This window comes from Cellvibrio sp. 25HG11W-0, from assembly GCF_057815475.1.
The window spans coordinates 1,614,802-1,672,472 of sequence record NZ_CM174230.1 but is presented as its reverse complement, the minus strand read 5'-3'; the positions used below and the strand labels follow the sequence as shown (position 1 = coordinate 1,672,472).

At 46.2% G+C, this 57,671-nt stretch carries 45 protein-coding genes (2 of these 45 only partly in view); 12 read left to right on the top strand and 33 right to left on the bottom strand.

The window, feature by feature from the left end; genetic code table 11:
* On the bottom strand, positions 1–101 hold the 5' end (the start) of the coding sequence (locus AC0KUT_RS06885; RefSeq protein ID WP_488834606.1) for a response regulator. 265 nt of this gene lie to the left of the window's left edge; only the first 101 of its 366 coding nucleotides appear in the window; the start codon lies at positions 99–101; its stop codon lies off the left edge, out of view.
* Positions 102–219: 118 nt separating this feature from the next.
* The gene (locus AC0KUT_RS06880) at positions 220–1,485 is read right to left on the bottom strand and encodes a YihY family inner membrane protein (protein WP_488834604.1); all 1,266 of its coding nucleotides are present in this window, start codon (positions 1,483–1,485) and stop codon (positions 220–222) included.
* Between the two features lie 108 nt (positions 1,486–1,593).
* On the opposite strand from AC0KUT_RS06880, the gene arsC reads away from it, so the two are divergent.
* From arsC to sppA, 4 genes are all read left to right on the top strand, one after another.
* Positions 1,594–1,938: an arsenate reductase (glutaredoxin) gene (arsC, locus tag AC0KUT_RS06875; protein ID WP_488834602.1), complete on the top strand. Its 345-nt coding sequence runs from the start codon at positions 1,594–1,596 to the stop codon at positions 1,936–1,938.
* A gap of 18 nt (positions 1,939–1,956) precedes the next feature.
* The gene (wrbA, locus tag AC0KUT_RS06870; protein WP_488834600.1) at positions 1,957–2,553 is read left to right on the top strand and encodes an NAD(P)H:quinone oxidoreductase; all 597 of its coding nucleotides are present in this window, start codon (positions 1,957–1,959) and stop codon (positions 2,551–2,553) included.
* Positions 2,554–2,555: 2 nt separating this feature from the next.
* Positions 2,556–3,056: a DUF2069 domain-containing protein gene (locus AC0KUT_RS06865; protein WP_488834598.1), complete on the top strand. Its 501-nt coding sequence runs from the start codon at positions 2,556–2,558 to the stop codon at positions 3,054–3,056.
* Between the two features lie 97 nt (positions 3,057–3,153).
* A complete protein-coding gene (sppA, locus tag AC0KUT_RS06860) occupies positions 3,154–5,061 on the top strand; it encodes a signal peptide peptidase SppA (protein ID WP_488834596.1) in 1,908 nt (635 codons plus the stop codon).
* Between the two features lie 120 nt (positions 5,062–5,181).
* Here the strand turns inward: sppA and AC0KUT_RS06855 are convergent, their stop codons facing one another.
* Positions 5,182–7,395: a PQQ-dependent sugar dehydrogenase gene (locus AC0KUT_RS06855; protein ID WP_488834594.1), complete on the bottom strand. Its 2,214-nt coding sequence runs from the start codon at positions 7,393–7,395 to the stop codon at positions 5,182–5,184.
* 345 nt (positions 7,396–7,740) lie between these two features.
* Between AC0KUT_RS06855 and AC0KUT_RS06850 the strand changes: the two genes are divergently transcribed.
* The 3 genes from AC0KUT_RS06850 (at position 7,741) to AC0KUT_RS06840 (ending at position 10,525) form a co-directional block, all read left to right on the top strand.
* Positions 7,741–8,706, top strand: coding sequence for a sulfite exporter TauE/SafE family protein (locus tag AC0KUT_RS06850; RefSeq protein WP_488834593.1), 966 nt, complete (start codon positions 7,741–7,743; stop codon positions 8,704–8,706).
* 393 nt (positions 8,707–9,099) lie between these two features.
* A complete protein-coding gene (locus AC0KUT_RS06845; RefSeq protein WP_488834589.1) occupies positions 9,100–9,663 on the top strand; it encodes a hypothetical protein in 564 nt (187 codons plus the stop codon).
* Between the two features lie 259 nt (positions 9,664–9,922).
* The gene (locus AC0KUT_RS06840) at positions 9,923–10,525 is read left to right on the top strand and encodes a DUF2238 domain-containing protein (RefSeq protein WP_488834587.1); all 603 of its coding nucleotides are present in this window, start codon (positions 9,923–9,925) and stop codon (positions 10,523–10,525) included.
* 70 nt (positions 10,526–10,595) lie between these two features.
* Here the strand turns inward: AC0KUT_RS06840 and AC0KUT_RS06835 are convergent, their stop codons facing one another.
* The 20 genes from AC0KUT_RS06835 to AC0KUT_RS06740 form a co-directional block, all read right to left on the bottom strand.
* Positions 10,596–11,663, bottom strand: coding sequence for a protein-glutamate methylesterase/protein-glutamine glutaminase (locus AC0KUT_RS06835; RefSeq protein ID WP_488834586.1), 1,068 nt, complete (start codon positions 11,661–11,663; stop codon positions 10,596–10,598).
* A 5-nt stretch (positions 11,664–11,668) separates the two neighbouring features.
* Positions 11,669–12,283: a chemoreceptor glutamine deamidase CheD gene (cheD, locus tag AC0KUT_RS06830; protein ID WP_488834584.1), complete on the bottom strand. Its 615-nt coding sequence runs from the start codon at positions 12,281–12,283 to the stop codon at positions 11,669–11,671.
* On the bottom strand, positions 12,273–13,136 hold the full coding sequence (locus tag AC0KUT_RS06825; RefSeq protein ID WP_488834581.1) for a CheR family methyltransferase: 864 nt from the start codon (positions 13,134–13,136) through the stop codon (positions 12,273–12,275). Before AC0KUT_RS06825 ends, cheD begins: the two co-directional genes overlap by 11 nt.
* A 67-nt stretch (positions 13,137–13,203) precedes the next feature.
* The gene (locus AC0KUT_RS06820) at positions 13,204–15,912 is read right to left on the bottom strand and encodes a methyl-accepting chemotaxis protein (RefSeq protein ID WP_488834578.1); all 2,709 of its coding nucleotides are present in this window, start codon (positions 15,910–15,912) and stop codon (positions 13,204–13,206) included.
* A gap of 4 nt (positions 15,913–15,916) precedes the next feature.
* Positions 15,917–16,423, bottom strand: a complete 507-nt coding sequence (locus tag AC0KUT_RS06815) for a chemotaxis protein CheW (RefSeq protein WP_488834576.1) — start codon at positions 16,421–16,423, stop codon at positions 15,917–15,919.
* Positions 16,424–16,615: 192 nt separating this feature from the next.
* Positions 16,616–18,823 carry a methyl-accepting chemotaxis protein gene (locus AC0KUT_RS06810; protein WP_488834575.1) on the bottom strand — a complete coding sequence of 736 codons (2,208 nt, stop codon included), beginning with the start codon at positions 18,821–18,823 and terminating at the stop codon, positions 16,616–16,618.
* A 69-nt stretch (positions 18,824–18,892) separates the two neighbouring features.
* The gene (locus AC0KUT_RS06805) at positions 18,893–20,803 is read right to left on the bottom strand and encodes a chemotaxis protein CheA (protein WP_488834573.1); all 1,911 of its coding nucleotides are present in this window, start codon (positions 20,801–20,803) and stop codon (positions 18,893–18,895) included.
* A gap of 61 nt (positions 20,804–20,864) precedes the next feature.
* Positions 20,865–21,230 (bottom strand): response regulator, encoded by a 366-nt coding sequence (locus tag AC0KUT_RS06800; RefSeq protein ID WP_488834572.1) that lies wholly within the window; start codon positions 21,228–21,230, stop codon positions 20,865–20,867.
* Between the two features lie 37 nt (positions 21,231–21,267).
* On the bottom strand, positions 21,268–22,968 hold the full coding sequence (locus tag AC0KUT_RS06795) for an ATP-binding SpoIIE family protein phosphatase (RefSeq protein WP_488834570.1): 1,701 nt from the start codon (positions 22,966–22,968) through the stop codon (positions 21,268–21,270).
* Complete coding sequence (locus AC0KUT_RS06790; RefSeq protein ID WP_488834568.1) at positions 22,968–23,255, bottom strand: STAS domain-containing protein; 288 nt, start codon at positions 23,253–23,255, stop codon at positions 22,968–22,970. Before AC0KUT_RS06790 ends, AC0KUT_RS06795 begins: the two co-directional genes overlap by 1 nt.
* 19 nt (positions 23,256–23,274) lie before the next feature.
* Positions 23,275–23,553 (bottom strand): STAS domain-containing protein, encoded by a 279-nt coding sequence (locus tag AC0KUT_RS06785; RefSeq protein ID WP_488834566.1) that lies wholly within the window; start codon positions 23,551–23,553, stop codon positions 23,275–23,277.
* A gap of 32 nt (positions 23,554–23,585) precedes the next feature.
* A complete protein-coding gene (locus tag AC0KUT_RS06780; RefSeq protein ID WP_488834565.1) occupies positions 23,586–23,729 on the bottom strand; it encodes a hypothetical protein in 144 nt (47 codons plus the stop codon).
* A 94-nt stretch (positions 23,730–23,823) separates the two neighbouring features.
* Positions 23,824–24,750: a methyl-accepting chemotaxis protein gene (locus AC0KUT_RS06775; RefSeq protein ID WP_488834563.1), complete on the bottom strand. Its 927-nt coding sequence runs from the start codon at positions 24,748–24,750 to the stop codon at positions 23,824–23,826.
* A 258-nt stretch (positions 24,751–25,008) separates the two neighbouring features.
* Positions 25,009–26,529, bottom strand: a complete 1,521-nt coding sequence (locus AC0KUT_RS06770) for a fumarate hydratase (protein WP_488834561.1) — start codon at positions 26,527–26,529, stop codon at positions 25,009–25,011.
* 271 nt (positions 26,530–26,800) lie between these two features.
* Positions 26,801–27,580 carry a hypothetical protein gene (locus AC0KUT_RS06765; RefSeq protein WP_488834559.1) on the bottom strand — a complete coding sequence of 260 codons (780 nt, stop codon included), beginning with the start codon at positions 27,578–27,580 and terminating at the stop codon, positions 26,801–26,803.
* Positions 27,581–27,957: 377 nt separating this feature from the next.
* Positions 27,958–28,542: a Fe-Mn family superoxide dismutase gene (locus AC0KUT_RS06760; RefSeq protein ID WP_488834557.1), complete on the bottom strand. Its 585-nt coding sequence runs from the start codon at positions 28,540–28,542 to the stop codon at positions 27,958–27,960.
* A 307-nt stretch (positions 28,543–28,849) separates the two neighbouring features.
* The gene (gene groL / locus AC0KUT_RS06755; protein WP_488834556.1) at positions 28,850–30,493 is read right to left on the bottom strand and encodes a chaperonin GroEL; all 1,644 of its coding nucleotides are present in this window, start codon (positions 30,491–30,493) and stop codon (positions 28,850–28,852) included.
* A 75-nt stretch (positions 30,494–30,568) separates the two neighbouring features.
* The gene (locus tag AC0KUT_RS06750; RefSeq protein WP_488834553.1) at positions 30,569–30,859 is read right to left on the bottom strand and encodes a co-chaperone GroES; all 291 of its coding nucleotides are present in this window, start codon (positions 30,857–30,859) and stop codon (positions 30,569–30,571) included.
* 231 nt (positions 30,860–31,090) lie between these two features.
* Entirely contained in the window at positions 31,091–31,606 is a 516-nt protein-coding gene (locus AC0KUT_RS06745; protein WP_488834551.1) for an FxsA family protein, read from the bottom strand.
* A 32-nt stretch (positions 31,607–31,638) separates the two neighbouring features.
* Complete coding sequence (locus AC0KUT_RS06740; RefSeq protein ID WP_488834549.1) at positions 31,639–32,661, bottom strand: DUF481 domain-containing protein; 1,023 nt, start codon at positions 32,659–32,661, stop codon at positions 31,639–31,641.
* Positions 32,662–32,819: 158 nt separating this feature from the next.
* On the opposite strand from AC0KUT_RS06740, the gene AC0KUT_RS06735 reads away from it, so the two are divergent.
* Both AC0KUT_RS06735 and AC0KUT_RS06730 read left to right on the top strand, forming a co-directional pair.
* Positions 32,820–33,131 carry an MGMT family protein gene (locus tag AC0KUT_RS06735; RefSeq protein ID WP_488834548.1) on the top strand — a complete coding sequence of 104 codons (312 nt, stop codon included), beginning with the start codon at positions 32,820–32,822 and terminating at the stop codon, positions 33,129–33,131.
* Positions 33,132–33,271: 140 nt separating this feature from the next.
* Positions 33,272–34,552, top strand: coding sequence for an AmpG family muropeptide MFS transporter (locus AC0KUT_RS06730; protein WP_488834546.1), 1,281 nt, complete (start codon positions 33,272–33,274; stop codon positions 34,550–34,552).
* Positions 34,553–34,690: 138 nt separating this feature from the next.
* Here AC0KUT_RS06730 and AC0KUT_RS06725 read toward each other — a convergent pair whose 3' ends face one another.
* The 5 genes from AC0KUT_RS06725 to AC0KUT_RS06705 form a co-directional block, all read right to left on the bottom strand.
* Positions 34,691–35,173, bottom strand: coding sequence for a YajQ family cyclic di-GMP-binding protein (locus AC0KUT_RS06725; RefSeq protein WP_488834545.1), 483 nt, complete (start codon positions 35,171–35,173; stop codon positions 34,691–34,693).
* A gap of 43 nt (positions 35,174–35,216) precedes the next feature.
* Positions 35,217–36,230 (bottom strand): regulatory signaling modulator protein AmpE, encoded by a 1,014-nt coding sequence (gene ampE / locus AC0KUT_RS06720; protein WP_488834544.1) that lies wholly within the window; start codon positions 36,228–36,230, stop codon positions 35,217–35,219.
* 13 nt (positions 36,231–36,243) lie between these two features.
* Positions 36,244–36,795 carry a 1,6-anhydro-N-acetylmuramyl-L-alanine amidase AmpD gene (gene ampD, locus AC0KUT_RS06715; RefSeq protein ID WP_488834543.1) on the bottom strand — a complete coding sequence of 184 codons (552 nt, stop codon included), beginning with the start codon at positions 36,793–36,795 and terminating at the stop codon, positions 36,244–36,246.
* Positions 36,796–36,879: 84 nt separating this feature from the next.
* The gene (locus AC0KUT_RS06710; protein WP_488835662.1) at positions 36,880–38,364 is read right to left on the bottom strand and encodes an AAA family ATPase; all 1,485 of its coding nucleotides are present in this window, start codon (positions 38,362–38,364) and stop codon (positions 36,880–36,882) included.
* 111 nt (positions 38,365–38,475) lie between these two features.
* On the bottom strand, positions 38,476–41,196 hold the full coding sequence (locus AC0KUT_RS06705) for a glycoside hydrolase family 3 protein (RefSeq protein ID WP_488834542.1): 2,721 nt from the start codon (positions 41,194–41,196) through the stop codon (positions 38,476–38,478).
* A 259-nt stretch (positions 41,197–41,455) separates the two neighbouring features.
* Here AC0KUT_RS06705 and coq7 point away from each other — a divergent pair, with 259 nt between their 5' ends.
* Entirely contained in the window at positions 41,456–42,103 is a 648-nt protein-coding gene (gene coq7, locus AC0KUT_RS06700) for a 2-polyprenyl-3-methyl-6-methoxy-1,4-benzoquinone monooxygenase (RefSeq protein WP_488834540.1), read from the top strand.
* A gap of 106 nt (positions 42,104–42,209) precedes the next feature.
* On the opposite strand, the gene crp is transcribed toward coq7, so the two are convergent.
* Positions 42,210–42,845, bottom strand: a complete 636-nt coding sequence (gene crp, locus AC0KUT_RS06695; RefSeq protein WP_488834538.1) for a cAMP-activated global transcriptional regulator CRP — start codon at positions 42,843–42,845, stop codon at positions 42,210–42,212.
* Between the two features lie 257 nt (positions 42,846–43,102).
* On the opposite strand from crp, the gene AC0KUT_RS06690 reads away from it, so the two are divergent.
* Positions 43,103–43,522 carry an OsmC family protein gene (locus AC0KUT_RS06690; RefSeq protein WP_488834536.1) on the top strand — a complete coding sequence of 140 codons (420 nt, stop codon included), beginning with the start codon at positions 43,103–43,105 and terminating at the stop codon, positions 43,520–43,522.
* 82 nt (positions 43,523–43,604) lie between these two features.
* Here the strand turns inward: AC0KUT_RS06690 and AC0KUT_RS06685 are convergent, their stop codons facing one another.
* Entirely contained in the window at positions 43,605–44,294 is a 690-nt protein-coding gene (locus tag AC0KUT_RS06685; RefSeq protein WP_488834535.1) for a DUF3313 family protein, read from the bottom strand.
* A 330-nt stretch (positions 44,295–44,624) separates the two neighbouring features.
* Here AC0KUT_RS06685 and AC0KUT_RS06680 point away from each other — a divergent pair, with 330 nt between their 5' ends.
* On the top strand, positions 44,625–45,110 hold the full coding sequence (locus tag AC0KUT_RS06680) for an SRPBCC family protein (RefSeq protein ID WP_488834534.1): 486 nt from the start codon (positions 44,625–44,627) through the stop codon (positions 45,108–45,110).
* A gap of 72 nt (positions 45,111–45,182) precedes the next feature.
* On the opposite strand, the gene purL is transcribed toward AC0KUT_RS06680, so the two are convergent.
* From purL to AC0KUT_RS06665, 3 genes are all read right to left on the bottom strand, one after another.
* Positions 45,183–49,055 (bottom strand): phosphoribosylformylglycinamidine synthase, encoded by a 3,873-nt coding sequence (gene purL / locus AC0KUT_RS06675; RefSeq protein ID WP_488834533.1) that lies wholly within the window; start codon positions 49,053–49,055, stop codon positions 45,183–45,185.
* An 890-nt stretch (positions 49,056–49,945) separates the two neighbouring features.
* Positions 49,946–50,434, bottom strand: coding sequence for a hypothetical protein (locus AC0KUT_RS06670; RefSeq protein WP_488834532.1), 489 nt, complete (start codon positions 50,432–50,434; stop codon positions 49,946–49,948).
* Positions 50,431–57,671: the final stretch of an FG-GAP-like repeat-containing protein gene (locus AC0KUT_RS06665; protein ID WP_488834530.1), read on the bottom strand. The gene runs 8,611 nt beyond the window's last position; the window shows 7,241 of its 15,852 coding nt (coding positions 8,612–15,852); its start codon lies beyond the right edge, outside the window; the stop codon is at positions 50,431–50,433. The genes AC0KUT_RS06670 and AC0KUT_RS06665 overlap by 4 nt, the downstream gene beginning before the upstream one ends.

Sequence of the window (57,671 nt, the reverse complement as noted above, 5' to 3'; positions counted from 1 at the left end):
GTGGCAAAGGTGATTTCTACATCCCAACCTTCAGGTAATGAGCGGGCAACTTGCTTGCGCGCCATCATGGAATCATCACAAATTAATAGTGGTATGGTCATAGCAATTAAAGATCTTATAGATAGGTGCGCCATAACGGCAGAAATTTAACATCCTTGTGAGTATAGACATGGATTCCAGAGGAGATAGATTTTTGACGAAAAAGCTCACTTATTTACCTCATGCTGGCTGTTCAGGAATTACTTTCTCAACACAAAATAACGACGCCAAACTCATTTCCATCATTTGTGAAGAATAGGCATCTATAGCACCCAGTTGCTGCTGTGCAATTTGCCCCCAAGGCAAAGACTCTAAAACAGTGCTCTCTTCGGGTAAAAAATGGGGCAAGCCTAATAAGCTTGCCAATTGCCCCAAGCTAAACAGGCTAAGATCTTGAGAAAGTACTAACTCTTCCTGCTGCGTCAAGGTAATAACACCATGATTCAGCAATGCGATACGAATACGCTGCCACTGTTGCGCCGATAATCCCTGACGCAATAACTCCTGTTCACTAACCGCTGCGCCCTTAGCAAAGGCTTGATAGAGCTGCCAAAGAATAAGGAGCGCGGCAAACAAATCGGGGTAATGACGATCGCGCAAGCCGATTTGATGGCTTTTGATCGTATGTACAAAAACCGCCCCCCCCAAAATCACCATCCACGTCAGATTAATCCAAAGCAAAAAAAGTGGCAGTGCAGCAAAAGCACCATAAACCAAGGTAAACGAGGAATGACTGACGATCCAGCTAAACCCAGCCTTTAACCCCTGAAAACATAGCGTTGTCACAAAACCACCGATTAAAGCGTCGCGAGTGGGCACGGTGCAATTCGGGACGGCAACAAACAGTAGGGTGAACGCGGCCCATGTTAGGAGCCAAGGGGCAAACTGAAACACCCACTCTAAAACCCCCAAACTGTCATAGGTACCCACCAATAACCTGAAAGACGCCAAATAGGTACTCATCGCCAAAGCCGCACCCAGTAATAAAGGCCCCAAACTGAAAATCGCCCAATAGAGCAACCAATTGGCAATGCCTCGGCGACCCCGCGCCACCCCCCAAATGGCATTGAAGTTTTGCTCAATGTTTTTCAACATAAGGTAGGCCGACACCAGTAAAAATGCCAGACCGAATGCAGTCATCTGCCGCGCCTGAGCAGAGAACTCCTTGAGATAAACCACCAGCTCCCGCTCGCTGTTGGGCAAAAAATGCTCAAAAAGTAACGATTGCAATTCATCCCCCATGTCACGAAACGCAGGGATAATTGAAAACATCGAATAAGTTACGGTCATTAAGGGCACAGTTGCAAAAAGTGCCATATAGGTTAGTGATGCAGCACTTTTTTGGCAGGATTTGGCCTGATACTGACACACCATTAAACGCACAAAACCAAACATCCAATGCTGCGCACGGCGCAAAACGGCTAACACAGAACGCATTCGAGACATGAATACAAATTCCTTTAATCGCGGGAGAGCTTAAGTGGTTATAATCTGCACCTTAGCGACATACGCTAATTACCACTGATGCAACAATATTCCCGACAAGAGCTATAGATGATTACACTTTATCATAACCCGCGCTGCTCTAAATCGCGCGCTGCACTTGAGTTGCTGCGCAGCCATGGGCAAGAGCCAGAGGTTCTGCTTTATCTCGATACCCCGCCCACCGCCAAAGCCTTAAAAACACTGCTGGGAAAACTGGGGATCAATGCGCGCACATTATTGCGCACAGGTGAAGAGGCTTACAAAACCTTAAGACTAGACAGTGAAAAGCTGACTGAAACTGCGCTCATCAAAGCTATGGTAGAAAACCCTAAGCTGATCGAACGCCCCATCGCCATACGCGGTGAACGAGCCATCATCGGCCGACCGCCAGAAAACGTACTACAACTTTTGTAAACCTAAGAGCAGCCCGCCATGACGCCCTACATCTTAATTCTCTACTACAGTCGCTCCGGCTCCACCTTCGCCATGGCACAGCAAATTGCCCGCGGTGTAGCCCAGGTTGCGAATATAGAAGCGCGCCTGCGCACTGTTCCCAATGTATCGCCCAACACTGAGGCGAGCGAAGCGGCAATTCCAACAGAAGGGGCTGTTTACTGTAGCGAAAATGACTTGAAATACTGCACCGGGTTAATACTCGGTAGCCCAACGCGCTTTGGCAATATGGCCGCCCCTATGAAATATTTTTTGGATAGCACTAGCGGGCTATGGATTAATGGCGATCTCATTAATAAACCGGCTGGAGTATTTACCTCCACGTCGAGCCTTCACGGCGGGCAGGAATCTACGCTGCTCTCCATGATGCTGCCACTTCTGCATCAAGGCATGGTGATAGCAGGCCTACCCTACTCGGCTGCAGCACTCCATATCACCAATAGCGGCGGCACTCCCTACGGTGCCTCGCACCTTGCTCGCGGTGATCAAGCAAGCAAATTAACAAGCGACGAAATTACACTCTGCCAAACGCTGGGCCAACGTATTGCCCAGCTAGCACTCAAACTACAGGCTTGATTATGACTAGCGATTCACCTAAACAGCCCCAGACAGATTCCATTGATCGGGAAACGACAGCCCATGAAAATAAAGACAGTGAAGATACTCGCAAACGCAGAAAAGACCCTGTCATTACCGCGGAAGATGCGGTAACGCTGTATAAAAAACTGCGCGCAGGACAAGTACTTGCAATAGGCAGCTATTGTGCTCTGCTGCTATTTTTTACTGCGCAAAATTTATTCAGTGCCGATGGCCGCCTCATCACGTGGCTGGTTGAAACTATTCCTCTGGTTATTTTTATCCCCGGCCTTATCAAACAAACTCACCGCACCTACAGCTGGATTTGTTTTGTATCGCTTATGTATTTTGTTGCCATAATCCCTCTCCTTATGGGGCATTGGCGTTGGAGTGACTGGCTGATAACCCTACTGGTGAGCACTCTCTTTATGAGCGCCATGATGACCAGTCGCTGGCTACAATATTGGCGCTTCTATTTATCGACGCAGACTAAAAATACATGATCTATGCGTGCTGAGCAATGTTCAAACGCGCACCAACTGCAATCTATAATCTTCACCATTCACGCTATGAATAATCCACAAACAAAAGGAACACAAGGTGTCAGTAAACTACTACGAACCTCCAGCAGCCAAGCAGGCAGCATTTGCTACGCCGAACACTATGACGAATACACCACCACCTAAAGCGCCCAAGCCCAGCAAGATAAGACGCTTCTTCAGCGCTATCGGGGCAAGTATTACTTGGTTGCGCAACACCTCTCTCAATCTATTATTTTTGTTTATTGTCATTCTCGTCATTGTGGCCATAGGGTCCAGCGGCACAGCACCGCTACCCGAGAGTTTTGCACTGCGCCTTGAGCCAAAGGGAATGCTGGTAGATCAACGCAGCTTTATTGATCCCACCAGTATGTTATTGAGCGACGAAGACCCTAACGATCAAGAAACCCTCGTGCGCGATTTGGTAGAAGCCATTAACCAAGCCTCAACTGACTCACGCGTTACAGGCATGGTCATTAAACCTAAACACCTTGCGGGTGGTGGGATTAGCAAACTAAATGAAATTGGCCAAGCATTAGAAAAATTTAAAGCCAGCGGCAAAAAAATCATTGCCGCAAGTGATAATTACACTCAAGATCAATATTATTTAGCCAGTTTTGCCGATGAAATATATTTACACGAAATGGGCTCGGTCGAAATTAATGGCTACAGCCGCTACGCCAACTACTACAAAACCGCACTGGATAATTTAGGCGTAACCGTACACGCCTTTCGCTCAGGTAAATACAAAGACTACCTAGAGCCTTATTTACGTGACGACATGTCGGCGGAGTCGCGCGAACACAACAGTCAGTGGTTGGGCGCACTTTGGCAAGAATACACCGCACAGGTTGAGCGGGCGCGCAAACTTCCTGCAGGCAGCATCAATGAGCTGATCAATAATCTCGATGCGTTTATGGCCCTTACTCAAGGCGATAGCGCCAAATTAGCACTTGAAAACGGCCTAGTGGACAAATTGGGTAACCGTCATGAATACGAACAATTGTTAAAAGATGCGGGATTGAAAACCAGCGTTCCTACCGATGAATACCTTCATAAAAATACGCACAAAGCGCTACCGAAAGCCAACCATGTAGGCTTAATAGTTGCGTCCGGTACTATTAGCGATGGCAGCAAAGAAAATGGCGAAATCGGTGGTGAAAGCATGCGTAAACTGTTGCGTAGCCTGAAAGACCGTAAAGACATAAAAGCGCTGGTTATACGCGTTGACTCAGGCGGCGGCAGCGCTTTTGCCTCAGAAATTATTCGTGCAGAAATCATTGTACTCAAAGAAAAAAACACTATCCCTATATTTATCTCTATGGGATCAGTCGCCGCATCAGGCGGCTATTGGATTGCCACAGCAGGCGATGAAATTTGGGCGCAATCAACTACCATCACCGGCTCCATTGGTGTGTTCGGGGCTTTCCCCACACTGGAAAAATCCCTTAACAAAATCGGCATCAATACCGACGGTGTCGGCACCACCCAACTGGCTGGCGATATGCGCTTAGATCGACCCCTAAGCGCCAAAGCAGGAAAAGTTGTGCAATTGAGTGTGGACAATATTTATCAACGTTTTATTCACTTGGTCGCCACCACACGGAATAAAACAGTCGATGAGATTGACGCTATAGCTCAAGGGCACGTTTGGACTGGTACCACTGCACAAAGCCTCGGCCTAGTCGATCATCTAGGTACGCTCGATGACGTTATTGTCGCAGCAGCAACTGCAGCCAACTTGGAAGATTATGATGTGAAACTTATAGAGCCCAAGTTATCACCCAAACAAGAATTCATTCGCCAACTCACCTCAAGTAACGCCAAACTACTCGCACCTGCAGCCCTGTTAGAAAACTTTTCGGCACTAGCATTGGTAAACGAAAAATTAAAACCTTTAGCAGAACTGCATAAAATGAATGACCCGCAAGGTATTTACGTGCGGTGCTTGGTGTGTGTAGCCCCTTAATAAGTTTAATACCAGAGGTGTTTTTCTAAGGTAAATTTAATTACTCCATCACCTCAGTGCCAGCTTTCGGTTTTCATTTATAGGGTACCGAGAGCCTGCACCGAGGTGCAAAAACAGTCGTTAATTACATCCATCTAGTGCACTTATCCAACGCTCAATAAGTGTAGTAGCCTCTAGGTCCACCAAATGAGTCCCCAAAGGTGGCATTTGGTTTTGATCACGTAGGTTCATGCGCGCTAACAAAACTGAACGCTCTGGTGCGCCGGGGGCAATAATTTTTGCGTTGCTAATACCTAAATCACCTACCGCTGGCGTTACGTCACAAGCATAACTCTCACCTAAGTCTGTATCAAAACGTAAATCCAAGGCCACAGGTGTTGTACCTCCCGGCCTATGGCACCCGCTGCAATTGGTATGTAAATAACTACGCGCACGCTGGGCAATATTCACATCAAGCTTATTTAGCGGCGCTAACGCTTGTGATTTTTGCTGCGGAGTAATCCTATTCATAAAAATATTTATATGCTGCAGACTATCCAATTGATTGGCATTCACTCCGTTGGGATAGAGTAGCTCACCATTCAACTGCAAGGTTTCTAGCCCCAAAGAAAAATTAGCCGCAACGGTGTGGCATTGTAAACACTGCCCAGGGCTAGGATACTGCCAGAGAAGCCCATCACTCATTTTCTCTTTACCACCTGCCAATAAATCCGCGTCACTTTGGTCATCTCTCCACTCATAACTAAAGCCCTGCCAACCAAGTTCACCATAAGCAAACAGGCGTGTTTCAATAAAGCGATTATTCAGCATGAAGTGCTTCATCAATACACTGCCACGCGGAAACATAAAATCACCATCGGTTAGCAGAGTGACTGTAGAATTGTCAGGCAATGATAAAAAGCGCGTTTTAACAGCACCATCAGACCAAAGTGGGCTTTGTACGTTGTAAGGAATCATGACATTAGCTGCAAGCTGTGGGTTAATTTCGTCCACACATCCAGTTGCAGAAAGTTGCGGTGCCATTAAACCTGGCCTCATCACACCACCTGATGCCTTCAACTTTATAATTTGAGAGCCTGCCCCCGATTGGGTTAGGGCATAGAGTTCACCTTGATTATCTTCAGCAAAAGACACCAGATTACCCATCGTATTACCGTGTTGCGCACGCACTACACCACCAGACTGAGGACGACTAATTGATTGAATGCTACTGTCGCAATAGTCGCCAAAAAAATATTTCCCGTAAGCTGCGGGGTATTGACTGCCACGATAGACATATCCGCCAATTACCGAGCAGACGCCCTCATTATGACTAATCGCCAACAGCGGCAAGACTTTGTTCGCAGGAGAACAATTCGCTCGTCCGCTGTAACAGCCCTCCCCCTCCATATCCCCCCAACCATAATTGCCTCCACGCTCAACAACATTAATCTCTTCCCACGCTCCTTGCCCTACATCTCCCACCCAGAGTGCTTGCGTCTCGCGATCAAAACTAAAACGCCAAGGGTTACGTAAACCATAAGCCCAAATCTCATCTAGAGCTTCGCTCAATACAAAAGGGTTGTCAGCCGGAATACCATAGGCGAGAGCAGGCGTGCTGTTGTTGACATCAATACGCAAAATTTTACCGAGAAAGTCATGTAAATTTTGGCCATGTTGTTGCGGATCACCGCCACTGCCACCATCGCCAGTTGCGATATAGAGATAACCATCGCGACCAAATGCAAGCTGCCCACCATTGTGATTGCTATATGGCTGATTAAAACGAAGTAAAATTAATTCTGACGTCGAATCAATTACGCCATCGCTCATCATCTTAAAACGCGCTATGCGTGTCTCTAAGTTATTAGACTCGGTACGCGCAGTGTAATTAACATAAACCCATGAGTTTCTTGCAAACTCGGGATGAAATACCATGCCTAAAAGACCTAACTCACCACCCGATGTAACGCGATCCTCAATGTTTAAGACCTGCGTAAAACTATTGGCATCCACTTTATTGGCAAACCGTAAAATTCGACCAGACTGTCGCACTAAATACCAATCATCATTGTTATTGGGCGCCTGCAACAAGCTAATCGCAGCACTGGCATTCGGCAGCGAAGGAAATGCGGGCTCCCAGGCAATATTCACACTAGCACTATCGCTTATTGGTAAAGGCGCTATACATTTAGCGTTTAAAGGACGCAGAACCAAACCCGAGCGCACACTGCTCAAGTTGGCAGAAGTCGCAGTGGATGAAGTAACTGCAGAAACACTAGCAGTAGCACTAGAGGTTGCAGGGACATTATGGCTAGCGCCACCGCAAGCCGTTAATAACAGCACTAACGTCATAAAAAAACAACTCAAACCGAACCTAGCTGATCGAGTTATCGACATACAAATAGTTATCGCCATAACAAGCTACTCCTAAAAATATACGACCATTTTAAAAATCAGTATGTACCTATATAAGGCTGAACATACAGTTACAGCTCACAAAACACCAAGGCCATGGGTTCACCAAAATTTATTTGGTTGTATTTATAGAATTTCACCAGCAGGAACATTTACCTGAGCACAATTTTAATCCACAAAAAACTTCAACAAATTGATCTAAGCTGAGAACAACTCAGTATTTCTCACGCAACTAAGACTCAATTACGATGCGCGCTCCACCACTCCTGAGCTACACGCATCATGAAAATAAGAAGTCTCGATTTATCCGACAGCCCCCTTAATTTGGAACACCAACGCTTAGGGCTACCGCCCTTAGAAAAAATACCACAACATCCGATTATAAACGCAGCCATTTGGTTTACCGCCTTGGTCTTGGTAAGTCTTCTAGCCTTAGGATTATTTAAGCTTTTTGGCGGAAGTTGGGAAGAAGGCATCAGCACCATAAAAGCAACGCTGGACAACAAACTATTTTGGAGTGCAGTGCTCGTAGGGCTGCTGGCGCAAACGATTGATGGGGCGTTAGGTATGGCCTACGGCATCACCTCTACTAGCTTTTTATTGGCATCCGGCGCATCTCCAGCGGTTGCAACTACAGCGGTCCACATGGCCGAAGTTTTCACTACCGGTGTGTCAGGAATTTCTCATGCAAAATTGGGCAATGTTGATAAAAAATTATTTTTACGCTTATTAATTCCTGGCATTATCGGCGGACTTATAGGCGCCTATGTAATCACTCAAATTGATGGAAAAATTCTTAAACCGTTTATAACAGGCTACCTATTGCTAATGGGGATTTATGTATTAAGTAAAGCCTTTAAAAAGCATTTAGCCAAAGCGAAAACGGAACCTAAACATGTAGCAAAACTTGCGTTACTTGGTGGTTTTGTAGACACCACCGGTGGCGGAGGTTGGGGGCCAGTAGTAACCACAACACTAGTGGGAACAGGGCACGATCCACGCACGACCATTGGTTCAGTTAACTTCGCCGAATTCTTTTTAACTCTCACCAGCGCTGCATCACTGTTTATCTTAGTAAATGAAACGGTTTGGCATTTGGTCATGGGGTTGATTGTAGGTGGCCTCTTTGCCGCCCCTTTTGCTGCCTACGCCTGTAAACGGTTTTCAACCCGCAGCCTATTAATGTTGGTTGGAATATTAATTGTGAGCATATCCATCTTTAATATCTACAAAGTATTTTATGGATAGACACACCATAGATAACAAATAAACCTGCAAAATACTGAGCCGAGCATTTGTGCATTAAGAACAAATACTCGGCCTTTATTTCCATAAACCCCATTTGCATTTACAACTAAGAGAGTTTCTCTTAATAGTTAGTTAATCTAAGAAAAATGATGAACTGCTTCTGCGCATTTACTACTTAAGCTGATAAAAATAGTCACTCGACCTCAACAATAACGCGACAATAATAATTAAATGTTATCTAGCACGACAACTAGCTTGATACGGTGCACTTATCGACCAATTAACCTTGCTTTTTGCCCTGATCAAGGGCAACTTCACTAGGAGAGCAAATTACAGCCAGCCATGCACCGTGTTGCATTACAAATAATGCCTAGAATTGCAAAGGGACTAAATATGAAATATTTACTGATAGTTTTCGGAATACTGATAAGCCTATCCTCATCTGCCACACCTATCTCATTGGCTGGGCAGACGATAGATGCCTATTTAGAGAGAGTCAAAGACGATCAGCACCTCATGCCAATCGGGCGCATAGCTGGCTTTGGATTAGATGCCCCTTTTCTGGTGCGAGAGGGTGATGCAGACCTACAACAATATGACGGGTTATTTACGTTGAATGTCGAATCAGATAGCTTTATCGTAGACTTTAAAAAAAATGCGCGCTGGGCAGATGGTATTGTATTTAAACTATTACACTCCAGCTTAACCTCACAGACAGCAAGCTGGAATACTCTTAGCTACAAAACCAATATTGACGGCATGCAGATCGATGCTGGACAAGGTTGGGCTAGCTTGGATTTCAGTTTAATTCGATTTACGCAAGACAGTTATTTTATTGGATACTTTCACTCTGTTGCACTCCCCGAACCGAACAGTGCCTTATTATTACTCGCCTGCTTAGCGTTACTAACAATAAAGTTTTCCTTTCTCAAACCCAATCGAAACACCCGCCTATAGTCTGCAAAAAAGCACCTAACATACACAACTTACTCCGCGCCAAGGGGTTAACCCTTGGCGAATAAACACTCGGTGATCTGCCAATATTTTCTGTTATTCTACCCTCTAAAGGCTGACGCAAGTCTATTCCTTTCATTTTTCACCCTTTCTTTTTTTTCGCGGCAGGACATACTCAAAAATTTATTCTTATACCGATAAGCTTCCTGTCTTTACACCTAAAGGATCCACTATGCCACTTAGTCGCCAACCAGCTCTCATAATGATGCTAATCGCAACCTTCGTCTGTCTTATTATTTCCGGTTGGACCCCATACGACCGCATCACATGGATACTTGAAATATTTCCCATAGTTATTGCGCTGCCAATAATGTTTGTCAGCTACAAGTCATTTCCTTTAACAAGCCTGCTATATATCTTAATATTTCTCCACGCATTGGTCCTAATGCTCGGTGGAGCCTATTCATATGCACGCGTCCCTCTAGGCTTTAATCTACAAGAGTGGTTTGAACTCTCGCGCAACCCCTACGATAAAATAGGCCATTTCTTTCAAGGGCTAGTCCCTGCATTGGTTGCTCGGGAAATACTCATTCGTCATCACATAGTGAAAGGTAGGAAAATGCTGAGCTTTATTGTTATCGCCATTGTTTTAGCAATTAGCGCAACCTATGAACTCATTGAATGGGCAGCCGCGCTCATGCTTGGCCAAGGCGCAGATGAGTTTTTAGGAACTCAAGGTGACCCATGGGACACACAATCTGATATGTTTTCGGCATTATTAGGGGCTGTATTTGCACTGGGACTTTTTTCAAAACTACACAATCATCAATTACAGCTCTACACACAAATGAATGAGCACGAATAGCTTTAAATACTTGCGAGCAGAAAACCTGAGTATCTCAGCTTAGGTTTTCTAAAAAAATTTAATAAAACACCTAAAGCCGATTACCCGCCCCTAATGTTTTAATTTTTTCCAGTATAGCCTGACCCATTTTTTCAAGCTCAATAGTTTGATCAACACCTCCCACATGTACCGCCTCTTTAGGCATACCATAAACCACGCAACTCTGCTCATCTTGTGCAAAGGTATAGCCACCATGATTGCGAATTTCAAGCATTCCTTTAGCGCCATCTTTCCCCATACCTGTCAGCAACACACCTATAACATTCCCCCCCCCAGCTTGAGCTACAGACCCCATCATTACATCCACGGCAGGCCTATGCCGGTGTACAGGCTCTACATCAGATAACTTACAAATGTAGTCAGCCCCCGAACGAACCACAATTAAATGATGGCCCCCTGGCGCAAGGTAAGCATGCCCCGGCAAAATACGCTCTCCGCCATTGGCTTCTACTACATAAAGATTAGTTAGTTTGTTTAGGCGCTCAGCATAGGTCTTGGTAAACCCAGCGGGCATGTGTTGGGTCATCACAATACCTGGAACTGCTGCAGGAAACTGCATTAATAAATCTTTAATAGCCTCTGTTCCACCGGTTGAGGCGCCTATCGCAATAATTTTTTCGGTGCTCTGCAAACGATTACCGGTGGATAATTTTGTTGGAGCACTTGCTGTAGAGTTGTTTGATTTAGCTAAGGGTTTAACTTTTACTGAGGCCGCCTCCGCCAGCTTTTCGATAATCAATTCAGCATATTCACGAATACCGTCGTTAATCCCAATTTTCGGTTTAGGTATAAAGTCTACCGCACCTAATTCAAAGGCCCTTAGAGTGGCTTCCGCCCCCTCTTCGGTTAAGGTCGAAATCATAACCACAGGTGTTGGTCTTGCTGTCATAAGTTTTTCTAAAAATGTTAACCCATCCATTCTTGGCATTTCTACATCCAAGGTAATTACATCAGGCGAATACTGCTTAATCATCTCGCGAGCCACATAAGCATCAGGCGCCGCCCCTACTAATGTAAATCCAGGGGCCTCACGAATAATTTCTGTCAATAGGCTTCTAACCAATGCAGAATCATCGACTACTAACACTTTTATCGTCACAGCAACTACTCCCCAAACAACTCAACCTCACCACTTTTCGGTGTGTATTTAACCCGCATGCGATACTCACTTTCCCGATCGAGAATAGTAGAGTTATGAATTGATTTAATTTTTTTCACCATAACTTTGCCCGTTTCTGGAAAAAAATAAACCTTGCGTGGATATTCGTCCATCAAATCCTGAGCGAGTATCGGAATCCCCTCATTGTGTAAATAGTCCAACACAAACTCTGAATTTCGCTGACCGACATTATTAACGGTTAAGCCACGCAGAACATTGCCACCACCAAAAACCTTAGCCTCAAGCCGATTGCGATTCGCGCCAAGTTTTAGAAGATGATTTATCAGAAGCTCCATGGCATAGACTCCATAGCGCCCAGATTCAGTCATCAAACCAGTATCATTACTGCCATCACTGGGGAGTAAAAAATGATTCATTCCACCCATCCCAGAATATTTATCTCTCAGACAAACGGCAACACAGGATCCCAGTACCGTCACAATCAATTTATTGCAGTTAGTGACATAGTATTCGCCCGGTAAAATCTTTACGGCATCACAATCAAAATATCGATCAAAATAGGTATTGGGAGCAAGGTGTACATTATTCTCAAAATTCATGGCTTCCCCCCTTGACTAGATGTCCTGCTAGTTGATATGTCGTTTTGCCTACCAGTTTTACTAGATGGGATGCCTGAGTAAAACTCTCAGAATGGCCCGCAATGTATATTCCATCGTTGCTCAGCAAGCGAGTCATCCGCTCAAGTAGCTTTAACTGTGTAGGTTTATCAAAATAAATCATTACATTTCTACAAAATACTACGTCAACAGGTGCACTTATTGGCCAGTTAGCATCCAGCAAATTTATTTTTTTGAAATCTATCAGCTTTCGCAACTCATCTACTACTCTTGCCTTGCCAGAGTTAGCCCCCTTACCACGATGAAAAAATTGCCTTTTTTGCTCGATGCTGAGACTCTCGATACGATTGAGAGGATATACACCAAAGCTCGCCTCACTCAAAACATTACTATCAATATCAGAGGCAATTATTTCAACCGGCGGGTCATATCGTCCATAGGCTTCAGCAAGGGTAATAGCGATAGAGTATGGCTCTTCCCCTGTGCTCGAGGCGGCACACCATACGCGCAGATTTCTTTTTTTGTGTTTGTGTTGCTCAACAAACTCCTTAAGAATCACAAAATGGTGTGGCTCCCGAAAAAATGCGGTGAGGTTGGTAGTAAGGGCATTCACAAACTCTTGCTGCTCTTCCTGACTTTCCGCTAAATAATCCAAATAAGCAGGAAAATCGGGAAAATTAAGGCTGCGTAAACGACGAGCCAAACGGCTATACACCAATTGCTTTTTTGTATCAGAAAGATTTATACCTGCCTTACGATAAATAATCTTCCTAACTTTTTCAAAGTCAGCATCGCTATAGTCGAATTCTCTATCAGAAGAATGAGATGAGGTCACAGGGCATCCAGTAGCAGGTTAAGATCTAAAAAAGCTCCCAATAAACTGAGAGCTTTGAATTTATTTTCTAGAAAGATTCCCATTCATCATCTTGGTTTTTTGGAGGAGAAAGTTTTTTACTCGCTGCTGGTGCCAATTTTTTTGCAGGTGAGGATAGTCGTGTGGTGGGAACTGGTGCTTTTCTACTGCTTGCTCCATCGTTTCCGAGGCGGAATCGAGAAACTCTCTGGGTCAACTGATCGGCTTGTGATTGCAGACTTTCGGCAGCAGCAGCGGCTTCTTCAACTAACGCAGCATTTTGCTGAGTCATTTCATCCATTTGAGAAACAGCAGTTGATACCTCCTCTATACCTGTAGACTGCTCGGAAGAGGCCGCGGCAATTTCTGCCATGATATCGTTCACCCGTTTAATGGCATTAACAATTTCTTTCATGGTATCGCCAGATTTTCCGACCAGTGAGTTTCCATTTTCTATCTTTTTAACCGAATCGGAAATCAACCCCTTAATATCTTTTGCTGCATTCGCAGAACGCTGAGCCAATGTGCGAACTTCAGAAGCGACAACTGCAAAGCCACGCCCTTGGTCGCCTGCGCGCGCTGCTTCTACTGCAGCATTGAGCGCAAGGATATTGGTTTGGAAGGCAATACCATCAATGACCCCAATAATGTCCGCTATTTTCTGCGAGGACTCATTAATAGAGCCCATAGTATCCACCACCTGCTGAATGAGAACGCCACCATCGATTGCCACTGTGGAAGCTTGGGTTGCAAGAACGTTAGCCTGTTTAGCATTGTCCGCATTGAGTTTGACAGTAGAAGTAAGCTCCTCCATGCTCGATGCTGTCTCCTCCAAATTAGCTGCCTGCTGCTCTGTACGACTAGATAGATCCGCGTTCCCTGATGCAATCTCACTGGACGCGGTGAATATAGTTTCTGCGGCGACGCGAATCTCCCCAATAATTTCGCCCAAGCTCTCAGTCGTACTATTGCAATAGTCCTTAAGCTCACCGAAAGTACCTGAATAGTCAGCGGTAATTTTTTCTGTTAAATCACCTTTGGCCAAGGCACCCAGTACGCGATTTACTTCACCCAAGCCAATGTCTGAAGTCTGCATCAAAGCATTTAAACCTTCTGCCAAGGTTAAGAAAAACCCGGCTTTTCCTTCGGTAGGTATACGTGCTTTAAAATTTCCTGCGCCTGCTGCCTGAACCACGTTACTCACTTCAGATTCAACTGCCACTTCTTGAGTTCGATCTAACCACTCAACCACAGACCCTAGACGACTTCCATCCTTGGAAAAAATTGGATTTGCCACTAAGCGAAAATGGCGTTTACCAACAACAATATTACCCGTGTAAGATGTAGTTAAATTTTCCAACAACTTCATTTGATGAGCTGGGTTTTTATGGAATATATCCATATTACTACCAAGTATCTTATCTACCGAAAAATGCGGCAATACGGATTGAATATCATTTTCGGCGATACGTAACATATTTTCGACAGATGTATTCATATAGATAATTTTTCGATCTGTATCAGCAATCATTACATTAGTAGTAGTTGTCTCCAGTGCACCTAAAATTCGGCTCATTTCATGTTCTAATGCAACCTCTTTAGTGCGTTCTACCCACTCAACAACCGACCCTATTCGTTCGCCAGTATTAGAAAATATTGGATTCGCGATTAAACGAAAACTCAAACCCGCCACCACAATATTGCCAACATAGGTATCGCGCAAGTTGGAGAGTATCTGGCTTTGATGACTTGGGTTTTTATGAAATATATCAATATTACTGCCAAGAACCTTATCAACTGAAAAGTGTGGTAATGCCTTACGTAAATCCGACTCTGTACGACGCAACATAGCCTCAACAGCTTTGTTCATATAGATAATATTTCGGCCCGCATCGGCCAACATCACATTACTAGATGTTGCATCGAGCGCTTGCTTAATACGACTGTTTTCATTGGACGCCTTCACGCCCAACTTGAGAGACTCAAGCATTTTGGCCATTGCAGCCAGTATGCTGTTATCGTTGGTAATTACAGGAATTGAAACTTCAGTATCGCCATTTGATACAGAGAGAGCGATAGTTTGAAGTATCAGAGGGTCGGCACCAAGATTTCGCAATATACTTTTTGAAAAAATATATGAGCATAAGATAACTGAAAAAATAGCAAGCACAACGGCAACATAAAGAACTGTTTCATAGGTTTCAACAAGTGAAACGGCATTGTTTTGTTGCTTGTTGACATAAGTTTCTGACATCTTCACTAAAACGAGCGCATCCTTTCTGTGCTCAGAAAATACTTCCTTTATTTTTCTAAGAGCCAAATCTAAAGCCACGTCATCCCCCGCGGCGGCAGCAGGGATAACTTCAGCCTGAGCCACTCCAATAAACTCGCGAGCTTTCGGTGCTAATTTTTTATTCAAAAATGACATAATCTCAGGCGAAATATCCTTACTATTATTCCAACGATCCATTCTTTTTTCAAACTCATCGATACGAGCTTTTGCCAATCCGATTATATGAGCTCGCTCAGACTGATGCGTAAAAGCTAGCTCACTTAAGTTCATCATTGGCCCAACCAAATACAACGGAGGAGGAAGAACATCAGCCTGCAATTCAACAGCGTAATTAATCCTATTGGACTGCTCGCTGCCAATAGTAGTATAGACCGTCAATAAATAGCTCACGGAACCAAGCAGCAGTACCGAAACAATAGCAATAATCGCCATCGTGGAAAGTTGTTGTTTTAGCGTCAGTCTCATGGTTTTATTCCTTCACAGAAGATTCAATGTTTTTATCGAACAGCCCCATTTCCTCGCTTGAAATAAGCTCATTGATATCGACCATAATAATCATTTGTTCATTAATAGTTGCCAACCCAAGTAGATAGCGACTATCAAATGCCACACCGAAATCCGGTGGCGGGCGCAGCTGCTCTTTGTTCAAACTAACCACATCACTTACGCCATCAACCACGATTCCGACAATTCGATTATGAATATGCAACACAATGACGATAGTAAACTCATTATAAGTTGCAGAACCTACATTGAACTTTATACGCAAATCAACAATAGGAACTATATCACCGCGCAAATTGATGACGCCCTTAATAAACGAGGGAGCGTTAGCTATTTTAGTAACAGATTCATAACCTCGAATTTCTTTCACTGTGAGGATATCTAACGCGTAGTTTTCATCACCGAGAGTAAAAGTAAGAAACTCTTGATCTTTTGGTGTAGAGACAATTTGAGTACTTGCGGATTCGGCCATTACCATTACCTTTTATCCTAGTTTGTTGGAAAAACACTAGCAGTTATCTTAAAGTGTAGTGCTTATGCCTATATCCGTAGCCGCCACTTAGAGTTTTCCCATAAAAAATTACATGCTTGAAACAGGTCCTTAAATAACCGCCCTCTGGTAAATTTCAGACTTGCTTTCTAGTGGTGCACCTACTGAATATAATTAAAACGACTCCCACTCATCATCCTGAACTTTAGGTCGAGATAGAGTCTTAGGAGATGCCACTGAAGTTTTTTTAGGTGGGAGAACTTGTTTTGATACAGGTTTTGATTCTTTCTGTTCACAGTCACCCCTTAGTCGAAATTGATCAACTCTCTGTGAAAGTTGGCTGGCTTGGGCCTGAAGACTTTCTGCGGCCGCAGCGGCTTCTTCAACTAAAGCGGCATTCTGTTGAGTCACTTCATCCATTTGTGATACGGCCGTAGTAACCTCTTCGATACCCGTTGACTGTTCGCTCGATGCTGCAGATATTTCAGCCATAATATCGTTGACGCGTTTTATAGAGCCCACTATTTCTTTCATTGTTTCGCCGGACTTGCTGACCAATATATTGCCGTTTTCGATTTTCTTTACCGAGTCAGATATTAGCCCTTTAATATCTTTAGCCGCATTGGCGGATCGCTGAGCCAAAGTTCTGACTTCAGATGCCACCACTGCAAAGCCACGCCCCTGATCACCAGCGCGCGCAGCCTCAACAGCGGCATTTAACGCAAGAATATTAGTTTGAAATGCGATTCCATCAATCACGCCAATAATGTCGGCAATTTTTTGCGACGACTCATTTATCGAACTCATGGTAGAAACTACTTGTAAAATTAGCTCCCCTCCCTGGATTGCAACACTAGAGGCTTGGGTCGCTAATATATTTCCTTGTTTAGCATTGTCCGCATTTAATTTAACAGTAGACGTTAGCTCCTCCATACTTGAAGCCGTTTCCTCAAGATTGGCCGCTTGTTGCTCAGTTCGACTAGACAAATCATTGTTGCCGGAGGCGATTTCATTGGCGCCGGTAGAAATTTCTTCAGCTGCATCTTTCAGCTCAGTGACTATATCGTGCATGCTTTCAATTATGGTGTTGACCCCTTCACACATGGTTGCCAACAAACCTGATTTGCCTGTCAAATCTATGCGCGCTGTTAAATCGCCATCGACCGCCTCCTTAACTACGTCTCGGACTTGATCAACAGTGATTTTCATAGCATTGGCAAGATTCACTTGTTCAGTAATATCTGTAGCGTATTTCACTACCTTAAAGGGTTTATTATTTGCATCCATAATGGGGTTATAACTTGCTTGAATCCAAACTTCTTTGCCACCGCGACCAATACGCTTATATTGGCCAGCGTCATATTCTCCACTCCCAAGGCGCGACCAGAAATCGCGATACTCTGGGCTTTTTGCAAACTCTGGCGCTACAAACATACTGTGATGTTTACCCTTTATGTCAGCAATGTTGTATCCCAATACATTTAAGAAATTTTCATTTGCATTTAAAACAGTTCCATCCAAGCTAAATTCAATGACAGCTTGAGATTTACCTATGGCAGCTAGCTGACCAGAATAATCAGCATTTCTCATTTTTTCTGCTGTGATATCAGTTGCGTACTTAACCACCTTGAAAGGTCTATTATTGGCATCCAAGATAGCGTTGTAACTCGCCTGAATCCAAACTTCATCGCCATTTTTGGTGATCCGCTTATATTGACCAGCATCAAATTCACCGCGATTTAATTTCTCCCAAAATAACCGATATTCATTTGAGTTATGCTGCGCAGAACTGACAAAGATACGATGATGCTTTCCTTTAACTTCTTCTAACTTATACCCCAAAACATTGAGAAAATTATCATTCGCGTTGAGAATAGTTCCATCGAGCGAAAACTCAATTACAGCTTGGGATTTTCCAATAGCGGAAAGTTGCCCAGCATAGTCTGCATTACGAATGACATCGGCGGTGATATCTGTAGCATATTTAATTACTTTAGCAGGACGACCATCTATTAAAATCGGGTTATAACTAGCTTGTATCCAGACCTCTTTTGCGTTTTTTCCGACTCGTTTATATTGTCCGCTGTCGTACTCACCGCGACCTAAACGAGCCCAAAAGTTTTTATATTCAGCACTTTTTGCATAGTCCGTCGCTACAAACATACTATGATGTTTGCCTTGAACTTCATCGAGCCTATAGTCCATTACATTGAGGAAATTATCGTTCGCAGTGAAAATATTGCCGTTTAAATCGAACTCAATGACAGCCTGAGATCTACCTATAGCAGAAACTTGCCCTCTTAAATCAGCCAGTTCCGCTGAACTGATGATAACGGCATCCGAATCGACAGCAATGCGTTGTAGCTTTTTAAAAAGTTTCATACTTGACCTTTTTCAACCGAATAATAGAAGATGTAAACAGAAGCTTTAAATACAGAATAAAATCCGCCGCTACCCACTTTTGGGCATAGAATCCGTGCTTACATTTACTGCAAGTGACTCTACGTCTAATATAAGGGCGACGCTTCCATCACCCATGATGGTTGCTCCTGCAACTCCCTGTATACGCCGATAGTGTTGCTCTAGACTTTTAATAACGACCTGCTGCTGACCAACTAACGCATCAACAAAAAGTGCAAACCGATGTTTATTCGCCTCAATTAATACCGCAATACCTTTATGTACTTCAGTGTAGACAGGCTCCAACTGCATGGCCTTATAGAGCGGTAATATTGGCCAGTATTGATCGCGTATTAGTAACAATTGATCATCACTGGCCAAGGTTTTTATATCTTTTTCCAATGGCTGCATAGACTCAACTATATTCACCAAAGGTATGATGAATGTCTGATCTCCCACAGAAACGCAGATGCCGTCCACTATGGCAAGTGTCAACGGGAGCCGAATGGTAAACGTCGCGCCAACGCCTTCCGTTGACTCTATATCTATGCGCCCACCCAAAGACAAGACGTTTCTCTTGACCACATCAAGTCCAACTCCGCGCCCCGACACATCAGTAATTTGTGCCGCAGTTGAAAATCCCGGCGCAAATATAAGCTGCCAAACCTCGGCGTCACTGGGATTTTCAGAGACGAATATGTTTTTTTCGAGGGCTTTCTCTAAAATCCGTGAACGACTCAGACCGCCGCCATCATCAGCAATACTGATCACTATACTTCCACCTTGCTGCGCCGCACGTAATATCACTGTCCCTATAGGATTCTTACCTCGATCCAGTCTTGTTTGCGTAGACTCAATCCCGTGGTCAATTGAATTACGCACCAAATGGGTCAAAGGATCGACCAGCTTCTCAGTCAAACCCTTATCTAACTCAGTATCCCCACCTTCAATAACCAATTCAATTTGTTTGCCTAATTTTGATGATAAGTCCCTTACTACGCGAGGAAAGCGATTAAAAACAAACGAGACAGGCAGCATCCGGATTGACATCACAGCCTCTTGAATTTCGCGTGTATTTCGCTCCAACTCACCCGCTACACTTTGAAATTTTTCTGCTAAAGACCCTTCAATACTTTTTCCAAGCAGGCTTAACATTGATTGGGTTATAACTATTTCACCTACCAAATTGATAAGCTGGTCAACTTTGCTTACATCAACGCGTATCGAGGTACTTTCTACACTAACCGATTCTGTTGACTTTGATTTTATCGGAGGTTTCGCGGATGCTGTTTCAGAAGGAATTTGTTTTATTTTTGCAGTGTTATCTTGCGATATATGGGTAGGCTCTTTACTACCAAGCTCCGCGCTAACATCCGCAATACTTTCAGTTGCTGCTAATTCGGCGTGAGCTTTTCCTAAGATTGGTTCATCCATGTCAAAAAATCCGAATCCAGACTCATCAGTAGATTCTTCCTTTTGTTCAAAAAAACCATAGGAGTCATCTTTTTTGTCAGGGATTTCAGCGAAGAAGCCGAAGCCCTCATCGACATCTTCTTTGCTATTTTTTACAACACTACTATTAGTAAATAGCTCCAATTTCTCAGTGGTAATATTTATACCAGCCCAGTCAATTTCGTCATCTGTTTGATAAGATACAATTATAGATTTTAGCAAATCAACTGAGGTAAGAAAGAGGTCTACCATCTCTGCGGTGATAGCCATTTTTCCCTGTCGGATTTTATCGAGAAGATTTTCTAATATATGTGTAACACTACCTAATGCATCGAAACCAAATATTCCGCTACCACCTTTAATAGAGTGAGCTGCTCTAAAAATACTATTAAGCTCTTCCACATCAGGATTGCTTAAATTTAAGGCTAAAAGATACTGCTCCATCTCAGCAAGATGTTCCTGGCTCTCTTCAAAAAACACTGAATGAAACTGCGTCATGTCAATAGACATAATAACTTCCCAATTAATTTAACTGCTTTCACTTCCCACTCAAAAACAATATAAATAATTACTACCCCATCACCTTTTTTGCCACTTCGAGTAATTTTGCTGGATCGAAAGGTTTAACCATCCACCCAGTCGCACCCGCTGCTCGTCCTTGCGCCTTCATAGAATCGCTCGCTTCGGTAGTAAGCATAACGATTGGTGTCTTCATATGCGCAGGAAGCCCACGCAATGATTTAATCAGTGTTAATCCATCCATATTAGGCATGTTTTGATCGGTCAACACAAAGTCATAACTCTTAGTTTTACAGAGTTCAAAAGCTTCCTGACCATCCTTGGCTGCAGTAACAGTGTAGCCAACAGACTTAAGAGTAGCTTCAACCATTTGGCGCACAGATACGGAATCATCCACTATTAATACATGTTTACTCATAATAATTGCCTTATGCCTTACTAAATAAATAGAAAATTTAACGGAGCACTACATTAATTAAATTACCAGGACTCACCACCTCAACAGAGGAAGATAACTTTTTAATAAGCCCAAGCCCTCTGCCTGATAAAGACTCCTCTTTATTACAAGTTATATCACTAGACATATAGCCAGACCCGCTATCGCGCATAGCTATCAACAAGCGAGGTTCATTATTATCTGTCAACCAAGTAAGATTGAATTCAATTTCATCATTATCAGTTAGTTTTTTCAGCCTAGATTCTCGCTCTGAAATATATGCCATAAACCCTTCGGCTTCATTTTTTAACGACGAATCCAACTTAAGGACACCATGATCTATAGCGTTACTGACAACTTCACTAATTATTAAAAATATTTTCTGACACGCGATACTACTAAACCCCATAGATCTTAAATAGCTATTCGATAAGGTAGGTATTTCACATTCCGCTATATTTTTACCCGTTAAAGACATGCTCCATGAAAATGGTGCTGCATTGGTTAGTATCTTATAAGAATTTGATGATTCAACTCCATTGCACTCTTTAATTTTGAAAATCTTACTAAAATCCAATGAACATATAGAAACATCATCATCGTAGCCTTCTATTCCTGCATGTATTTCCAGTGAGTTTATAAGTGAATCATGCAAGCTATTACTTTTACCTCCAATCAAACTTATCACTCTTTTCATAGAGAAGGGCTCACCATCAGCATTTCTTTGCTCTAATAAACCATCACTACAGAGAAATAGCTCACCAGTCTCATCAAAAGGAAATATATCTAATGTTGCATCAAAAATATTATCGTCCAGGATTCCAAGCGCCATATTTTTTGATCTAAACTCATGCACAACAACACCATCAGTATGCCAATAGGCGGTTGGCATGCCTCCATTCCATACGGATATTTCTCCCTTCTCTTTGTGTAACTCAATTACTATTGCTGCTACAAATCTATCCGCAGGTGAGTCATGCAAAACTTTTTTATTAATTTCAGTTACAATTTGCTGCAGTTGAAACCCTTTTGACACCATGCTATTGAATATGGAAATAACTGGCATTATGGTAATAGCAGCAGATAGTCCATGTCCTGTAGCATCTGCCAACATAAAATAGAGACTGCCATTAGGTGAGAATTTTGCTAGCGTCATATCCCCGCTAAAAGAAGAACATGAACTTAACCAAGTAGTAACACCTGAAATATCATTATTATTTTGGCGGAGCACATATTCATAAATGAATTTTGCAACAGCCTCCTCACGCTGAGCTTCACGTTTAAAACTTTCGAGAGCATGTTTTTGCGTTGTAATGAGATTATGCATCTCCACTGAGCTAAGCAGAGACCTAACCTTTAACGACAACAGAGATAGGTTGACCGGCTTAATGACGTAATCTGAAACCCCTCGTTCAAAGCACTCCTCTAAAAAAACGGGGTCTTCATTTGAGCTAACCATTATCACAGGAGGAGTACTTTTATAGGTTATCCACATATCCGGCGACAGCAGATCCATACCAAACCCATCCCCCAACTGATGATCAAGTAAAACCAGATCAACATGAGCATCCACTCTTAAAACAGCTATTGCATCCTTTAGGCTGTAAGCAACAATAACGCCCATGCCTTTAGACACGAGAAAGCTTTCAAACAAGGTACTAAGTAGGGTGTCATCGTCTACCACTAACACCCTACTTGGTGCAGGTGCAGACATATTCATTAAGAAATAAACTCAAAAATTCTTTGCATATTGGCCATGGTTAATATTTCCTCTGTTGCACCACTTACCGACTTTATTTGAACCGCTTTTCCCACTTGATTAAATTTTTTTTGTAACATGACCATCATCCCTAATGCGGAGCTATCGAGATATTCAACACGACTAAAATCTAGAATTAGCTTAACTTTATCGGGATCATTGAGCGCAGGTAGATATGCCGCTAAAAAGTCTTGATGGTATGAATAATCAAAACGACTAGGTAACTTTATTATTTCATGGTCGCTCATTTCATCACCCTAAAAATAATCATTTACATTCAATTAATTTTTGTATATTCGCTAAACTTAGAATTTCTCTAGGCGCGTCTTTAAGATTGGTAATTACAATCTTTACATTTTTTTCGTTAAGCTTTTTATATGCCATAACCAATAGACCTATGCCAGCACTGTCGATGTAGTCAACATCCGAACAATCTAGAGTTATTGTTTTTACATCACTTGGCATATTAGAAAGGGCGCCATTAAATTCCATACTTGAAGAGTAGTCGAATCGCTTTGGCAGTTTCACTATATTCTTATCGCTCATATTTTATCCTCACACGAAAATCAAGCAGTCACTTAAAATAAGTCAACATCTCCACTCGTCATAGAAACTGCAGTCACAGGGTTATGTTTACGTTGCTCAATTTTTTCAACCATTTTCTTTAAGTCAGTATCTATATTCACGCCAAAATCATAAAAATTATCTGTAAAATCCTCCATTGTTTTCGCAATAGGGTTCAATAACCTTAATGTTTCTACATGATGTTAAATATTCTGAGTTGCCATGTCTTCAAATTGTAAAGCTCTAATTGCATCATGCAGGGCAATGACTAAATATTTTTGAAATATCTTCCATCCCATGAGTAATCTCTCTATCCCTTTCTGACTTGCTAAGCATTTCAGCTATTGCACCTTCAACATCGCGCTTCGCCTGAAGTACGTAGGTCATATCTTGCGAAGCAACCGTCCCCACCTCCTCCGCTAAAATGGTAATTGCATTATTCATATTATTTATTTGAGCTTGAATATCTAAACTGAACCCTGCCGAACGAGTTGAAAGCGCACGAACTTCGTCGGCAACAACAGCAAAACCTCTTCCTGCATCACCTGCACGAGCAGCTTCAATAGCAGCATTTAATGCGAGTAAATTAGTTTGCGACGATATTTGATCGATATCGTTAAGAGCTTTAATGATCAAAGGCATTTGATCGGCTATGGCAGTCACTTTTTCCACCAGCCCAATGGATGCTGCGCTCATGGTTACAGTCGTATCCACAAAGCGACTCAAGGTCTGTGAAGTGTTTTCTACGAATTCCCCCATGCGCGCACCATAAGATGCCGGCCCCCCAGCTTTCCCTTCAGTGAATAATAGGCTCTCTATATCTTTTTGCTGCCGATCCAATAGAACTTGTATGTTTTGAAATGAGGTTACTAGTGTGCCTACGGCATCTGACTGAACACCAGCAAGATTTTCCATATCTTGCATAGCATCATGGATAGTCTCACGAATTATTTTCCCGACGTTCACAAGAGAGGCTTGCATCTCTCTCACTTGTTGCGTTTCCTTATCAGTCACATCAAATGCACTTTCTTTAACCTTCAAACTGGCCGACTTACACCATAAAAAAACAGCGACTGCGGAAATAATCACGCCAAGTAAAGGATTGATATAGAGATAACAAAAATATCCAACCATGATCGCCAGTACGACAACAATCAAGTCCATAGCATTAATATTCATACATGCCTATCCACACTATTAACCTAGAATACGCGTGAGTTATTTCTCATTTTTAAAATAGAACAGCTTTAAAAATAGCAGGTTTATTGAGATATGCTTTTTAAACGCAAATTTATTATTTTTATAGTCTTAAAAAAATCAGTCGGATGACGGAGTGGCGCTTAAAATTTCAAACGAAATAGCGAAACCATATAAATAGCCATAAAAAAACCGGTAGTTATGCACTACCGGTTTTTTTATTGCTAAAGAAGTTTAAAATTATTGCACCTCTATAACACCCTCTTCGATCTTGGCTTTCCATATTTGTGGGCCAGTGGTGTGCACTGATTCACCGCGCGAATCCACCGCCACGGTAACTGGCATATCCTTAACGTCGAATTCATAAATAGCCTCCATGCCCAATTCTGGGAAGCCTAGTACCTTTGCAGACTTGATCGCTTGCGCTACCAAATAGGCCGCACCACCTACTGCCATGAGGTAAACAGATTTATTATCGCGGATTGCCTCTATCGCAATAGGCCCACGCTCAGACTTACCAATCATTCCGAGCAGACCTGTTTGCTCTAACATAGTGCGCGTGAATTTATCCATACGCGTCGCAGTTGTAGGCCCAGCGGGACCGACAACCTCATCGCGCACGGGATCAACTGGCCCTACGTAGTAGATAAAGCGTCCTTTCATATCAACCGGCAGAGTTTCGCCCTTGGCGAGCAAGTCAATCATCTTTTTATGCGCCGCATCGCGACCGGTAAGCATTTTGCCGGAGAGTAGTACCGTTTCGCCCGACTTCCAGTCTAAAACATCTTCCGGGGTGATTGTATCCAAATTCACACGACGCACACTGGCGCCTACATCCCAGCTGATTTCTGGCCAATCTTCAATTGCAGGAGGTGCTTGAAATGCTGGACCCGAACCGTCCAATACAAAATGCGCATGGCGTGTTGCGGCGCAGTTAGGAATGATTGCTACAGGTTTATTGGCAGCATGGGTTGGGTAGTCTTTTACTTTGACATCCAATACCGTTGTAAGACCACCGAGGCCCTGAGCACCAATCCCGAGACGATTCACTTTATCAAACAACTCAATACGCAATTCTTCTGCACGATTAGTCGCGCCACGTGCCTGCAACTCGTGTATATCAACAGGCTCAAGTAAGGCTTCTTTTGCCAACTGCATTGCCTTCTCTGCGGTACCGCCAATACCTATACCGAGCATACCAGGTGGACACCAGCCTGCCCCCATTTCTGGTACTACCTTAAGCACCCAATCAACAACGGAATCCGATGGATTCAACATGGCAAATTTAGTTTTGGCTTCTGAACCACCACCTTTAGCGGCTACATGCACATCAACCGTATTGCCTGGCACTATGTTGTAGTGAATGATAGCGGGCGTGTTATCACCCGTATTTTTACGTGCACCATCGGGGTCCGCCAGAATTGAAGCGCGCAATACATTGTCTGGATTTTGGTAGGCGCGACGAACGCCTTCATTGATCATATCGGTCAGACTTAACTGTGCATCCCATTGCACATCCATACCTACCGTTACGAAAACAGTCACAATGCCCGTATCTTGGCAAATAGGTCTATGCCCCATAGCACACATACGCGAATTTATAAGAATTTGCGCCATGGCATCTTTAGCTGCCTTATTTTGTTCGCGCTCATAGGCTTGATGCATAGCTTGAATAAAATCGAGGGGGTGATAGTAGGAGATAAATTGCAGCGCATCTTCGACGCTATCGATCAGATCTTGCTGGCGAATGAGGGTAGGCATAAATCACATCTCTATTAGTCTATAAAGCTTAAAAAATAGTGGGCGGTAAGTCAGACGTAATTCTACACGATGAAATACGCCTTGCCGAACTCCACGATTAAAAACAAAAGCTATTCAAAAAACATAAAAAATACACGCACCAGAAGTGCGCAATATAAATCACACATAAAGCTGTTTAACCAAGCGATAACAAAAAAAGCCGCTGAAACTTCTTAAACGAAGAGTCAGCGGCTTTTCTTAATAATCAATAAACTCGGCAACAATGAACCCGTTATTTAGGTACAGCACTCAACTGTTGTTTGATCTGCAACAAATCACGATTGGTGCTGCGACGGAACTCATCAATCGCCGATATAGCATCTTCGTTAGCTTTAGTGCGGCGCACCAAGCTATCCATATCGCCCAGCTCCAACTCTAAACGCGATACTTCTTCGCGCAACTGCTGCACACTAATACTTTGCTGACTAACATTGCTACCTAAACTTTCAATTTTACCTGTGGCAGCATTACTCTGCGCCCGGCTCTCATCTAAGTCCTTCTTGAGACTCACCAACGCTGATTTAGCATCAGCGGCATCTTTTTTCGCCAGAGCAGTATCACGCCCAACAGCTGCGGTTTTTTCACTGTTCGCAGCAATGGATTTGCGTAAGTTTTCAGCATTTGCGGTTAAGGTTCGAACATCCCCGTCCATCTTTTTCAAATTGGCTTGCAGCCCGACCAAACTCGCACTGGATTCCTCAGAAGAAACATTCAGTTGCTGCTCTAAACCTAAAATACGTGCTTCAGCGAGCTTGATTGTCGCCTGCGCTTGAAATAGCTGCCAACCCAAAAATGCAGCACCACCCACAGCCACTAAGGCCAATACCAATGCAATCGCAGGCAAACTACTCGTGCCGGCAGGAGCGGCATAAGCTGGGCTGGCCGAAGGCTTGCGCGAGGCTTGGCGCGACGGGACATCATTTTCCGGCACTGGGCGACGTACCGGTGCCTGCTCGCGGGCATCAGGAACAGAAGAAGATGATGAAGATAAGGTGGGTTCTTTACGTTCCATAACAACAACTACCTAGCATAAATAATCAATAGAAGGTGACCCGGAGCCTAGAGGTACAACAACCTAGGCATAACAATTTCGAAATGGCATTCAGCGTTCAAGGTTCGAAAATAAAGGTAAGTTCATTGCCATAAGTCTTTTAGATAACTCACTTTCGAGTATGGCTATAAATTCTGTGGGCATTCTATAGCAGCTACCAACCTAAACATAGTCGCCCAGAGTCTGCAACTCAGATTATTCTGCTGAATGACTCAACACCTAACGTAGGCAGTATTGGTTGCACAGTAATATTTCGAAGCAGCGATATAAACAGAAAAATGAAATATCACAAACAACAACAGGCCCGCAGGCCTGTTGTTTAACACATCTATCCGATGCTACTTAGCGAAGTTCGCGTTTACGAATTCCCAGTTTACCAAAGCCCAGAAGGCATTCATGTAAGTTGGGCGCGCATTGCGATAATCGATGTAGTAAGCGTGTTCCCACAAATCTACAGTCAAAATTGGCGTAACAGATGCATCTGTCAAAGGAGTTGCAGCGTTGCTGGTGTTAACTATAGCAACTGAACCATCAGCTTTTTTAACCAACCAAGTCCAGCTTGAGCCGAAGTTGTTGATGGCAGAAGCAGTGAAATCTTCTTTAAACTTATCAAAAGAACCAAAAGCCGCGTTGATAGCGTCAGCTACTGCACCAGTTGCTGCGCCGCCGCCGTTGGGGCTCAAGCAGTTCCAGTAAAACGTGTGGTTCCAAATTTGCGCAGCATTGTTGAATACTGGGCCAGATGAAGACTTAACAACATCTTCCAAGCTTTTACCTTCAAATTCAGTACCAGGAACCAAGCCATTCAACTTATCAACATAAGTTTTATGGTGTTTACCGTAATGGAATTGCAAAGTTTCAGCAGAAATATGGGGCGCCAAAGCATCTTCGGCGTAAGGCAATACTGGTAATTCAAAAGCCATGGTGTTTCTCCTAATATCACGAGTTACGTTTAGAATCATGAATTGTGTTAAAGGTGGTCATGGTAAAAAGCTATTCCATATCACAGAGATGCAAAAATTAGGCCCTGAGATTAAATACAAACTTAAAACCGATAGAATGCGGGCTGAACCGCTTTTTAAATAGTTACGGCCCACAAGGGGCCGTAACTATAACGCAATTTTAATAGGTATTCACCGCTGCACTCCATGAGTGCAGTATCGGTAAACACCGACGAATTGCATGCATATCTAAGGTCAAACTAGGCATTAAAATAGTTTGATGTAGCAATTACATCATACCGCCCATGCCGCCCATTCCGCCCATGCCACCCATATCTGGTGCAGAGGCTTTATCTTCTGGCAGATCCGCTACCATTGCTTCGGTAGTGATCATCAAACCAGCGATAGAACCAGCAGCTTGAAGTGCAGAGCGAGTAACTTTAGCTGGGTCAAGAATACCCATTTCAATCATGTCGCCGTAAACACCAGTTGCAGCGTTGTAACCAAAGTTGCCAGTGCCTTTCTTCACTTGATCAGCAACGACTGATGGCTCATCACCCGCGTTTGCAACGATTTGACGCAATGGAGCTTCCATGGCGCGACGAGCAATAGCGATACCGGCATTTTGGTCTTCGTTGTCGCCTTTCAAATCTTTAATGGCTTCAACAGCGCGCAACAAGGCAGTACCACCGCCAGGCACAACGCCCTCTTCTACTGCAGCGCGAGTAGCGTGCAACGCATCTTCAACGCGTGCTTTCTTCTCTTTCATTTCCATTTCTGTGGCTGCGCCCACTTTAATGACTGCAACACCGCCCGCCAGTTTAGCTACGCGCTCTTGCAATTTTTCACGGTCGTAATCAGAAGATGTTTCTTCGATTTGTACGCGAATTTGCGCAACACGAGATTTGATTTCGTCTGCATTACCAGCGCCATCAACGATGGTGCTGTTGTCTTTGCTCATGGTTACGCGCTTAGCGGTACCCAAGTGCTCCAAGGTAGCTGATTCCAAGTCCAAACCAACTTCTTCAGAGATCACAGTAGCACCGGTCAATACGGCGATGTCTTGCAGCATCGCTTTGCGACGATCACCGAAACCAGGCGCCTTACAGGCAGATACTTTTACGATGCCGCGAATATTGTTCACTACTAAGGTCGCCAAGGCTTCACCTTCAACGTCTTCAGCAATAATAACCAGCGGCTTGCCAGACTTGGCCACAGCTTCAAGTACGGGCAACAATTCACGAATGTTGGAGATTTTTTTATCTACCAACAAAATGTAGGGGTGATCTTGCTCAACACTCATGTTGTCTTGGTTGTTGATGAAGTAAGGAGACAGGTAACCGCGGTCGAACTGCATACCTTCTACAACGTCCAACTCGTTGTCGAGGCTGGTGCCTTCTTCAACAGTGATAACGCCTTCTTTACCCACTTTGTCCATTGCTTCTGCAATCAACTCACCTACAGAGGTGTCGCTGTTCGCAGAGATGCTGCCTACTTGAGAGATAGACTTACTATCAACACAAGGCTGAGCAATAGACTTAACATGAGTTACCGCAGCAGCGATGGCTTTGTCGATACCGCGCTTCAAATCCATTGGATTCATGCCGGCAGCAACTGATTTCAAACCTTCGTTAACGATAGACTGAGCCAGAACGGTTGCAGTGGTAGTACCGTCACCGGCGTCGTCAGAAGCGCGTGAAGCAACTTCTTTCAACATTTGTGCGCCCATGTTTTCAAACTTATCTTTCAAGTTGATTTCTTTAGCAACAGACACGCCATCTTTGGTTACGGTAGGTGCGCCGAAAGATTTCTCGAGCACTACATTACGACCTTTTGGGCCGAGGGTCGCTTTAACCGCATCTGCCAAAATATTTACACCGGCCAACATACGTTGACGTGCGCTATCACCAAACTTAACTTCTTTAGCTGACATATTACAATTCCTTCAAGCTTTTGTTGACACTGTAAAGCCGCTATGCGGCTTCAGATTGAATTCTTTGGGTTAGGTTTACACCACAACCGCTTTGATATCGGATTCGCTGAGAATGATCAGCTCTTCGCCACCAACATTGATGGTATCGCTGCCGGCATATTTACCGAACACAACAACATCGCCTACTTTCACATCCAATGGGCGCAATTCGCCGCTCGCCAAAACGCGGCCATTACCTACAGCCAAGACTTCGCCTTGGTTGGGCTTTTCTTTCGCAGCACCAGAGAGAATGATGCCACCAGCAGTTTTGGTTTCTTCTTCTTTGCGGCGAACCACAACACGATCGTGCAACGGACGGATATTCATGGACACTAGTCTCCTAACAATCATTATTTAACAAGCATGGAGCTGACAGCTCCAAGGTGGTTTCTATATGGTGACGCCCTTGCAAACTTCAAGGCTAAGCCCGAAGGTCGCCACCGATGGGGCAAGTCTTGAACACACCAAGACAAGCCACCGAAAAGCGGTGTTAGCTATATGAGGATGGGATTAAGGATTTCAACGGGGAAGCGATAAAAATCTGAGTTAAAGCTGCAATTAGTCTTTTTTATCGGGCTCATGCTCCAGAATACGCCCTGTCGCCTGCGAATCAGTTTCATGGCCTGAGCTTTTATGAGCATCACCTTGATGCTCATAAACATGTCCCTGAGCTGTGCCCCGACCAAAATGCGCACTAAAACCAGCGGCATTAACACTGGCAGCCTGGGCAAACTTAGCCTGCCAACGTTTGAGCAATAATCGACGCAAAAAGGGGATAAAACAGAAAATCGCCAATAGATCGGTAGCAAAACCAGGAATGATCAAAAGTACCGCGCCGAGGGATTTAATCAGTCCATCAGCAAGGGTTTGGGCTGGAGTAATACCCGCACGCAACTCCTCTGCTGCACGCATCATGCTGGCCGCACCTTGAAAACGTAGAATATTCACCCCCAAAACCAGCCCTGCTATAAGCCATGCAATAGTCGCCAACGCACCTATGCGCGAGCCAATTTCGATGATCAGCCAGATTTCAATAAAAAATGTAAGCGGCAACAGCAGCGGCAAAAAACGCATAGCAAGGGGTCTCATTTAAGTGAGCAGTCAGTTTACCACTTGTAGCTCACCCCGAGGGACATACGTGTATCGCGACTTTCACGGGTGGGTTGGGGTTGATTATCAATCCAGTAATCCACTTTAAACTCAGAATAGACACGTTTAAAAATCATCGAACTCAAACCCGTGGTACTTTTAAAGCCCCAGTTAACGCTATTCTCGACGGAGTAAATGAGTTCATTATTGTGGAAAAATGAAACCTCCCAAGGCAGTCCATAGCGAAAATCGGTAACGAAGCGCACCCCCATAAACTTATCCTGATCCGCATAGTTATCGCTCACCTCCGGCGGAATAATATAGTGCTCGTTAATCGCCGACAGGCCCAGTTTCATTGACAATGCTGAACGGCTGTTTTCAAAGAACTGATAACCCGCGCCCGTACCTAACACGGAATAATTATCGAAGCCGCGCTGTTTATCCACACCGATTAAACTGTTCACATACCAAAACCAACGCGCGCGCAAAAACCAGTCAAAGGTATAGTGGGCATTCCATCGCGCCTGCGGCGCGGAGTATTCCCAAGAGGACTCTGCATACTCGCCGCCGAATGCATGACGAAACTCACCGCGCCGAATGTCCGTTTCTGATTGAAAATTCCATTCATCGCGCACTTCGTTACCACGCGCATAAGCACCCCACAAATTAAAGCGGCCATGAATTACAGCCGCCCCTTTTTTGTAATCTTCATAGGGCATAAGTGTTTTGAGCGTAAGTAGCGAAACGCGACGCGGCTTGTTAGTGGCAGTGCATCGGTACAATAAATACTCAGCATCCATCCCTTCCAGGTGGCAGGGTGATTTGCTGCCATTGACCTTGAGCACCTGCTCAGACAGAATATTTTTAACGGATTTCTTTTTAACGCGTTGCTCGCCAAAATTGGTCGACTTCCACACGATGTGTTCGCCATCGATGCGCACTAATTCACCCTGTAAACGATCGCCGTTGTGTAGCTCTATCACGCCCGCAAGCGCCCAAGTAGCCCATAACCACAACCAACACCCGAAAATTAACTTCACCTGCACCCAACCTTAAACTGGACTATTCAGTTACACATTAGAAATGATCAAAGCAACTAAGAACAACCCTAGAAATGTTAAAAATGTAAATTTAGGTTAGGCTGAGAGCTATTAAGTCTTAACATTACGAAAATTATTCAAAGAACTGACAACATCCAATGAATATTGCTGAAAAAAATCGCGCTGCCATCTATTTGGCGCTCGCTGCAATTCCTCCGGGCTCCGTGCTGAGCTATGGGCAGCTCGCAACCCGCGCAGGCCTACCCGGTGCCGCGCGCTTAGTGGGAAATGTATTGCGCAATTTGCCTGAGGGCACGCAACTGCCCTGGCATAGAGTGATAAATGCACAGGGTAAAATTTCACTGCCGGAAAATTCCTCAAGCTTCGCCGAACAACAAAAACGTCTTCTCGCTGAAGGCGTCGCAATAAAAAACGGTAAAATTGACCTGACGCGCTTTTCACCCAACTGAATGTATTTTTAGATTTCGACCAAAAAGCCGGTCCCGACCAAAATATTGAACTGACTTTATTGTTGAAGTCTGTGTTTTACAAAAACCAAATTAGTCATCCATTACAATAACCATACTCTCATCGCGAAGCCTGCAAACTTATGAGTAATACCAGTACGCACAACACCTCAAGCTACCAAGGCTGGCGCGGTATTCGCCGCGCATTTACGACCCCCTCTGCCTTCAGCATGCTTTTTTTAGGGCTAGGCTCTGGGCTGCCTTTTTTATTGGTTGGTGGCACCCTTTCGACTTGGCTACGCGATACCGGTGTGGCATTAAGTGCGATTGGCTTAGTGAGTTACGCCGGTTTTTTTTATGTGCTGAAGTTTTTATGGGCACCGCTGATTGATCGCTACCCTCTGCCTTTTTTAGGTAGACGTAAAGGCTGGTTGGTCGCTTCACAACTATTGTTAATTGTGGCGCTGGTGGGCATGGCGTTGGTTGGGCCAGATTACTCCTTAACGCTGTTTGTACTTTTAGCCTGCATCGTCGCCTTTGCCGGCGCTACGCAAGATATAGTCGTCGATGCCTATCGCATTGAAATAGCACCGCCCGAGGCGCAAGCGGCACTCGCCGCCACCTATATTCTCGGCTATAGATTAGCCTTAATTTTATCAGGCGCTATAGCGCTTTACTTAGCAGAGCTTATTGGTTGGCGCTGGGCTTATCTGATCATGGCGGGCTGCATTCTCTTACCCCTTATCGCCGTATTGCTCGCTAAAGAGCCGAACCCACCCACTACACCCACCATTCGCGAACTCAAACTGCGCGATGCCTTTGTAAAACCCTTTTTGGAATTTTTTAATCGCCATGGTTTATTACTCGCACTGGCGCTACTCCTATTCGTCGGACTGTTTAAACTACCCGATCAAATGATTGGTGTTTTAGCTGGCCCCTTTTATTTAGACTCAGGCTACACCAAAGCAGATATTGCAACGATTTCAAAACTCTATGGTGTTTGGATTGGTATCGCGGGTGCATTCGTAGGCGGGATTTGTGTTGCCGCGTTTAGCATTAAACACATTTTAGTCGTGGCAACACTCGCGGTAGCGCTATCGAACCTGAGTTTTTTACTGATGGCGATTCACCCCGCCGAAGCTTGGGCATTTTTTGCGGCGATTAGCGCCGATAATCTCGCCCAGGGGTTTGCCAGCGTCGTGCTGGTCGCCTTTATGTCGAGCCTGACCCACACCAACTTTACCGCGACACAGTATGCTCTGCTGGCCTCACTGGCGAATTTACCGGGAAAATTTATTGGCGGCTTGTCTGGCTACATCGTCGAAGCCTCAAGCTATTCAGCCTTCTTTATTTTCAGCACCTTATCAGTAGTGCCTACGCTGCTCGTTCTCGCGTGGCTTTGGAACAAAATTCAGGCGAAATAACATCTAGCAGCAATAGCGGTTAACCGTACATCTAGGGAGAAATGAGGTGAAGTAGGAGTTGTCCATTTATGCCCTTAGCCACAACAGCGGCCAAGAACATAAATGGACACGATGAAATATCGAGCAGGGTACGGAAAACTAATCGCGGAAATTGTTGTACTGCAGCGGCATTTCAAATTCAGCCGCGCGCAAGAAGGCAATAGCTTCCTGTAAATCGTCGCGCTTTTTACCCGTAATGCGCACCTGATCGCCTTGAATAGAAGCCTGCACTTTTAATTTGCCTTCTTTAACCATTTTCACGATTTTTTTGGCAAGTTCAGTCTCTATCCCCGTGCGCACAACGACTTCACGTTTTACTTGTTTGCCCACGCCTTTAATATCGCCCACTTCGAGGCAGCTAATACCTATTCCATTTTTATGGAGCGAACTTCTCAGTGCATCTAGCATATTTTCTAACTGCATCTCTGCATCAGCGGTCAAGGTGACCTCGAAGTCTTTGCGTGCAAAGGTCGCATCCACGCCCTTAAAATCATAGCGATTAGTGATCACGCGGCTGGCCTGATCGACCGCATTGGTCAAAGCGTGTTTGTCGACTTCTGAAACAACATCAAACGATGGCATAACTAACCTCTAGCAACTATCAAAAAAATTAAACGAAAACCTGTTACACAACCAGGGTAGCGAAGGCTATTGCACAAACCCAGAACAAGAGTGAGCGGGTATACAATGGCAAACTCGATTTCACCAACGCCAGTGAATAGGCCGGTTCTGAATGAGTGGTGATAACGACACCGGTTAAATCTTCGATGACATCCAAATCTTCCGCAAATTCTGGTTCGGCGATTGCCTCTTCTACTGACTCAGCCTGAACTGAAGTGGCCGCCGCTGTTGGTTTAGAGGCTGCAGCTACTTCTGGTGCGCCACAATCGGTACTGGCACCCAGCGCACCACGCAAACAATTATTGAGGATACGCATTGAAGAGCTTTGGGTATCCAGCAAACTTTGACGCAAAGGGCAGGCATCAAAGTTACCTACCATAGCCCAGGTTATGCCCATTAAACGTACTGCGGGCATCTCCAGCAACCATAACCATTTAGCCGCCAGGCGTGCATCTTCACTGTCAGGTGCAGAGATTTCACGATACATAACGCTCAAGCGATAAAGTAAGGCACCAAACGGGCCCGCAATAAAAAACCAAAACAGCACGGCGAAGGTGCGCTCAAAGCCGCGATAACTAATCACCTTAAGCGCCTGAGTGTTAAGTGCTTGCCAATCACCTACATCAGCATTTTGCGGGTCAGCTTCTGCATTACCACGCAAGTCATCAATAAATTTACTCGCGGCTACGGAATCGCTGCGCTGACTTAAGGCGAGATATTCATTCACCTCGGCCACAAAATTGCCGCGCCCCAAGCTATAAAGCAGCACCGGCACATAAACAAAAAACATCCACGCAATGGAATTGGTGAATTCATGTACTGCAACAAAAATCACCAACAGCACTATCAATGGAATCAAGAGCGCCAAGGCCATGGGCAAAAATGCCACTGAAGATAGCCCCGGAATTTGCTGCAGGCGCTTCACCATCAGCCTAAACCAACCATCAAAATGCAACGCACCAGCAAGATTCAACCAATGCACCAGCGCCAGTACCACAATTAAACTCAAAAAAATCATAATGTTTTACTCGCTAGTCGTTAAAAAGAGATTTGTAACGCGCCCAATCAAATGCAGGGCCGGGATCTGTTTTACGCCCTGGCGCTATATGTTCATGCCCAGTAATACGCTCAGGTGTTAGTTTAGGATAAGTTGCCAGTAGCTGGCGAGTTACTTTTGCCAAGCTGTGGTATTGCGCGTCGGTAAAAGCCTGATCATCGGTACCTTCAAGTTCAATACCGAGGGAATAGTCATTGCAGTTTTCCAAGCCCTCAAAACAACTGGCACCTGCATGCCATGCCCGCTCATCAAAACTAACAAACTGGGTCATAACCCCATCGCGTGCAATAAACAAATGGGCCGATACCTCTAGGTGCGCAATAGTTGCAAAATAAGGATGCGCATTCACATCCAGCTGATTTTGAAAAAACTGCTGCACATAGCCTCCACCAAATTCCCCTGGTGGCAAACTGATATTGTGAATGACAAGCAAACTAATCTCACAATTCTGCGGGCGCTGATTGTAATTTGGCGAGGGCAATTTTTGCGCAGTTTGCAACCAGCCATGTTCAATATCGCATTTCATGCACAAGCCTATTTCTCTAGTGACTCATTGTTACAAGCCTTACCGCGCAAAGTGTTCGCCTGCGGGGGTACGACAATTCTTCAGTTAAGCCGGAATCGTTCGATCTGCCGCCCACATCCGCAATTGTATAATCTGTTCAGCCATCACTACCGACAGCGGGCTGGTCGCCGCAATTTCTTGCAGCAGTATTTGCGTGTTAAGTGTTTGCCCTTCTGCTGCGGCATTATAAAGCGCTGCGACTATAGCTTGTTCGATTTCTGAACCAGAGAAGCCATCAGCCGCCAAGGCCAAGGCAGTCAAATCAAAATTAGCCGCGACACAATTGCGCTTATTTAGGTGAATTGCGAAAATATCGCTGCGCACACTCTGTTCCGGTAAATCAACGAAAAAGATCTCATCGAGCCGCCCCTTGCGTATTAACTCGGGCGGCAAGTGGGCGATATTATTGCTGGTGGCAACAATGAAGACCTTGGTACGGCGCTCAGCCATCCAAGTCAACAAGGTACCCAATAAACGCTGGGAAACACCATTATCATTACTATCCTGCGACATACCTTTTTCAATTTCATCCAGCCACATAACACAGGGCGACATGGCATCGGCAAGCTTGAGCGCCTCGCGCAAATTGCGCTCAGTTTCGCCGTGGAACTTATTGTAGAGTGCACCCACATCCAGGCGCATCAGCGGAATACCCCACAAACCGGCCACCGCCTTGGCCGCCAAGCTTTTCCCTCCACCCTGCACACCCAGGAGCAAAATGCCCTTGGGGCGATCCATCAAACTATTTTCTTCATTAAAAGCATCGCGCCGACTCATCAACCAGCGTTTTAAGTTGGCGAGGCCGCCTACTTGTGAGAAATCCTGAGTTTGCTGTTCGAAAGATAAAACACCTTCCATATCCAACAATGCAAATTTAGATTTGTTGAGTTTAGGAATATCGGCTTCACTAAGTGCGCCATCGTTCCAAATTGCGCTGCGCACTAAGCGGCGCACATCGCTAGCGCTTAAGCCCTGCATATTGTTAACAAGCTTTTTAAGGGTGAGGTTATCGGTTTTTACCCGCGCACCGGCGTGGCGATCAGACCAATCTTTTGCCTCTTCGCGCACTATCTCCATGATTTTTTCATCATCGGGCAAGGCGAGGCTATAAGCCGCGCTATAGCGCGACAATTCAGGTGGCAAGCGCAGCTGAAAGCTTAAAAACACGAGAGTATGGGGCATAGCAAAATGGTTGAGCGCTATGTCTTTCAACAGGCGCACCACTTGCGGGTGTTCGTCATTCAAGAAGGGGTGTATATCGCACAGAGCAAACATCGCGGGCTGAGTTTGCGCCTTGATATGGCGCAGCATTTCCTCAACCGAGTTGAGTTCACTGCCCTTGGGTACCAACTGCGGGCCAAAATTTAAACGGGTCAAACCATCGGTAAGCGACCAACGATGTACATCTTTGCCGTGTTTATTGGCGACACGCACCAGCACATCGAGCGCTTTTTTTTCTTCGAAGGTTTCTATCACTAAAAGCGGGATACGCGCATCCAGCAGTAACTTCAGCTCATTAACGTCTTGCACCTGTCCTTCGCCCTCACTCGTCTGGCCACGCTCATTGCGCAATACCTTCCAAGCGACGCTCGCGTGGAAGGAACTTCAGATGCGCATTGTGGAACAGAAAAACGGTGATTGCTATGGTTTATCTATATCTGCGGTCACTTGCAAGCGCTGCTGTAAACGAATATCGCGACTAGATGCACCTATTTGCACTTCATAGCTACCCGCATCTACTGCATAGGCTTTGGCTTGCTCGTCGTAATAGGTCATATCTTTATCCGGTGTCAGCTTAAACGTCACGCGCTTACTTTGCCCCGGTTGCAGATTGACCCGCGCAATACCGCGCAGCGTTTTAAGCGCGCGCTCATGCTGAGCTGCCCCATCGCCAGATGAGGCCGGCAAGGTGCGCACATAAAGCTGCACCACCTCATCGCCTGCACGCTTGCCGGTATTTTTCACTACCGCTGACAGCGTTAATGTGTCATTTTTTGCTATTTTGCGTGCACTGAGTTTGAGTTTGGAGTAGCCGAACTTCGTATAGGAAAGCCCATAACCAAAGGCGTACAAAGGCTCACCCGTAAAGTATCTATAGGTGCGCTCCTTCATTGAATAATCGTCAAAGGCTGGCAATTTTTGCGTGGCCTTGTAGAAGGTAACGGGCAAGCGTCCGGCGGGATTGTATTTACCAAACAAGGTATCTGCCACCGCATCGCCGCCGCGCTGGCCAGGGTACCAAGCGAGCAGAATCCCAGGTAACTGTTGTTGAGCCCAATCAATGGCCAACGCCGAACCGCTGGTAAGCACCAACACAATGGGCTTACCCGTCGCCTTAAGCGCTTCCAGTAGTTTTTGCTGACTTGCAGGCAGGCGCATGTCCGTGCGATCCCCACCGTCAAAGCCGGGGTAACTCACCTTCATTTCTTCGCCTTCAACATCGCCGGTCAAGCCGCCAACAAAAATAATTACTTCCGATTTTTCGGCTGTGGCAAGCGCTTCGTCAAAAGGCGTTAAGGCACCGGGCAGGCGCCATGCAAGGCGCACTTCGGCATCGCGGGTATTTTCAAAGTACTCCAAGCGAATGTCATAAGCTTTATCCGCTTGTAAGTTGATCTTAGCGAGATGATTATCCAAGCGCTCCGTTTGCGCCCAGGCATCTATCACCAGCGCGTTGTCGATATACAGACGCGCGCCATCATTTGCACCTAGGTTTATTTCGTAGTCGCCCGACACCGGCGGTAATAGCTGCCCAGTCCAGCGCACACTGAATTCATCGCCGCTCAAGGCCGATGTAGAATCCAACTCACCCCGCGCTACGAGGTCATCCGTAGGTGCACCACGATCCCAGCGAAAGGCGATGCGCCTATCGATACGGCTAAGCACTGGCTTACCTTCCAGCGCCATACCGCGAAAATAGCTGGCACTCAAACCCTGCTCTTGCGCACCCGCCGCTGGGCGCAAATATTGCGGCTCGATAACTGGCGCGGCGCGCGGTTCACTGCGCCCCTCCACCAGCTCTGCCCCCATGGCATAGGTGACTTGGGTGTTGGGGGCAACAGCGGCGCGAATGCCCGCAAGAATGGTTACCGGTGCTTTGGGCGTGCCGTAATAGTTGCCTAATAGCGACATCACTTCATCAGCTGTCGGGCCTATAACGGCGATGGATTTGAGTTTAGGAGACAGCGGTAAAATACCGTCATTTTTCAGCAGCACCATGGATTCTTGCGCGGCGCGGTGTGCTAGTGCGTCGTGGGCAGGTGCCTGATTCACTGCATAGGGAATCTGCGTCCAGGGCACTTGCGCAGCCGGGTCAAACATACCCAACTGAAAGCGAGTCAACATAAGGCGTCCTAGCGCAGCATCAATCTCCGCTTCGCTGATTAGGCCCTGTTTAACTGCGGCCACCAAGGCTTCATAGGTTCTACCGCAATTCATCTCCAATCCGTTTTTAACACCCAGAGCAGCGGCCTCTTCGGCGCTTTTTACAATTTTATGGAAACGAAAAATATCATCGATAGAGTCACAGTCGGAGACGACATAACCCTTAAAACCCCAGTCTTTACGCAGAATATCTTGCAATAAACGCTGGCTGGCCGAGGCCGATTCACCATTGACGCGGTTATAAGCGCCCATCACCGATGCCACCTTGCCCTCTTGTACCAGGGCGCGAAACGCCGGTAAATAGGTTTCATAAAGATCACGCTCACTCGGGCGCACATCAAAATAATGGCGCGATGATTCAGGCCCAGAGTGCACCGCAAAATGCTTAGCGGTGGCATCCAGCTTGCGATATGTAACCGCGCGCGCATCGCCCTCACCCTGCAAGCCTTTTACGAACTCAACGCCCATAAGACTGGTGAGATAGGGATCCTCTCCGTAGGTTTCTTGGCCGCGCCCCCAGCGCGGATCGCGAAAGATATTAATATTGGGCGACCAAAACGTCAGCCCTTGGTAGCGATTGCGCAGGCCGCGACTGGCAAACTCGTGATGCTTAGCGCGGGCTTCATCGCTGATTACCGTCGCTACTTCGCGCACTAGCGCAGGGTTAAACGTCGCGCCCATGCCAATTGCTTGAGGGAAAACCGTAGCGGCACCCGCGCGCGCCACGCCGTGGAGCGCTTCATTCCACCATTCGTAAGCTGGCACACCTAAGCGCTCAATGGCGGGGGCGGCATTCATCATTTGCGCGACCTTTTCTTCAAGGGTCATGTGGGTCACAAGATCAGCGGCGCGTGCTTCAAAACTCTGGCTAAGATCTTGATACAGCGGCTTGCTGGTATCAATTTGCGCGCAGACGAAGCCACTCAGTAAGGCGATAGCGGCAGGTAAAAACCGAATGGACTTGGAAATTATTATCATGTGATAACCTCTTTTTGACGCCACAAATCCAATCGCTCTGGTTTATTAGCAGAAGAATTTATAGCACCCAAGACTTATTGTTTGTTTGACTATATAGGCTAACAGGTTTTACCCCCAAGAGGAAAAAGCCAATACTCAACTTAACATTGAGCCTCATATCCTCAAACTAAGCGCGCCCAATCGTTTTTCAGTTACTCTTTAGGTTACGTCAAAGGCGCTTTTCTGATTAAATGAAGCCTGAATTCATAGGGGAAAGAGTATGTCAACCACACGCCTAAGTTTTGTAGATCAACTCATTATTAATGCCGACCGCGCACTGCGCACCCTGGCCGCAGGCAGTGATCTACAAGCCGAGCGCCCCTCGCCCGCCAAAGCCCTGAACGAACCAGAACTAACCGATACCGAGCGCAAACAAGCCGCAGCATTAATGCGTGTTAATCACACCGGCGAAGTCTGCGCGCAAGCGCTCTACCAAGGACAAGCACTCACGGCCAAATTGCCAGAAGTTAGAACAGAGATGGAACAAGCAGCCGCCGAAGAAGTTGATCACTTGGTTTGGTGCCAAGAGCGCCTCGACGCACTGGGCAGTCACAGCAGCTATTTGAATCCACTCTGGTATGGCATGTCTTTCGTCATAGGCGCAGGCGCAGGCTTGGTGAGTGATAAGATAAGCTTAGGCTTTGTGGCCGCCACGGAAGATCAAGTCTGCCAGCACCTCAAGAGTCACTTGCAAGAATTACCGCTACAGGATCAGCGCAGCCGCGCCGTGGTAGAACAAATGCTGGAAGATGAAGCGCGCCATGCAGCAATGGCGTTAGAGGCTGGTGGTTATAACTTCCCTGCTCCCGTAAAAGGTTTGATGAGTCTCACCGCAAAAGTGATGACGAAAAGCAGCTACTACCTTTAGGCCCTTGCACGAAACTCTTCTGTACCGCCCTAAAACTAGCTGCCAACAAAAAAGCCCGCAATGTTGCGGGCTTTTTACTGACTAAGTTTGATGCTAATTCAAAACCCTAGCGCGTACCGTAAACCACCATGGTTTTGCCTTTCACCATCACCAAGCCCTGCTCTTCAAGGGTCTTAAGTACACGGCCTACCATTTCACGCGAACAACCCACGATACGACCAATCTCTTGGCGCGTGATTTTAATTTGCATCCCATCAGGATGGGTCATTGCATCAGGCTCTTTGCACAGCTCCAACAATGTACGCGCAACGCGACCGGTTACGTCAAGGAAAGCAAGATCGCCGACTTTGCGTGTGGTCGCACGCAAACGACGCGCCATTTGGCTGCCGAGTGCAAACAAGAATTCAGGGTGGGATTCAGAAATTTCTTGGAACTTGGTGTAACTTATTTCAGCAACTTCACATTCCGCTTTAGCACGAACCCATGCACTGCGTGAATCCTTAGCATCAAACAAACCCATTTCGCCAAAAAAGTCACCGTCATTCAAATAGGCCACAATCATTTCGCGGCCTTCGTCATCTTCAATTAAAACGGTTACCGAACCTTTCACAATGTAATAAAGAGAGTCACTTTTATCGCCAGCATAAATAATAGTGCTCTTTGCGGGATAACGACGACGATGACAATGGATTAAAAACTCTTCCACATTCTTAATGTGCGGTGTTAGTGAGACAGCGACCAAAGTGTGGCTCCTGCTAATTTTATAAGATGAATCGATAGTTAAAATTGATTATGACCACAAGGTTGCCTTGCTGCTAGCCATAATACAATTGATGCACAATTTTTGTGATGCAGTTATAAGCCTAGAGAGATGCTATGTCCATCTAATTACCGTAATTCGCTTTTTAAGGTAGATTTTGGCGCCATTTTTTGGTTTATAGAACAGCTGTGTTACTCTGCCACACTTATTTTGGCGCAATTTTTTAGCTGGGGAAAAACATGCAAGCAGTGGTTAAGTGGGTTGATGGTGCTCAGTTTTTAGGTGAATCAGGCAGTGGACACGCCGTCCTCATGGACGGTCCTGCTGATCATGGTGGTCGCAATACGGGCGTGCGCCCAATGGAAATGCTGCTCCTCGGTTTAGGCGGCTGCTCCTCTTTTGATGTGATGAGTATTCTCACCAAAGCGCGTCAAGCCGTCACTGACTGTCGCTGTGAGTTAGAGGCTGAGCGCGCGGATGGCGTGCCTTCTCCTTTCACTAAAATTCACATGAAATTTATCGTGACTGGAAAAGAATTGAAAGACACTCAAGTTAAACGTGCTGTAGAGCTATCTGCTACTAAATACTGCTCTGCATCAATAATGCTCGAAGCAGGTGGCGTAGCAATTAGTCATTCTTATGAAATTCGTGAAGCCTAAACTAATTTAAAAATCGTTTAAGAAAAAGGCTCAGTGCAGTTATGCACTGAGCCTTTTTCTTTATGAGGACCCACCCGCGCGTTTAGCGAGAAAGTCGCTGTAATTCAGTTCGCAATTTGCCTAACCATGCATTAAAAGCAAGACGCACTTGGCGATTATTGAGTGCTCGGTTGTTCTCTTCCCAAATACGCCCTAAATCGCGCTGATCGGTGATGATGGCCAACACCTTACCGCTCACAGAATCATAGAGCGACAACTCTAAGGTCATAGTGCCAAACCCTTCAGAGTACACTTTCATAATGCCAGGGCGCCCATCGCTATCATCTTTACTGGCCAGAGGTGCAATTTGCACAACCCGCGCTCTTACACGCAACACATCAGGAGCGGCATCCATCGCTGTGGCATAGCTACCATCCACCACCAAGTTATTGATTAGGGCTTCGGTATAGCGCTCTTGATAGTAGAGCTTGTCTTTATCACTAAGCACCCAAGGCTTACCCACTCGCAGATGATTTGATGATGGCTGGAGAATATTTACATCCTCCATATCGAGTTGCTCCACCAAAAGTTTTCTGTACTGAGAAAATTTTGCCCCTTGGGCCACAAAGGTGCCATCAAAACTGGCCTGTTGCAGTGCTGTCAAACCCGCGGCATCCGCTTTAGCTTGGGCTGCACGCTCGTGAGGCTTACTCATGGAGCAGGCTGCTAGCAACAGCGCACTAAGGCTCAAGAGCCCTAACTTTAATGCCCACGATTTTAAAGAAGCATTCATAACGGTTTCCTATATCAGCATGAAAAAAAATGGCAGTCGCAACCGAAAATTAATTAACAGCGAGCATCTTAACGCTTACGACAGTGCTAAGACACACAAGCATTCATAATACTCCCAAGTTTTACCTTTTAAGTTGTTAAAGAGTGTACTCTTTCAACTCTGCGCATTTGTACGAACCCATGCCTGTCATAAGCATGGCCGCCCTCATAAAACCTCACATTCAGATTCATTCAATACAACTGAAACACTTGCTTGCGAGACTATTCGACAAGTGCGTTTGTTGCGCTTAAGATTCTGCGTCCACCCCATCTGACGTTCTGGAGCCATGTCATGCCTACTCCCATTAACCCACTGCTCGATTTACACTTTGAGCGACCCGTCGCGCTCCCAAAAGAAAAAATTTGGCACGCATGGACTACCCCCGCCCTCATTACCCAATGGTTTACACCCAACCCATGGAAGACCATTGAATGCGAAATCGATTTACGCCCCGGCGGCATCTTCAGTACCCTCATGCAATCTCCTGAAGGACAAAACTTTCCCAACATGGGCTGCTTTTTGGAGATCATTCCCAACCAGCGCCTAGTCTGGACCAATGCCTTTGAACCTGGCTTTCGCCCTGCCAAAATCGACGACACCATGTTTGCATTTACGGGCATAATTGAATTGAGCGATCACCCTGAAGGCACGCTGTATAGCGCCACTGTCATGCACGGGGATACGGATAGCTGCCACAAGCACAACTCCATGGGCTTTCATCAAGGCTGGGGTGCAGCACTGGATCAGTTGGTCGCGCTTATGCAGCAGCACCAATAGAAACACTCATGGCAATAAAAAACCCAAGGCCTTGCGACCTTGGGTTTTTTATTGTTTAACCTTGCGAAATGCTTAGCTTACAAACACGCGCGCATTTCTAAACAGACGCAGCCAAGCACCATCATCTTGCCAATCATCTGGTTTCCAAGAGTTGGTCACAGCGCGGAATACACGCTCGGGGTGCGGCATCATGATAGTTGCACGACCATCGCGGCTGGTAACACTGGTGATGCCAAGCGGAGAACCATTGGGGTTGGCCGGATAGGTTTCAGTGGCCTGCAGATTGTTGTCGATAAAACGCATCGCCACAGTGCCACTGGTGTTGCAGCTATTCAAAGCTGCGCTATTCGCGAACTCCGCATAGCCCTCACCGTGAGCAACCGCCACAGGCATGTGCGAACCTGCCATACCCTTAAAGAGTACCGAGGGCGATTCCTGCACCTGAACCAAGCTGAAACGCGCTTCAAACTGTTCAGACACATTGCGCACAAAACGCGGCCAATGGTCAGCGCCGGGGATCAGATTCTTCAAATTGGACATCATCTGACAGCCGTTGCAAATACCCAAGCTGAAGGTTTCGTTGCGCTGGAAGAATGCTTCAAACTCGTCGCGCACTTTGCTGTTAAACAAAATCGTTTTCGACCAGCCTTCACCCGCACCCAACACATCGCCGTAAGAGAAACCACCACAGGCGACTAGGCCTTTAAATGCTTCAAGCGATACGCGCCCAGAGAGCAAGTCGCTCATGTGTACATCAACCGCGTTAAATCCAGCGCGATCAAACGCTGCCGCCATTTCTACATGACCATTCACACCCTGCTCACGCAACACGGCGATTGAGGGCCGCACGCCGGTGTTGATAAAGGGGGCAGCTACATCTTCATTTTGATCAAAGCTGAGCTTTACACTCAAACCAGGGTCAGCTTGCATCAAGCCGTCAAACTCCTGTTGCGCACAGGTAGGATTGTCTCGCAAGGCTTGTAAGCGATAACTGGTTTCAGCCCACAGGCTGTGTAACATAGCGCGCGATTGATCAAAAATAACGGCGTCATTCTGGCTAATACGCAAGGTGTCTTCGTGATTCAACTGGCCGATTACTTGCGCGTGGGTTACCCCCGCCGCCTTAAAGCGGGCAATGACGTCAGCAGATTTATCGCGCGCCACCTGAACAACTGCACCCGCTTCTTCACTGAACAATACCGCGAGCGCATCCTCGCCCAAACCATCCAAATTAATATCGACACCCGTGTGACCGGCAAACGCCATTTCCGCTACTGTGGCAAACAAGCCGCCGTCACTGCGGTCGTGGTAAGCCAGCAAATCATTGGCCGCCAAGCTTGCCTGCATAGCATTGAAGAAGCCTTTCAGTTGCGCGCCTGAATCCAAATCGGCAGGCGTATCACCCAGCTCGTTGTAAACCTGCGCCAGAATCGAACCACCTAAACGGTTTTTACCATTGCCCAAATCCAACAAAATCAGGTCGGTTAAACTGCTGTTGGTACGCAGTTGCGGCGTTAGGGTTTGGCGCACATCCACGACAGGTGCAAAAGCCGAAATAACCAAGGATAACGGCGAGGTCACGGCTTTGTTTTGGCCGTCATCCTGCCATGCAGTGCGCATGGACATAGAGTCTTTGCCCACCGGAATCGTAATACCCAACTCCGGGCACAGCTCCATCCCTACGGCGTGTACCGTGCGGTAAAGCTTCTCGTCTTCACCTTTGTGGCCAGCAGCACACATCCAATTGGCGGAGAGTTTTACGTCGCTAAGCGTTTCTATACGCGTTGCCGCAATATTGGTAATGGCTTCAGCAATCGCCATACGACCAGAAGCAGGTGCATCTAGCAGCGCAAGCGGGGTGCGCTCGCCCATGCTCATGGCTTCGCCTTTAATACTGTCGTAGCTCACGGTCGTCACAGCGCAGTCAGCTACTGGCACCTGCCAAGGGCCAACCATTTGATCGCGCACTACCATACCGGTTACCGAGCGGTCGCCGATGGTGATAAGAAAGTTTTTACTGGCCACAGAAGGATGCTTAAGCACCCGCTCAGCCGCGTCGTTAATATTGATGTCGTCAGTTTCAAAGCTGTTCACGGCGGGGCGATGAGCATCGGCACTGCGGTGCATTTTAGGCGGCTTGCCGAACAATACGGACATGGGCAAATCGACGGGCTTAGCGTCGAAATGCTTGTCATTCACCAACAAATGCTTCTCGTCGGTCGCCTCACCTACAACTGCATAGGGGCAGCGCTCGCGCGCACAAATGGCTTCAAAGCGGGCCAAATCTTCTGGGTTGATCGCCAACACATAGCGCTCTTGGGATTCATTACACCAAATCGCCAAGGGGCTCATACCGGGTTCGTCATTGGGCACATTGCGCAATTCAAACTTACCGCCGGTACCGCCGTCTTTCACTAATTCGGGGAAGGCATTCGACAAACCGCCCGCGCCCACATCGTGAATAAAGGCAATAGGGTTTTCAGCACCCTGCTGCCAACAAGCGTCGATCACCTCCTGACAACGGCGTTCAATTTCGGGGTTTTGACGCTGAACTGAGGCAAAATCCAAATCTTCAGAGGAGGAACCGGAGGTCATAGAAGAAGCCGCACCACCGCCCAAACCAATCAACATGGCGGGGCCGCCGAGCACTACTAATTTTGATCCCGCCGCAAAGGGCGGCTTATCAACGTGTTCGGCTTTGATATTACCGTAACCACCCGCCAACATAATGGGCTTGTGGTAACCGCGACGCTCGCCATCAAAATCTTCTTCAAAGGTGCGGAAGTAGCCGCAAATGTTGGGGCGACCGAATTCATTGTTGAACGCAGCACCGCCGATGGGGCCTTCAAGCATAATATCGAGCGCGGTCACTATGCGATTGGGCTTACCGTAGTTTTGCTCCCAAGGCTGTATAAAACCCGGCACCTGCAAGTTGGAAACGCTATAACCACTCAAACCCACTTTGGGCTTAGAGCCGCGCCCTACCGCACCTTCATCGCGAATTTCACCGCCCGAACCCGTACCCGCACCCGAGAAGGGTGATATCGCGGTGGGGTGATTGTGGGTTTCCACCTTCATTAATAGGTGAATGGGCTCCTGGTGGTATTCATAGGCTTTGGTGGCAGGATTGGGGTAAAAACGCCCTGCTTCATGACCAGCAACAACAGCCGCGTTATCGGAATAGGCAGAAAGCACATTTTCGCCACCCACTTCATTGGTATTGCGGATCATTTTAAACAGGCTACGCTCTTGCTCGACACCGTCGATAGTCCAAGAGGCATTAAATATTTTGTGGCGACAGTGCTCAGAGTTAGCCTGCGCAAACATCATCAGCTCGACATCGACGGGGTTGCGCCCCAAGGCGATAAAGCTTTCCATCAAGTAATCGATTTCGTCATCGGCCAAGGCCAAGCCCAAGCTGCTGTTGGCCGCAACCAAAGCCGCGCGGCCACCGCCGAGAATATCAATTGAGGTTTGTGGTGCAGGCTCCTGCGCCGTAAAGATCTGCGCCGCCGCTTCAAGGCTGTCGAATACTATCTCTACCATGCGGTCATGCAAGAGCGCGGTAACCGCGCTGTGCTCAGTCGCACTCAATGCACCTTCTATATAGTAAGCAACGCCGCGCTCTACACGCTTAACCGCTTCAAGGCCGGTATTCTTGGCGATATCCGTTGCCTTAGATGCCCAAGGAGAAATTGTCCCCAAACGCGGCACCACCAAAAACAAGGTGCCTTGGTGGCTCACTTCAGCATCCACTCTGGGGCCATAGGTCAGCAACTGTTGCAGAACCTGCTCCTGCGCGCTTGAAAGCGGCGCGGAGAGATTGGCAAGGTGCACAAACTCAGAAGAAATCCCACTTACACCGGGCGCAACCTGTTGCAGGCTGGCAAGGAGTTTTTGGGTACGGAAGCTAGAAAGAGCGGGGGCGCCACGCAGAATCAGCATAGTGAGTTAAGCCTCAAGCATCGGGGGGTAAATTAGAGGGTCGGCATTGTACTTGATTTAGCCGCGCGCCGGAAATTCAATTTTCGTCCCTATCTAGGCCAAGGGTGAGACTCTGGGCATTAGGCTATGATGGTTAAACGAAAGGACGCCTGTGACCTTAAAACCATAAAAACACAAACGAATCTGTTTTGTGTTTTGCGACCTATCCAGATGCATACATGTCCGGTGAAATGACCTCCCTATAAAAGCCCCGCACAGGCAAACCAGTGCGGGGCTTTTAACGTAATGCCAACGAACAGCAAGTACGCCTGGTGGTCCTCCAATTAGCTAAAAGAGTAACTAATAAAAAAGCCCAGTACATTTCTGCACTGGGCTTCGGGCCACTTTTTACGTTAAAAAGAAGATATTAAAAAGGCGAAATAAAAAGGCAATACCTTGCTGTCCGTAAGCCAACAAACTCTCAATCGACTCCATCTTTATAGTATATCAAGGTGTCTGACCCCTTGACCCTTGCAAATTTGGCAGGATGGCAAAACTATTTCTACGTTGAGAAAAACGGAAACTAAACAAACCAGTGCGGATACCCTAACACTTACATTGGCACCATCGGGTGGTGCAGTTGCACTGCTAAAGAAGTAAGTTTTTTGCTCCGCAGCCCTGCAACCGAAGGATGGGGCGAGGGATTGAGTGCCTCGCGGCACGCGCTCCCAAGTTCCCATTTAAAATCACCTGATCAAGTCAATAGGGCCAGACTCACCGCTGGCCCATTCACTCATGCACCTTACGCGCTTGCGCTTGCATTGAAAATCACAAATGACTGAAGAAGGAATAGCCTTTAAAGGAGAAAGCTGAGGACACTTAAGCCTCAGCTTTCCAATTGGTGGGTGTCCTCATTCGCCTATTCTCATTCGCCTATTTATTTCTCCAATCTCATAAAAAAACTGTTCTTTGCTTATGGGATACCAATCTTTAGAGCAACCATATATTAAAGACTTAACATCACCTTCTTGAAACCCCATAAAAATCATAGAATTTTCGTTGCCCCAGAACAGCACATAATTAACCAGCAGGGGATTATCCTTTGCATCACCTCCAACCAGTAATTTGTAGGAAAACACAAAAAAGTCGTCAGCTTTAAATACGTTAAGATCTTTGATTTCAGTAATGTCATCAAGATACCCGTGAGGATTTTCAGACTCTATAATTGAAATACTCTTAAACCCCTGCTGCTTGCCTAAGAAATAATAGTATTCTGCATTTTTATTTTTTTCAAAATCTGCTGGCAAAGTAATAGAACAACCGCCATAGCTAAGATTAATGGGAGTTGCAACTACCCACATCGACAGAGAAAACAATAACATACAAACAACTAGTTTCATTTCTTTATCGACTCCGTAATTGAGTAGTTTAAAATTCCGCACTTATATGTGTTCTTGCAACCATATTCAAAACTGTATCCAAAATCACCAGAACTGAATACTGAGAATGTCGACTTTAAGCTAATTATCTGAGAAACCCCACCCAAACCAGTTCCGGCTACGCCCATAACTTTTCCAAGAGTACCGTTTATGGTTACGTGCCCCCCAGTATCATCAAGCACTGAACTTACATTATCAAGAGTACTACGTGTTGGTGGATTTATAATATTTTTTAATGCCTCATCATTTAGCACCATTAGCTTTGATACAAGTCCAATTCGGGCAATATCAATTTTCATCTGTCGAGAAAGCGCACCGTCTTTAAGATTTAAGTTGGAATAAAGCTCAAACTCTTCCACAAAATCCTTGTCTGACATACTGCCAATTCGCTCCGCCTCCCACTTGGAAGCCAAGGCAACTCTACCCCAATAGTCTTTTGCTTTTTTTATTTCATTCTCACCATTAACCAACTGCATTAGCGCCGCCGAAGTAGCACCATTAGCAAACTTACCTCCCGTCATCTCGCTAACCGTACCACCAATAATTGCCGCGAGCAGCACCCGGGTAGCGGCCTGATTAGCTTGAGTACCAACTATGTCATTTACATTGGTGTATTTGGTCACAAACGCACTCGCAAAACCGTGCCCAAACTTGCCCCCTTGCAATACAGACATAACCCCGCCAACCACACCCTGTGAAGCCGCCCACTGGAGTTTAGTTAACGTATTTGCTGAACCAAAAGTCTGCCCACCCGCTGAAAATGCTTGGCCTACACCATAAAATGCTAGCGAGCTAATCGCACCCGTTAATGCACCTTGTAATATATTTTGACCATTTGCCGCTGCCTGAGCTGCGCCAGATGCAGCACCAATAGCAGCATACATTTGCGCGGTGCAAGTGTTGGCACATAAAACATACCCTGCAACCACCGCAACAATAGCTCCTACAAACTGCCTAAGCGAAAAATACCCACTCGGATCCGTGGCATTTAAAGGATTATTCATTACATAGGAGTAACGGTTATAGCTCTGGGTATTGGCCGCTGCCTGAATAAACGGATCCGCCTGCAAGAAGCGCCCTATGCGTGCATCGTAGATGCGCCCGTTCATGTGGATAATGCCGTAGTCATCCACCATTTCGTGGCCGGTGTAGCCGCGTGTGGTGACTGGGTTTGCAAAGCCTTCGAGACGTAATGCGCCAGTTAAATCTTGAGCCGATATTGCGGCCCAGTCTTCACTGTTGCGCCTTGCGCCCCAAGGGTCAAAGCTCATGGCGTTAGTAACTTCACCTATGGCATTGGTGATGGCATCCACTGAGCCTAGGTGATCGGTGTAAAGGTAACGTTTATCGTGCCCCTCTGCCTGCAAGACCCAATCGAGGGTTTTATAGGTGTGGACTACGCCTGCAACCGTACGCTTCCACTCCACAAGATCGCCGCCAGTGGTCGCACTACTGGTATCGGTCGTGACGATACGCTCAATGCTACCCAGATAGGTGGTAGTGGTGGTTTTGGTCCCTTTAACATCGATACGCTGCCAACGGCTATGGTCGGGGCCATAGGCGAACGCCACGTGGTCGTCCCCGCCACGGCTAATTTTCTTGGCCATGTCATAGCTGGTGTAGTCAAAGTTGCGTCCATCTCCGGATATGGCATTACCGTTAAGATCATAACGATAAGCAGCACCAGCGACGGAGGTCACCGCGTGTGGGCCACCATTACTGCGATCATAGACATAGTCACCTACCCCGGCTTTTTTGGTGATATTGCCCAAACCATCGTATTTAATATCGGCGACGCCACCGCATGAGGGATAGCGCGTAGGCAGGGTCGCCACCAAGCGATTCAGGCCGTCGTAACAGAAACCCTCCTCTTTGGCTTTGTTTTGTAAACCACCTACTTTAGAACCCGCACTAATACGATATTTTAGGTTGCCTACCTCATCCCAATCATAGGTGTTGTTTTGAATGTCTAACAGGCCGGTAACCGTGGCGTTTTGGTTATTCAGCAAACCGGTTTGTTCGTTGTAACTATTGGTGGTGATAGCCCCGTTACTGCGTAACTCTTGCGTTACTTGGCCGCGAGCATTCATAGCCAAAACAGTACTTAGGGCACTGTCGGCACCATTCATGGTCGCCAAGTCTACGGTGCGGTAGGCGTACCCATACTGGTTAAAATGAGTCTGGGTACCGCTGTGCGAGAATACTGCCTGCAATACATCCGTTGTTTGATAGGCACGACCTATGCTGTCGTAATCAATTGCTGTTTGATGATCCTGCCCATCAGGTAAATGCACTACAGTGCCCGATTTACGCCCCAATTGATCATAAGTCGTCTCAGCACAATAGTAGCTTGCATCACAGCCACTAGCCCTACCTGAAGAAGCCTTACTAATAACCTGGGTTAGCTTGCCTTTAGTAGCCTTAGTTACATCCCCACCCAGCGGCGCATCATAAAACCAGGTCGTGCTTTCATCGGCAGCAGTGCGGTAGTCCATGCGCCCAAGCAGATCGTAGCTCATGCTAGTAGATTGACCTTTGGGGTCGCGCTGCTCAAGTAATTCACCAAAAGCGTTGTAGCGGTAATGCCACCAGCCCGCCACGGCACCGCTTGCGCCGCCAGCCCAGTTATTAACACTTTCACAGCTGGCACCTGCACCTGCGCTATAGCCGCCCTTATCGGGATCGTGCATACCGATTTTGCGCCCTAGGCTGTCGTAACACATTTTTACCGTTACTGACGCGACATTTGGAAAAGCGCTCGGTGCATCGTCTGTGGTTGCGGTTAACAAATCACCCTTAAGGGTGTAGGTGTATGCAATCGTCCCCCCGAGATAATCAGTCACTTTTAACAACTGCCCCAAACCATTGCGCAGCTCGGTTTGCGTTTGGCTTTTTGCATTGGTAGTGACAGTCTCCATGCCTGTAGGAGTGGCATTGTAGCTACTGGTTGCTACTGAGTTATCAGGTAGCGTAACGCGTTTTATACGCCCTAAAACATCGTATTCCGTTTTGGTCCAACCCGCTGGCTGACTATTGGCGAAGTAAGGTGTACTTTGAAATTTCACCCGGCCAAACTTGTCGTACTCGCTATCTACATAGATCCAAGTACCATCAAAACCGATTTTGGCGGAGCGGATTGCCCGCCCAAGGGTGTCGTAATAGGTGGCAGTTTGCCCACCGCCGGACATACGAACCTTGGTAACAAAACGGGCACCGCTCGGGCATGATTCAACTGAACAGCTCCGCGTATCTGTACGCGTCCAAGCATTGGAGGCATCTACCCGTAAATACTCCTGACCCATATCATCAAGAAGTACATCCGCCGTTACCCCATTGGCATCGGTAATAGCCGTAACCTGCCCGGTTGCAGGATCGCGCGCATTGATGTTGGACTGATGATCCAGATCGTTCTTGCTCCAGGCTAAATAACGCCCAGTTTCACCATAATTGGTATAGCTATTACGCGCTTGACCTGAGCCTGCGACGGAGACTTGGGTCTTATTACCCCAGTCATCGTAGCTATAGGTAGTAACCAAGGTTTCATTAGCGGTGCCCACTAAGGTCTCAGTGTGCAGCATGCCATTCTGAGCACCACCTTGCGGGTAGTAGGTGAAACTGACGGTCCGCGCTGAGTCTGCATCGCCGTTACGGGTGGTATTAACGGTAGAGGATTTCAACCGGCCGAATTGTTTTTGCCACTCAGACCCAGAAAAGTCGTTAACCGTCGATTTAACCAGAATGTCGCCGCCGCCTTCTGTTTTAATCGACAGAGAAGCTACATTGCCGTAGTCATCGTTGCTCATGATGGTATCGGTAGTAACGGTTTGCAGGGCAGCGCCGTTAGTAACGCCGTTAGTATCGATGGTTGTGCCGGAGCCGTCGCTATTATAGGCAAAGCTCTCTTCAATTCCCTTTTCTATATAGGGTTGGTAACGATTGCCAAGATTATTTGCCCCGGCAATAAGCTTGCGCTTCCAGGTGTTTCGCGCGCGACTGAGCAACTTGCCATCGCTGGTTTGCGATAGCGTTTCTATAGGCGAGCCGATATAGGGCCAATCTTGACGATAGCGTGTCTCGGTTTTAACACCGGTTTGTGGGTCGACGGTAATAAGCGATTCAAAGCCCAGCATACCGCGCCCACCCGCCTGCATACGCAGGTGACGGTAGAAGTAATCCACGCGATTTTTAGCCAAGCTGTTGACGCCACCTGGCGAATTGGATGACGTTGACGGCGCCGTCGACTCAACACTGCTCACGATGGTCATAGGGCCTAAGACTTCGAGCACAGGTGCATCAAGCCGATCAACAGGGTCTATTTGGCCGCTATTAATAAGCGGCAAAAAGGGGCTGTTAATTTGTTTGTAAAATTCAGTGGTATTTATGTCATAGGAAATTGCTGGTTCACATGCAGCAGGCAAGGTACCCGAGTTGGCGCCATAGGGGTTTACAATTTCCCCATGGCACTTTTGATAAGCTTCGGGCGTTATCTTGATATCACCAATCGGTGAATAGTGCTCGGATCGACCTAAGGGCTCGTAACTAATATTCGTTAGATTACCCATACCATCGGTGATTTTTTGGATTTGATCCGATGGCACTATACCTTTAGCCAGACTACGATAGCTATGACCGACAGTTTTGAGATTCCAAGTGGCGTTTTTATACTCAATAGAAACCGCATCAGGCCACGCATCGCCATTGGTATCTATCAGCTGGTAATTTTTACCCAAATCCACCGAAGGAAAGAGCAACTCAGGCGCCGTTAAATTGTTTAACTTGCTGCTCCAGTACTGAATACGAACATCTTTGGTCCCAGAAGCGTTCTTTTTGGTGGAGACAAAATCCATTTTTCCATCGTGGTTCATATCTGCAAAGCTTACGTCTTCTGGCGTATTTTGCAAAAGTACTTGCTCGCTAAAACCGCCCCCCGTATTGAGTCGGAAATACCAGTCACCCTCCCCCTTGACACAACGCCAATCGCCAGCAGCTCCTAAATAACCGTCCGTATCAATATTGGCGCAAGTTACTTTACCCAAAAAGTATGCGGTATCCGCTAAACCATCACCGTTGATATCCGCAGCAATTATCTTGTCAATTGCATGGCCAAACCCATCAGAGGGTGAGTCGAGCGTATCGTAGAATTGAAATTGACCATTGTTTGTCGCAAGGAATACTTTATAGGCAATCTGCTCGGTTTCACCGCCGTTTGTAAGTGTCCCTTTATAACGGATAGCAACATCCATTTTCCCATCCGCATTAAAGTCCGCCATTGTCATAGCGTTATCTGCTTCGGCATCTATTATCAGACCATCAGTCGGATTGTTTACAACTTCGCCAACAGCGCCAAATACCAATTGGTAAACCGTCGCATTAGAGAACTTATAGTAACGACTATTGGTGTGACCGGTGGTATCACTAGGATCAAACCTTGGTGTCAACGAATAGACATTTAAGGTGCCATTAAATGTATCAATTCCAATAACATCACTTAAACCATCCGAGTCTACATCGCCCACACTCAGGTGCTTCCAATTTGCAAAGGGCAGGACTACGTTCGATTCATTTTGAAACTCTAGCTTCCAACCATCATTAGTTGGCACAGATAGATACAACTCCCACTTTGCAGTTGAGTTGTATGAATAACTTCTATATATGAGTAAATCCTGACGACCATCACCGTTGTAATCAATGGGCATAAAGCGCGGCGGATTTTTGCCATTACTATCGGGCGAGTTAACCAATAAGCTTATAGGTGTTTTGGTTCCGCTCGCCGCGCCGACATCTAGCGCATAGTAAGCATTCCAATTACCACTGCTAAACTTACTCCAGATCATATCGGCCATACCATTGCCGTTAATATCCATAAACTGGTATGGACCTAACGAACCAGCACCGAGATCAACACTGCCGAAATCCTGACCGTAGCTCAGCAATTCGTTGGGTTTATTCCAGTCAAAAGTCGTTGCTGGATAACATTGACCAACAGCCGAACATTCAGTCACCGAATCTATACGGCTGGTATATGCATTTGGTTGCAGCGGATTGCCCGGTGCATAACCTAAGTTATAAATACGAGCCACAGTTGCACTCGAAGTTGCACAACCACCGTTATAAACGCTAACACTGGACAAACGTTCTGTTGTACGAATCTCCGCACCAGCTACATAAGCCGATTGATCATCGTTAAATAATTGACCAGACACATACGAGGTACGCGGTTCATAACCAAACTGCACAAAAGCGCCACAATTACTGGACTCAGGGTATCTATCGCTAAACGCGTAGCGGATTTCTTTTACACGATAGTTTGTCGTATTACCTTCATAAACATAGGCAATAGGATTGCCGACATTGTCAGCAAAGTACTTGAGCCCCCAGGTTAAAACGCCTTTCGATGTTCTTAATTCCGAGGCGTCCTCGCCCAACCCACCGTAGGTCGTTAAGGAGCCGTCTTTACCTTGAACTTCAAAGTAATCGGGGTTGCCGCTACTGCCGCCTTTTGCCGTTACCGTTACAAAAGTATCTATTTCTGTTTTGTAAGTGGCTCCCAGCTCACCATAGGTGGCAGAGCTGCTAGAGGCGAGCATTAATCGCTTACCATCTAAGCAAAATCTATCTGCGCTAGTCCAGGTAATAGGCGCTGCCTGTCCGTCTTGCACGATAGTTTGGCGACAGCGAGTAATACCACTTAAGCCTTCTAAAGCCCAGCCTTTCCCTAAAAGACCATTTCCACCTTGGCTCGAGTAGATGAACCCTAATTGCGGAGTTACACCGGCTATGCCTTCAGGTACTGAAACAGGAATTGAATAGGTTGCTGCGCCCATTTCATTAACGCGGAACGCGCCTTTCACCGAACCTATAAAGGGCCCTTGTGGCTTTTCTCTTGGTGCTGGGTCATTAACTTGACCATTTGTGAGCAGCGGGCTGTCTACCATTTCATCTGTATTTATGGCCGGCACTACGATGGATACCTTGGCCGGCACAGAACATAGTGATGAAGAATTGCATGCAGCTACGCTGTAGCTGTAGGTATTCCCAGCTGTCACGGCTGAATCGGTATAGGCTCTGCCCGATGGAGTAAGCGGCGTGCTCTCTCCCTTAATTAATTTATAAGTCACAGCACCGGTAGATGCGTCCCAACTGAGAAAGACAGACTTTCCTTTAATAACTGCCTTAAAATTATCGGGTACAGCAGGAA

Excerpts from the sequence above, each read along its gene's own strand:
- AC0KUT_RS06880 (WP_488834604.1), bottom strand. The coding sequence starts at position 1,485 with ATGTCTCGAATGCGTTCTGTGTTAGCCGTTTTGCGCCGTGCGCAGCAT.
- arsC (WP_488834602.1), top strand. The coding sequence starts at position 1,594 with ATGATTACACTTTATCATAACCCGCGCTGCTCTAAATCGCGCGCTGCA.
- wrbA (WP_488834600.1), top strand. The coding sequence starts at position 1,957 with ATGACGCCCTACATCTTAATTCTCTACTACAGTCGCTCCGGCTCCACC.
- AC0KUT_RS06865 (WP_488834598.1), top strand. The coding sequence starts at position 2,556 with ATGACTAGCGATTCACCTAAACAGCCCCAGACAGATTCCATTGATCGG.
- AC0KUT_RS06855 (WP_488834594.1), bottom strand. The coding sequence starts at position 7,395 with ATGACGTTAGTGCTGTTATTAACGGCTTGCGGTGGCGCTAGCCATAAT.
- AC0KUT_RS06850 (WP_488834593.1), top strand. The coding sequence starts at position 7,741 with ATGAAAATAAGAAGTCTCGATTTATCCGACAGCCCCCTTAATTTGGAA.
- AC0KUT_RS06845 (WP_488834589.1), top strand. The coding sequence starts at position 9,100 with ATGAAATATTTACTGATAGTTTTCGGAATACTGATAAGCCTATCCTCA.
- AC0KUT_RS06840 (WP_488834587.1), top strand. The coding sequence starts at position 9,923 with ATGATGCTAATCGCAACCTTCGTCTGTCTTATTATTTCCGGTTGGACC.
- cheD (WP_488834584.1), bottom strand. The coding sequence starts at position 12,283 with ATGAATTTTGAGAATAATGTACACCTTGCTCCCAATACCTATTTTGAT.
- AC0KUT_RS06820 (WP_488834578.1), bottom strand. The coding sequence starts at position 15,912 with ATGAGACTGACGCTAAAACAACAACTTTCCACGATGGCGATTATTGCT.
- AC0KUT_RS06815 (WP_488834576.1), bottom strand. The coding sequence starts at position 16,423 with ATGGCCGAATCCGCAAGTACTCAAATTGTCTCTACACCAAAAGATCAA.
- AC0KUT_RS06810 (WP_488834575.1), bottom strand. The coding sequence starts at position 18,823 with ATGAAACTTTTTAAAAAGCTACAACGCATTGCTGTCGATTCGGATGCC.
- AC0KUT_RS06805 (WP_488834573.1), bottom strand. The coding sequence starts at position 20,803 with ATGTCTATTGACATGACGCAGTTTCATTCAGTGTTTTTTGAAGAGAGC.
- AC0KUT_RS06800 (WP_488834572.1), bottom strand. The coding sequence starts at position 21,230 with ATGAGTAAACATGTATTAATAGTGGATGATTCCGTATCTGTGCGCCAA.
- AC0KUT_RS06795 (WP_488834570.1), bottom strand. The coding sequence starts at position 22,968 with ATGAATATGTCTGCACCTGCACCAAGTAGGGTGTTAGTGGTAGACGAT.
- AC0KUT_RS06790 (WP_488834568.1), bottom strand. The coding sequence starts at position 23,255 with ATGAGCGACCATGAAATAATAAAGTTACCTAGTCGTTTTGATTATTCA.
- AC0KUT_RS06785 (WP_488834566.1), bottom strand. The coding sequence starts at position 23,553 with ATGAGCGATAAGAATATAGTGAAACTGCCAAAGCGATTCGACTACTCT.
- AC0KUT_RS06780 (WP_488834565.1), bottom strand. The coding sequence starts at position 23,729 with ATGGAGGATTTTACAGATAATTTTTATGATTTTGGCGTGAATATAGAT.
- AC0KUT_RS06775 (WP_488834563.1), bottom strand. The coding sequence starts at position 24,750 with ATGAATATTAATGCTATGGACTTGATTGTTGTCGTACTGGCGATCATG.
- AC0KUT_RS06770 (WP_488834561.1), bottom strand. The coding sequence starts at position 26,529 with ATGCCTACCCTCATTCGCCAGCAAGATCTGATCGATAGCGTCGAAGAT.
- AC0KUT_RS06765 (WP_488834559.1), bottom strand. The coding sequence starts at position 27,580 with ATGGAACGTAAAGAACCCACCTTATCTTCATCATCTTCTTCTGTTCCT.
- AC0KUT_RS06760 (WP_488834557.1), bottom strand. The coding sequence starts at position 28,542 with ATGGCTTTTGAATTACCAGTATTGCCTTACGCCGAAGATGCTTTGGCG.
- groL (WP_488834556.1), bottom strand. The coding sequence starts at position 30,493 with ATGTCAGCTAAAGAAGTTAAGTTTGGTGATAGCGCACGTCAACGTATG.
- AC0KUT_RS06750 (WP_488834553.1), bottom strand. The coding sequence starts at position 30,859 with ATGAATATCCGTCCGTTGCACGATCGTGTTGTGGTTCGCCGCAAAGAA.
- AC0KUT_RS06745 (WP_488834551.1), bottom strand. The coding sequence starts at position 31,606 with ATGCGTTTTTTGCCGCTGCTGTTGCCGCTTACATTTTTTATTGAAATC.
- AC0KUT_RS06735 (WP_488834548.1), top strand. The coding sequence starts at position 32,820 with ATGAATATTGCTGAAAAAAATCGCGCTGCCATCTATTTGGCGCTCGCT.
- AC0KUT_RS06730 (WP_488834546.1), top strand. The coding sequence starts at position 33,272 with ATGAGTAATACCAGTACGCACAACACCTCAAGCTACCAAGGCTGGCGC.
- AC0KUT_RS06725 (WP_488834545.1), bottom strand. The coding sequence starts at position 35,173 with ATGCCATCGTTTGATGTTGTTTCAGAAGTCGACAAACACGCTTTGACC.
- ampE (WP_488834544.1), bottom strand. The coding sequence starts at position 36,230 with ATGATTTTTTTGAGTTTAATTGTGGTACTGGCGCTGGTGCATTGGTTG.
- ampD (WP_488834543.1), bottom strand. The coding sequence starts at position 36,795 with ATGAAATGCGATATTGAACATGGCTGGTTGCAAACTGCGCAAAAATTG.
- AC0KUT_RS06705 (WP_488834542.1), bottom strand. The coding sequence starts at position 41,196 with ATGATAATAATTTCCAAGTCCATTCGGTTTTTACCTGCCGCTATCGCC.
- coq7 (WP_488834540.1), top strand. The coding sequence starts at position 41,456 with ATGTCAACCACACGCCTAAGTTTTGTAGATCAACTCATTATTAATGCC.
- AC0KUT_RS06690 (WP_488834536.1), top strand. The coding sequence starts at position 43,103 with ATGCAAGCAGTGGTTAAGTGGGTTGATGGTGCTCAGTTTTTAGGTGAA.
- AC0KUT_RS06685 (WP_488834535.1), bottom strand. The coding sequence starts at position 44,294 with ATGAATGCTTCTTTAAAATCGTGGGCATTAAAGTTAGGGCTCTTGAGC.
- AC0KUT_RS06680 (WP_488834534.1), top strand. The coding sequence starts at position 44,625 with ATGCCTACTCCCATTAACCCACTGCTCGATTTACACTTTGAGCGACCC.
- purL (WP_488834533.1), bottom strand. The coding sequence starts at position 49,055 with ATGCTGATTCTGCGTGGCGCCCCCGCTCTTTCTAGCTTCCGTACCCAA.
- AC0KUT_RS06670 (WP_488834532.1), bottom strand. The coding sequence starts at position 50,434 with ATGAAACTAGTTGTTTGTATGTTATTGTTTTCTCTGTCGATGTGGGTA.